Source organism: Cellulomonas sp. KRMCY2 (genome assembly GCF_000526515.1).
GTDB lineage: Bacteria > Actinomycetota > Actinomycetes > Actinomycetales > Cellulomonadaceae > Actinotalea.
The window spans coordinates 2115892-2171556 of sequence record NZ_JAGF01000001.1 but is presented as its reverse complement, the minus strand read 5'-3'; the positions used below and the strand labels follow the sequence as shown (position 1 = coordinate 2171556).

Genomic DNA, 55665 nt, shown 5'->3' with positions numbered 1-55665 from the left:
GGCGTGTGTCACACGGTCCCGGAGGCCGGTCGCGACCTGGAGCGGAGCATGGCCCTGATCCGCGAGATCACCGACCCGCTGCGGGTCGAGCTCATGTGCGCGGGCACGCACCCGTTCGCGCGGTGGACGCAGCAGAAGGTGACCGACAAGCAGCGGTACGCGACCCTCATCGACCGGACGCAGTGGTGGGGCCGGCAGATGCTCATCTACGGGGTCCACGTGCATGTCGGCATCGAGGACCGCGACAAGGTGCTGCCGATCCTCAGCGCCGTGCTGACCTGCTTCCCGCACCTGCAGTCACTCTCGGCGTCCTCGCCGTTCTGGGGCGGCAAGGACACCGGCTACGCCTCCAACCGGGCCCTGATGTTCCAGCAGCTCCCGACGGCCGGCCTGCCCTTCCAGTTCGACACCTGGCAGGACCTCGAGGCCTACACCTCGGACATGATGCACACCGGCGTGATCGACCAGTTCGACGAGATCCGCTGGGACCTGCGACCGTCGCCGCGGTTCGGGACGCTCGAGATGCGGATCTGCGACGGCGCGTCGAACCTCACCGAGGTGCTGGCCTTCGCGGCCCTCATCCACTGCCTCGTCGAGTACTTCTCGACCATGCTCGACGAGGGGAAGACGCTGCCGAAGCTGCCGCCGTGGTTCGCGCAGGAGAACAAGTGGCGCGCGGCGCGGTACGGGATGGACGCGATCATCATCCTGAACGCGGCGGGTGACGAGGAGCTCGTGACCGACGCCGTCACGCGCCTGCTCACCGAGCTCGAGCCCGTCGCACAGCGGCTGGGTTGCGCCCCCGAGCTCGACGGCATCCGCACGATCCTGCGCAAGGGCGCCTCGTACCAGCGTCAGCGTGCGGTCGCGCGCCGCAACGGTGGTGAGCTCGACGCGGTCGTCGCATCGCTCGTCGCGGAGATGCGCGCCGGCCGACCCCTGTAGGCAGCCTCCCGGCGAGGCAGTGCGCGTGCGACGTCGCCGCTACTATGCAAAACCCACTAGCGGGTATAGCCTTCCAGCGTGACGGACGACGTGCGGGACCCGCAGCTCCTCAAGGGCGTGCTGCCCATGCTGGTGCTCCACCTCCTGACCGAGCGCGAGTCCTACGGCTACGAGCTCGTGACCCGGCTGCAGGCCGCCGGCCTGACGGACATCGCCGCCGGCACGGTCTACCCGCTGCTCACCCGGCTCGAACGTGAGGCGTCCATCTCCTCGCGCCTGGTCGCCTCGACCTCCGGACCGGCCCGCAAGTACTACTGCCCGACGCCGGACGGGGCGGCCGCCCTGGCCGCTGCCGTCCGCGGCTGGGAGCAGCTGGCCCGGACGGTCGCCGGTGTGCTCGACACCGCGAGCCCCGCCGCCCAACACCCGGCCGCCGCCCTCCCGCACGGCCAGGACCACAGCCCGGCCGGCACGACCAGCACCCCCGAGGAGCACCGATGAGCACCAGGGCCCTGTCCCCGCGCGACCTCCTGGCCCGGGAGCGCTACCTCTTCCGGTTCAGCTGGACCATGCAGGACTACCCGCGCAGGGAGTACAAGCGGATCAGGCGCGAGCTGCGCGCCGAGGTCACCGCCGCTGCGGCGGACGTCGGCATGGCCGCCGCCCTGGCCGACCTGGGTCATCCGATGGTCCTCGGCGAGCGGTACATCGCCGAGCTCGGCCGGCGGCTCCCGCGCTGGACCACCGGCATCGTGGCAGCGGCCCTCGCGGTGGCCGTGGTGATCTACCTGTTCACCGCCTACGCGGTCGGCACGCTCGACACGCTCGAGGCACTGGGTGGGGGTGCCGTCACGCGCTACCCGTTCGGCTCCGAGACGACGTTCACCTTCACCGGCCAGGAGATCTCGGTGCGGTCCAGCACCTCGTGGCAGTGGGCGGCCCTGTACGTCGGGGTCGCGGCTGTCGCCTTCGTGACGGGGTCCCGCCTGTGGCGCGCGCTCGGCTGACCACATCTGCAGCGTCACGACCCCCGTCGCGCCGCCCGGCCCCGCGTCCCGCTCCGGAGCCCCGCATCGCTCAGACGGTGACCTGGGTCAGCGGCATGGACGAGTCGACCGGCAGGTCGAGCGCCGACGGCGGCAGCCCACGGCGCACGGCGGCGGCCCCGAGCGCCGCGATCATCGCGCCGTTGTCGGTGCAGTACCGGATCGGCGGGATGCGCAGCGTGATCCCGGCCTCGGCGCAGCGCTGCGCCGCGAGCTCGCGCAGCTGGGAGTTGGCCGAGAACCCGCCGCCGACCACCAGGGTGGACACCCCGTGCCGGTGGCACGCGGCGATCGTCTTGGCCGTCAGGACGTCCGCGACGGCAGCGGCGAAGGATGCCGCGACGTCCCGCACCGGGATCTCGACGCCGGCATCCTGACGGGCCTCCACCCAGCGGGCGACAGCCGTCTTGAGGCCGGAGAACGAGAAGTCGTAGGCGTGGTCGACCTGGTCCTTGGCCGCGGTGAGACCCCGCGGGAAGCGGATCGCCGCCGGATCGCCCTCCCGGGCCAGCCGGTCGATGTGCGGGCCGCCGGGATAGGGCAGCCCGAGCAGCCGGCCGACCTTGTCGAACGCCTCCCCCGCCGCGTCGTCGAGCGTGTGGCCCAGCTCGGTGACCCCGGTGACGATGTCGTCGACCAGGAGGAGGGACGAGTGGCCACCCGAGACGACCAGGGCCATCACACGCTCGGGGAAGGGTCCGTGCACGAGCTCGTCGACCGCGGCGTGGCCGATCACGTGGTTGACACCGTAGAGCGGTCGGCCGAGGCCGACGGCGAGCGCCTTGGCCGCAGCGGCACCGACGGTGAGCGGGCCGACCAGTCCCGGACCGGCGGTGACGGCGATCGCGTCGATCTCGCCGAGCTCGACGTCGGCCTGCTCGAGCGCTCGGCGGAGCGTCGGCACCATGGCCTCGAGGTGGGCTCGCGAGGCGATCTCCGGGACGATCCCGCCGAACCTCGCGTGCTCGTCCATGGAGCTCGCGACGACGTCGACCAGCAGCTCGCTGCCCGCCTCCGTGAGCCGGACCAGAGCGACGCCGGTCTCGTCGCAGGAGGTCTCGATCCCCAGGACGAGGGCGGCGTCAGGCATGGCTCCCAGGGTAGGCGCGCAACGTCCCGTCCGGCGCCGCACGCGCGGACGAGCGGTCGGCCGGCGACGAGCGGTCGGTCAGGGACGAGCGATCGGTCAGGGACGAGCAGCCGGTCGGAGCAGGAGGCGCATCGTCCAGGCGTCGACGTCCTCCGGCTGGTAGTACCGCTTGCGCCGGCCGAGCACCCTGAAGCCCAGGCCCGTGTAGAGCGCGACGGCCGCGTCGTTGTCCACGCGCACCTCGAGCAGCACGGCGTCGGCGCCCAGCTCGCGGGACCGGTCGACGAGCGCCTGGAGCAGCCGTGCGCCCAGCCCCCGGCGCTGGGCTCCTGGCACAACCCCGATCGTCATCACCTGGCTGACGTCGCCGTCGAACCACAACCCGGCGTAGGCGACGAGGCGCGACGCAGCAACGGGCGCGCCGCGCACCGGCACGGCCTCAGGCTCGTCGCCGTCGATGCCGACGTACCACCGGCCCGGTGCGTCGAGCTCCTCGCGGATCATCGCCTCGTTCCACGCCGACGGTCCGAACAGCACGCGCTCGAGGTCGACCAGTCGCGGCACGTCGGCCGGGCTGATCGGTCGGACGACGCCATCCGCACCGCTCATCCGGTGGCCCGCTTGCGGCCGGCCGCCGGTGTCACGTCCGGCCGCCGCAGGTACAGCGGCTCGGTCGGCAGCTCCGCACCCCGCGCGAGCCGGACGCGGGCCAGACGCGCCAGCGTCGCGGGCGCGACGGTGACCGGTGCGCCCGCGGCGGCGGTCAGGTGCTCGGGATAGAGGGCAGCGCCCGGGCCGACGACGACGACGCCCGGGAGGTCCCCGTCCAGCGCGAGGGCCGCCGGGAACCAGACGCCAGGTCCGCTGACGAGCTCGACGTCCTGCTCGACGTCCTCGTCGACGTCCTGCTCACGGTCCTCGTCGACGTCCGACCGGCGATCCCCGTCGGCGGCGTCGCCGGGCCCGCGTCGACCCACCGCACGCCGCCGGTAGCGCGCGGCGTAGACCTCACGCCGCCGCGCGTCCGTGACCACGAGCACGTCCCGGTCCGGCGCCAGCCCGGCGTCGAAGGCTGCTGCCGCCAGGGCGTCGAGGCTGCACACGCCGTGGACCGGGATGCCGAGCGCGAAGGCGAGCGTGCGCGCGGTGACCAGGCCGGCACGCAGGCCCGTGAACGGAGCAGGTCCGGTGCCGACCACGACGGCGGACAGCTCGCGCCGGTCGAGCCCCGCCTCGGTGAGCACCTCGACGATCATCGGGGCGAGCAGCTCGGCGTGCCGACGCTGCTCGGTCACCCGGCGCTCGGCCAGGAGCCGCCCCGCGACCGGAACCGCGAGGCTCGCGGCGGCGCCATCCGGGCCGGCCGGACCTTCTGGGCCGTCAGGGGCGTCGGCGAGCAGCGCGACGGCGACGTCGGCTGAGGTGTCGAGAGCGAGCACAGGCACCTGGTCATCCTTCCATCCCGCGAGCCGCCGTCCCGCGAGTTGCTGCCCGACGAGCCGCCGTCCCGCACGCCCAGGGACCGGGACGGCCGGACCCGGGCACCGCGTCGGTCCGACGGTTCTCAGCCGGGCAGGGGCACGTCGCACCACCGCAGGCCCCGGGCGCGCACCGTGACCTTGCGCAGACCGGCCTCGGCATCGAGCACGGCGTCGAGCGCTGCGGCCGCGCCGGGATCACCGGTGACGTCACCGGCACCGTGCGGCCGGTCGATGGTCACCTCGAGGCGGTCGGACGAGAGCACCTCGGCCAGCCCCTCGCCCCACTCGACGACCGTCACGGACTCCTCGAGGCCGGCATCCAGGTCGAGGGCGTCGAGCTCCTCGAGCGACCCCAGCCGGTAGGCGTCGACGTGCACCAGCGAGGGCCCGCCGACGAGGGACGGGTGCACCCTCGCGATGATGAACGTCGGCGACGCGACCTGCCCGCGCACGCCGAGGCCGACGCCGATCCCCTGGGTCAGGGTCGTCTTGCCGGCGCCCAGGGCACCGGTGAGCACGACGAGGTCGCCGGCCCGCAGCACACCCGCGAGGGCCCGCCCGTAGGCCCTGGTCGCCTCGGCGTCGGCGAGCTCGACGTGCACGACCCGGACGAGGTCGTCCTGCCCGGTCACCGGGGGCTCACCGGGCAGTCACGGGGCGGTCACCGGCGGAACCGACGTACACGCGCGGCACGCGGGACCCGATCCTCGTCACGATCTCGTAGGAGATCGTCCCGGCCGCCTGCGCCCAGTCCTCGGCCGTCGGCTCGCCGTCGGCGCCGGATCCGAAGAGCACGACCCGGTCCCCGGCGACCTCGTCGGCCTCGTGCCCGAGGTCGAGCACGAACTGGTCCATGCACACCCGGCCGGCGACACCCAGGCGACGTCCGCCGACCTGGACGGGACCGCCCCAGCGGTCGGCCGTACCCGATGCGTGGCGTGGCACCCCGTCGGCGTACCCGATCGGGACGACGCCGAGCACGGTGGCGGCCGGGGTGGTGTAGACGTGCGCGTAGGACACGCCCTGACCTGCCTCCACCGACTTGACCACGGCGAGATCTGCCTCGAGCCGCATCGCGGGGGTCAGGCCGAAGGCGGCCGGTCCGCCGATCTGCGGGACCGGCGAGAGTCCGAAGACCGCCAGGCCCGGACGCACCAGGTCGTACCGCATCGACGGGTTGGTCAGCGTCGCCGCGGAGTTCGCCAGGTGGCGCACCTCGAGCCGCGCGCCCTTGCGCTCGGCGAGCGCGACGGCCTCGTCGAAGACGCCGATCTGACCGAGCACCGTCGGGTGGTCGGGGGCGTCCGCCCACGCCAGGTGGGACCACACGCCGACGACCGAGCACAGGCCCTCGGCCTGCGCGCCGAGGGCGGCGTCGAGCAGCGGACCGAGCTCGCGCGGCATGACGCCGCTGCGCCCGAGGCCGGTGTCGACCTTGATGTGGATGCGTGCCGTGCGGCCCACGGCGCGGGCGGCGTCGAGCACCTCCAGCAGGGCCCATCCGGCGGCGACCGAGACGTCGATCCCGGCAGCCACGACCTGGTCGAGGGGCGCACCGGGGGCGTAGAGCCAGGTCAGGATGGGCGCATCGATGCCGGCGGACCGCAGCGCCAACGCCTCCTCGAGCTGGGCGACGCCGAGCCAGGTCGCCCCTCCGGCCAGGGCGGCGCGCGCGCTCGGCACCAGGCCGTGGCCGTACCCGTCCGCCTTCACCACAGCCATCACGGCCGCCGGTGCGGCGCGCGCGGCGAGCTCAGCCGCGTTGCCGCGGATGGCATCGAGGTCGATGACGGCGCGGGCTGGGTAGGCACTCACGGTGGCAAGTCTCCCACCCGGTCGACAGCGCCGCGGGTCAGTCCGTCCCGGCGGGCCGGACGACGACAGTCGTCCGGTTCCGGGTGCGGGCGATCAGCCGGGCGTTGCGCTCGTCCCCACCGAGCACCCAGGCCCGGGCGGCAGCCGGCTCCTTGCCGAAGGCAACGTGCCTGGCGATCAGGCGCTCGATCCGTAGGTCGTCGTCGACCTCGACGTACCAGCACTCGTCGAGCAGCGCCGCGACGGATGCCCACCGGCCGTCGTCGTGCAGCAGGTAGTTGCCCTCGACGACGACCAGGGGCACGTCCGGCCCGACCGCGATCGACCCGGCGACGGGCTCCTCGAGCATCCGGTCGAAGTGCGGTGCGTAGACGACGGCGTCCGACGGCACGGCGCGGTCGTTCGGCACGGCGCCGTCGGGCGCCCGCAGCCGTTCGAGGAGCACGACGAAGCCTGCGGCGTCGAAGGTGTCCGGGGCACCCTTGCGATCGGCGCGTCCCAGCCGCACGAGCTCCGCCTGGGCCAGGTGGAAGCCGTCCATCGGGACCAGGACCGCGCGCGGCCCGACGGTCGCCACGACGGCAGCGGCGAGCGTCGACTTGCCGGCCCCGGGTGCCCCCGTGATCCCCAGGATGCGACGCCCGCCGGCGGCGGCGAGCCGCTCGGCGCGCTCGAGCCCGGCCCCGATGCCGATCATCATGTGGGGCGGCGGCGCGGACGGCTGACCACTCACTGGGTCACGACGCGGCGGACCGCCCGGTGCGGGCGCGGACGTGCACCCCGGGTGCCGCCCGCCAGCCCGGGGGCGAGCAGCCGGGCGATGGTCTGCGGGACGGCGGCCGCGACGGCCGAGGCTGTGACCGGGCCTGCCGGGTTCGCCGCGCGGGCCGCCCGACCGTGCACCAGGGCCGTCGCAGCGGCCAGCCGCGCGACGACCGTCGCGTCGGCGCGCACCTCGGCCGCCCGGCCGGCGAGCGCCGCACCGAGCATCCCCGCCAGGACGTCGCCGGCACCCGCCGTCGCGAGCCACGACGGCGCCTCACGCTGCGCGAAGAACCCGGCCGGCCCGGCCACGACCGTCGTCGAACCCTTGAGCAGCACGCTCGCACCCGTGCGGTGCTGGGCCTCACGGACCCAGCGCAGCGGCTCGGCCTGCACCTGCTCACGGCTGACGTCGATGCCCCGGGCGGTCAGCAGCCGGGCCAGCTCACCGGCGTGCGGTGTCAGCACGGTGCGCGGGCCGACCCGCTCGGGCAGCAGGTCGAGCGCTCCGGCGTCGACGACGACGGCGATCCCCTGGCCCGGAGCGTGCGCGAGCGCCTCCCGGGCCCGGCCGGACTGCTCGTCGTCGTCGCCGAGGCCGGGCCCGATCACCCAGGCCTGCACCCGACCGCCACCGGTGACGGCCTCGGGGTGCGCTGCGAGCACGGCGTCGCGCACGGCCTCCGGACCGAGGTAGCGGACCATCCCGGCTCCGGCGGCGAGCGCGCCGGCGACGGTCAGCACGCCGGCCCCCGGGTACGCCGCCGAGCCGGCGACGACACCCACGACGCCGCGGGTGTACTTGTGGGCGGACGCTCCTGGCACCGGCCACAGGGCGCGGACGTCGCTGTCGCCGAGCCGGGAGACCGACGCGCGTCGACCGAGCGAGGAGAGGACCGGCGCGAGGCCCAGGTCCACCACCTCGAGCCCGCCGATCAGCTGCGCGGCGGGTGGCAGCAGCAGCCCCGCCTTCGGCACGCCGAACGTCACGGTGAGGTCGGCCCGCAGCACCGGCCCCGGCAGCGTCCCGTCGTCGACCCCGATCCCGCTCGGCACGTCCACCGCGACGACGAGCGGCCCTCCTCGCCCGGTGCCGCCGCCGGCCGCGTCGTCACCCTGCCCGGCGAGCAGCTCGTCGAGCAGCGTGACGAGCTCGGCTGCCGTCCCGCGCAGCCCGCCGTGCCCGCCGATCCCGAGCAGGCCGTCGAGCACGACGTCCGCCGCGAACGCCTCGGCCAGCGCCTCACCGAGCCAGACCTGCTCGCCGGCGGCGCCCGGCACGATGCCGAGCACGACGCCACCCGCCGCCCGGAGCGCCGCCAGGCCGCCGTCGTGCACCGCGGCCGAGGTCGTCACCGCGACGGTCCGCACCCCGTGGCGCGTCAGGCGTGCCAACGCGTGCAGGGTGTCCCCACCGTTGTTGCCGGGCCCGATGAGGCCCACGACCGTCCGGCCGGACACCCGGCCCGTTCCCTGGCGCAGCTCACGTCGGACGGTGAGCTCGACAGCCATCGCGGCGTGGTCCATGAGCCCGCCGGAGAATCCCCGCTCGGTCGCCAGCAGCGGCTCCTCGGCGGCCCGGACGTCCTGCGCGGTGAAGGCCTCGATCATCTGCCCATCCTTGCGGCTCGAATCGATTTGACGGCGCTCTCGGGATAGGTTGGGATCATGCGCTTCGGACTCTTCATCCCTCAAGGCTGGCGGCTCGACCTGACCGGCATCGCGCCCGCGGACCAGTGGTCGACGATGAACGACCTGGTCCAGCACGCCGACGCCGGCGACTCCTTCGAGTCGGTGTGGGTCTACGACCACTTCCACACCGTCCCGGAGCCGACGACCGAGGCGACGCACGAGGCGTGGACCCTGATGGCCGCCTTCGCCGCCACGACCTCCCGGGTCCGACTGGGCCAGATGTGCACCTGCATGGCCTACCGCAACCCCGCGTACCTGGCCAAGGTCGCCGCGACGATCGACGTGATCAGTGGCGGGCGCGTCGAGATGGGCATCGGCGCCGGCTGGTACGAGCACGAGTGGCGGGCCTACGGCTACGGCTTCCCCGGTGCCGGCGCCCGGATCGCCGCCCTCGACGAGGGTGTGCAGATCATGAAGCAGGCCTGGGAGACCGGCGAGGCCACGCTGGACGGCAGCCACTACCAGGTCTCGGGCGCCCGCGTGCACCCCCAGCCGTTGCAGGCCGGCGGCATCCCGTTCTGGATCGCCGGCGGTGGCGAGAAGAAGACCCTGCGGATCGCGGCCCAGTACGCGCAGTACACGAACTTCGACGGGTCGCCGGCCGGCTTCGCGCACAAGTCCGCGGTGCTCGAGGGCCACTGCCGCGAGCAGGGCCGTGACTTCGGCGAGATCACCCGTTCGGCCAACTACAACGTGGTCATCGGGCGCGACCAGGCGGAGGTCGATGCCCGCCTCGCGTGGATCGGCGACCACTACCGTGCCACGGTGCCCGCGAAGGCCGACGCGACAGTCGCGGAGTTCCGCAACGGACCGCTCGTCGGCACCCCGGAGCAGATCGTCGCCACGCTCACCGAGCTGCGTGGTCTCGGCATGACGTACGCGATCACCTACTTCGCCGAGGCCGCCTACGACCGTTCCGGCATCGAGCTCTTCGAGCGTGAGGTCATCCCGGCCCTGCGCTGAGAGCCGGGGCCGCCGGGCGACCGGGCGGTTCACGGCGCGGCCAGGACGTGCCGATCATCCGATACGTGACGACCTGGACGGAACCTGCCGTGCTGCCGTGGCGCGCCCTGGCCGTCGCTGCCGACGCCGCCGACGAGCCCGACCTCGCGATGAGGCTGTGGCGTCCGCTGGCGGTGCCCGGCGACCCGGCCCACGAGGCTGAGCTCGGCCCGCAGCAGCGATCAGCCGGACCGTCCGGGCCGCCGACGACGCCCTGAAGCCCAACACGGGCCTGTACGGCCTGGCCGGCATCCTCGGCGCGGTCACCGGCATGGTGCTCGTCGCCAACCTGACCGACGACGCAGCGGGCCTCCTGGGATCGGCGGACACCGCGTCCCTCCCGGTGCTGCCGGTCGCGATCACCTGGGCCGTCGTGATCGCAGGTCTCGTCGTCGTCTTCGTCCTCCCGGTTCGCTCGCTCGACCTCCGCCGACGTCGCCGACGTGCCGAGCAGCGCCTGGACCGACGCGAGGCGCAGCTCCTCGCGGATGCCGAACGCTCCGTGTGCGCCACGACTGTCGCGCACGACGGCAGGTTCGCCGCCGCCTACGCCCAGCAGCACCTGCTGCCCGACCGGACGTTCGCGGCCGCCCTGACCGATGCGGGCATCGGGACCGCCGCGCAGGTCCGCCGCTGCCCGACGACCCTGGTCCCCTGGCTCTGCGGCCCGATCGGTCACGACGGCCACGACCTCGCGCTGCGCGGCGCCGACGTCTCGCGAGCGCGGTAGCCGCATCCCGTCACCGCAGACATCCCGTCACCGCAGACACGGCGCGCTCCGGGCACCGGATGCTGGACGATCCGACGACCACGCGCTCGGCACGAGATACTCGACTCGGCGGCACCGGCCCGAGCGGCTCCGCGCAGGTCGCCGGGCTCGCCGGGCACACCCTGGGTCAGGACGAGGTGACGATCGTGAGCACGACGCAGGACATCACCGACCGTGCGCGCGAGCGCATCCTCGTCCTCGACGGCGCCTGGGGCACGATGTTCCAGCGTGCCGAGCTGCGCGAGGACGACTTCCGCTTCGACGGCGCGGACCCCGAGCGCTCCTACCGCGGCAACTTCGACCTGCTGCAGCTGACCCGGCCCGACCTCGTCGCCCACATCCACGAGCAGTACTTCGCCGCGGGCGCCGACATCGCGAGCACGAACACGTTCAACGCCAACGCGATCTCCCAGGCGGACTACGGCACCGAGCGTCTCGTCGCCGCGATGAACGAGTCGGCCGCCCGGATCGCCCGCACGGTCGCCGACGAGGCCGAGGCCCGCGACGGCCGGCCACGCTGGGTCGCGGGCGCCGTCGGGCCCACCAACCGCACCGCGTCGCTCTCCCCCGACGTCGAGCGCCCCGGCTTCCGCAACATCACGTTCGACCAGCTGGCCGAGGCGTACACCGAGCAGATCGTCTCCCTGATCAGCGGCGGCGCGGACCTCCTGCTCGTCGAGACCGTCTTCGACACCCTCAACGCCAAGGCGGCGCTCTTCGCCTGCGAGGAGGCCTTCGCCGCGACCGGCCGCCGCCTCCCGATCATGCTCTCGGGCACGATCACGGACCAGAGCGGGCGGACCCTGTCCGGGCAGACACCCGAGGCGTTCGCGATCAGCACCGAGCACGCCGACCTCCTGTCGGTCGGCCTCAACTGCGCCCTCGGCCCCGAGCTGCTGCGCCCGCACCTGCGCGAGCTCGCCGAGAGCACCACCGCACTCATCTCGACGCACCCGAACGCCGGGCTGCCCAATGCCTTCGGCGGGTACGACGAGACGCCCGAGCAGATGGCCGCCGTGCTGGGCGACTTCGCCCGCCAGGGCCTCCTCAACATCGTCGGCGGCTGCTGCGGCACGTCGCCCGCGCACATCCGGGCCATCGCCGAGGCGGTCGCCGGCATCCCGCCGCGCACTCCCGGGGCACCGTCGCCGTACCTGCGACTCTCGGGCCTCGAGCCGTTCGTCGTCACCCCCGAGACCAACTTCGTCAACGTCGGTGAACGCACCAACGTCACGGGCAGCCCGCGCTTCGCCGCGGCGGTCCGCGCGGGCGACGACGCCGCCGCAGTCGCGATCGCCGAGCAGCAGGTGGTCGGCGGCGCCCAGATCGTCGACGTGAACGTCGACGAGGGCATGCTCGACGGGCCCGAGACGATGAGCCGCTTCCTCAACCTCCTCGCGGTCGAGCCCGAGATCGCCCGGGTCCCCGTGATGATCGACTCCTCCGACTGGAACGTCATCGAGGCCGGTCTCAAGCGGGTCCAGGGCAAGGCGGTCGTCAACTCGATCTCGCTCAAGGACGGCGAGGCCGCCTTCCTCCAGCGGGCCCGCCGGGTGCACCGCTACGGCGCCGCCGTCGTCGTCATGGCCTTCGACGAGGACGGGCAGGCCGACACGCTCGAGCGCCGCAAGGAGGTCTGCGGGCGCGCCTACCGGCTCCTGACCGAGGATGCGGGCTACGCGCCGCACGACATCATCTTCGACCCCAACGTGCTGACTGTCGCGACCGGCATGAGTGAGCACGACCGCTACGCCCTCGACTTCATCGAGGCGGTGCGCTGGATCAAGGCGAACCTGCCCGGGGCGCTGACGAGCGGCGGGATCAGCAACGTCTCGTTCTCCTTCCGGGGCAACAACCACGTCCGCGAGGCCATGCACGCGGTCTTCCTCTCGCACGCGATCGCGGCCGGCCTCGACATGGGCATCGTCAACGCCGGGATGCTCACTGTCGACACCGACCTCGACCCCGAGCTGCGTGCGGCCGTCGAGGACGTCATCCTCGCGCGCCGCCCCGATGCGACGGAGCGCCTCATCGCGCTCGCCGAGTCCTACAAGGGCGTCACCAAGGACGCCGTCGCCGAGCAGGCCTGGCGGTCCCTGCCGGTCGGCGAGCGCCTGAGCCACGCGCTCGTCCACGGCCTCGTCGAGCACGTCGTGGCCGACGCCGAGGAGTCCTACCTCGAGCTCGGCTCGCCCCTGGCCGTGATAGAGGGCCCGCTGATGTCGGGCATGGACATCGTGGGCGACCTGTTCGGAGCGGGGAAGATGTTCCTCCCGCAGGTGGTCAAGTCCGCGCGCGTCATGAAGACGGCGGTCGGCCACCTCACCCCGTACCTCGAGGCCGAGAAGGCCGAGCGCGAGGCGGCGGGCGAGATCGGCAGGCGCGGCAAGGGCACGATCGTCATGGCGACCGTGAAGGGCGACGTCCACGACATCGGCAAGAACATCGTCGGGGTCGTCCTCGCCTGCAACGGCTACGTCGTCCACGACCTCGGCGTCATGGTCCCGGCCGAGCGCATCCTCGCGGCAGCCGCCGAGCTCGACGCGGACATCATCGGCGTCTCGGGGCTCATCACGCCGAGCCTGCACGAGATGGTCTCCCTCGCAGCCGAGATGTCCCGCCGGGGCCTCACGACACCGCTCATGGTCGGTGGCGCGACGACGAGCAAGGCGCACACGGCCGTCAAGATCGACCCCGCCTACGCGCACACCGTCGTCCACAGCGTCGACGCGAGCCGCGCGGTCGGCGTCGTCGCCGACCTGCTCGCCCGGCCCGAGGAGCTCGCGGCCCGCATCACCGCCGAGTACGACGAGGTGCGCGCCAGGCATCGCGACAAGGACCACGCCCTCGTCCCGCTCGAGCTGGCCCGCAAGCGCGCGACCCGGCTGCCCGCCCCGACGCCGCCCGCGCCCCGCAACCCGGGACGCCGGGTGGTCGAGCCATCGGTCGCGGACCTCGTCGAGCTGATCGACTGGACCCCGTTCTTCTCCGCGTGGGAGCTGCGCGGCACGTTCCCGAAGATCCTCGACGACCCCCGCCAGGGCGAGCACGCGCGCTCCGTGTACGACGACGCCCGCGCGCTCCTGGACCGGGTCGTCGCCGAGGGGCTGCTGACGGCCCGCGGCGTCGTCGGCATCTGGCCGGCCCGCCGGGTGGGTGACGACGTGGAGCTCTACGCCGACCACCTGCCGCCCGCGGGCACGCCCGGCGAGCCGCTCGCCGTCCTGCACACCCTGCGCCAGCAGCGCGAGCGCGACGGCGACTACACGGCGCTGGCGGACTACGTCGGCCTCGCCGGCGACCACGTGGGCGCGTTCGCCGTCGCCATCCATGGGGCGCAGGAGATCGCCACGGTCGCCGAGGCCGCAGTCGACGACTACACGGCGATCATGATCAAGGCCGTCGCCGACCGGCTCGCCGAGGCCTTCGCCGAGTGGCTCCACCGCGAGGTGCGCGTCGACCTGTGGGGGTACGCACCCGACGAGGCGCTCGAGAACACCGACCTCATCAAGGAGCGGTACGCCGGCATCCGGCCCGCACCCGGGTACCCGGCCCAGCCGGACCACACCGAGAAGACGACGCTCTGGTCGCTGCTCGAGCCCGACGAGATCGGCATCGAGCTCACCGAGTCGTTCGCCATGACACCCACGTCGGCCGTCTCCGGGCTCTTCCTCGCCCACCCGGACGCGCGCTACTTCGCCGTCGGCAAGATCGGCCGCGACCAGGTCGTCGACTACGCCGAGCGCAAGGGGTGGACCCTGGTCGAGGCAGAGCACTGGCTCGCGCCGGCCCTCGGGTACGACCCCGATCAGGGGGCCTGACCCGCCCATCTGCGCCACGATGGGCTCGTGGCCGACGCGCGCCGGCCACGAGGTGGTGGCTGATGAGGATCACACTCGTCCCGATCGGGTCCCAGGGCGATGTCCTGCCGGTGCTCGCCCTGGCGCAGCGCCTGCAGGGAGCGGGGCACGGTGTCTGCCTGGTCTCGGGTGACGACGTCGCGGCGCAGGCGGCCGCCGCCGGGCTCCCGTTCCGGTCGATCGGCCTCGACGTCCGCCGGGCGATGGCCGCCCACCGCGACCTGTTCGCGTTCGCGCGCCACATGTCCCCGGCGGTGGCCGCGGCCGTCTCGGCCCAGACCGACGTCGACGCCGTGCTCGCGACGTTCCTCGGGGCCGCAGCGGGTGGGGTGGCACGACGCCGCGGCCTGCCGTTCTTCTACGCCGTCCCGATCCCCGGTCTGCCGACCCGGGAGTTCGCCTACCCGACCTCCGCGCCGCGGCGCCGCAGCGGGCGGGCCAACCTCGCGACCCACCTGAGGATGGCGAGCGTCGTCCGGATCGCCTTCCCGCCGGCCCGCACGCTCTTCGCGCTCCCGCGCCCCACGTACCTGCACTGCTTCAGCACCCACGTCGTGCCGCGGCCCGCGGAGTGGGAGCCGTTCGCGCACGTGACCGGGTACTGGTTCGGTGACCGGACCTCCCGGTGGGAGCCGGAGCCCGCCCTGCAGCGCTTCCTGGACGACGGACCCCAGCCGCTCTGCGTCACGTTCGGCAGCACCGTGGACCGCGACCCTCAGGCCCTCGCCGGGATCCTCGCCGAGACGATGCGACGTACCGGACGGCGTGCCGTGATCGTGGCCGGGTGGTCGGGCCTGGACGCGGCCGACCTGCCCGACAGCATCGTCGTCATGCCCGGTGTCCCCTTCGACTGGCTGTTCGACCGGGTCGACGCCGTCGTGCACCACGGGGGCGCCGGCACCACAGCACTCGCGCTGCGCGCCGGGCTGCCCCAGGTCGTCGTGCCGTCCGTGCTCGACCAGCCCTTCTGGGCGCAGCGCCTGCACGCCCTCGGCGTGGCGCCGGCGCCGGTGCCACGCAAGACGCTCACCGCGGATCGGCTGGTGGCGGCCCTGAGCGTCGACGACGTCGCGATGCGACGGCGGGCGCACGAGCTCGGCGCCCTGATCGAGGCCGAGGACGGCACCGGGACGGCCGTCCGGATCATCGAGGAGGTGGTCGCCGCACGCCCCTGACCCGACGCACCCGGGCCGGGCCGTCACCGACGACGGGGCGCGCTCAGCGACGGTCAGGCTGGGTCGCGCTCGGCCACGGCGATCGCCGAGGCGATCCCCGCGTCGTGCGAGATCGACAGGTGGAAGCGGTCGATCCCGAGCTCGGCAGCGCGGGCCGCGACGGTGCCCCTGATCTGCACCTCAGGCTGGCCACCGACCACGCGCAGCACCGTCGCGTCCTGCCAGCTCATGGTCCCCGGCGCACCCAGAGCCTTGGCGATCGCCTCCTTGGCGGCGAACCGCGCAGCGAGCGACGCCGGCGGCAGGTCCCGCTCCTGCGCGGTGAAGAGCTTGTCCCGCAGCCCGGGCGCACGCTCGATCGTCTTGACGAACCGGGCGACGTCGACGACGTCGATCCCGACGCCGACGATCACTCGACCGTGACGGACTTGGCGAGGTTGCGCGGCTGGTCGACGTCCAGACCCTTGGCCGTCGCGAGCTCGCACGCGAAGATCTGCAGCGGGACCACCGCGACGAGCGGCGCGAGCAGCACCGGGGTCTGCGGCACGTAGAAGACCTCGTCCGCGAACGGCAGCACTGCGGTGTCGCCCTCCTCGGCGATGACCAGCGTGCGTGCTCCGCGCGCCCGGATCTCCTGGATGTTCGAGATCACCTTGCTGTGCAGCGAGTCCCGACCCCGCGGGGAGGGCACGATGACGAAGACCGGCTGACCCTCCTCGATCAGGGCGATCGGACCGTGCTTGAGCTCGCCGGCCGCAAAGCCCTCGGCGTGGATGTAGGCCAGCTCCTTGAGCTTGAGCGCGCCCTCCATCGCGACCGGGAAGCCGACGTGCCGGCCGAGGAACAGCACCGACGTCGCGTCGGCCATCCCGCGTGCGACGTCGCGGATGTGCCCGGCGCCGTCGATCACCGTCTGCACCTTGGCGGGCATGGCGCGCAGGTTCTCGAGGATCTCGGCGATCTCGTCGGGGAACTTCGTGCCGCGCAGCTGGGCCAGGTAGAGGCCGAGCAGGTAGGCCGCGGTGATCTGGGCCAGGAAGGCCTTGGTCGACGCGACGGCGACCTCGGGTCCGGCGTGCGTGTAGAGCACGGCATCGGACTCCCGGGGGATCGTCGAGCCGTGCGTGTTGACGATGGCGAGCACCGTCGCGCCCTGCTCGCGTGCGTGCCGCACGGCCATCAGGGTGTCCATCGTCTCGCCGGACTGCGAGACGGCCACCACGAGCGTCTTGGAGTTGACGACCGGGTCGCGGTAGCGGAACTCGTGCGCGAGCTCGACCTCCACCGGGATCCGGCACCAGTGCTCGATGGCGTACTTCGCCACCTGCCCTGCGTAGGCGGCCGTCCCGCAGGCGATCACGATGATCTTGTCGATCTGACGCAGCACGGCCTCGTCGACCCTGACCTCGTCGAGGATCAGCCGACCGGACAGGTCGGTGCGGCCCAGGAGGGTGTCTGCCACGGCGTGCGGCTGGTCGTGGATCTCCTTGTCCATGAACGAGGCGAAGCCGCCCTTCTCCGCGGCCGCGGCGTCCCAGTCCACCGTGAACCGCCGCGCCTCGACCGGCGCGCCGTCGAAGTCCACCACCCGGACGTCGTCCGGCGTGATCGTCACGACCTGGTCCTGGCCGAGCTCCATGGCCTCACGGGTGTGCGCGATGAAGGCCGCGACGTCCGAGCCGAGGAAGTTCTCGCCCTGCCCGATGCCGACCACCAGCGGAGAGTCGTGCCGGGTGCCGACCACGACGCCCGGCAGGCTCGCGTGCACGGCCAGCAGCGTGAACGTCCCGTGCAGCCTGCGCGCCACGAGGCGCATCGACTCGGTCAGGTCGCCGTTGGTCGCGAACGCGGCCGCGAGCAGGTGTGCGACGACCTCGGTGTCCGTCTCGCTGCGCAGCGTGACGCCGGCCGCCGTGAGCTCGGCCCGCAGCGCGGCGAAGTTCTCGATGATCCCGTTGTGGATCACCGCGGTCGCTCCGTCGGCCGACACGTGCGGGTGGGCGTTGACGTCGTTCGGGGCACCGTGGGTGGCCCATCGCGTGTGCCCGATGGCGGCCGTCGCCGGCGGCAGGGGGTGCGCCTCGAGCTGGTCGACGAGGTTGACCAGCTTGCCGGCCTTCTTCGCGGTCGCCAGGGCGCCCCGGTCGGACGTCACCAGGGCGACGCCGGCCGAGTCGTAGCCGCGGTACTCGAGCCGCGCCAGTCCCCCCATGACGACGTCGAGCGGGCGGGCGTTGGGTTCCTGGGCACCGACGTACCCGACGATTCCACACATGGGCGAGAGTCTACGTGCGGGGCGAGACACCACGCGCAGTCGCCCGATCCGGCAGACTGCTCCTCGTGACCACCGGGGATCTCGCTCCGTCGACGCCGTACGTCGACCTCGACCGAGCCACCTGGAGCCGCCTGTCGGCCTCGACACCGCTGCCGCTGACCGACACGGACGTCGCGCACCTGCGGGGCCTGGGCGACCCGATCGACCTGGCCGAGGTCGACGCCGTCTACCGGCCGCTGTCCCGGCTGCTCAACCTCTACGTCACGGCGACCGGCGGGCTGCACGCGGCATCGTCGACCTTCCTCGGCGAGGCTGCCGAGCGCACGCCGTACGTGATCGGGATCGCCGGCTCGGTCGCCGTCGGCAAGTCGACGACCGCCCGGGTGCTGCGCGAGCTGCTGGCGCGCTGGCCGGAGACGCCGCACGTCGAGCTCATCACGACCGATGGCTTCCTGCACCCGAACCGCGAGCTCGAGCGCCGCGGCCTGATGGGTCGCAAGGGCTTCCCCGAGTCCTACGACCGGCGTGGGCTGCTGCGCTTCCTCTCGGCGATCAAGGCGGGCCGTGCCGAGGTCCGTGCACCGGTGTACTCGCACCTGACCTACGACATCGTGCCGGACGAGCAGGTCGTGGTCCGGCGGCCGGACGTCCTGATCGTCGAGGGGCTCAACGTCCTGCAGCCCGCCCGCGCGACGGCCGTCGGCGGGTCGAGCCTCGCGGTCAGCGACTTCTTCGACTTCTCGATCTACGTCGATGCCAGGACCGCCGACGTCCGCCAGTGGTACGTCGACCGGTTCCTGTCGCTCCGGAAGACGGCCTTCGCGCAGCCGGAGTCCTTCTTCCACCGGTTCGCCTCGCTGACCGACCACGAGGCGATCGACCGGGCCGAGGAGATCTGGGACACGATCAACGCGCCCAACCTCGAGCAGAACATCCTGCCCACCCGGGGACGCGCCAACCTCGTGCTCCGCAAGGGCGCCGATCATGCCGTGCAGCGGGTCAGGCTGCGCAAGCTCTGAGCGCCGGTCGGGCGGCTTCGTCGGCCGATCAGGCCGTCTCGTCGGCCGACACCTGCAGCCGGCCGCCGGGCTCCGGTCTCACGGCTCCGGCCTGCGCTGCGACCGACGTCACGGCGCGGTCAGGTCGCCCCCCGCGGCCCCGGGTGAACCACCGGATCACCGGGTCGATGGCCAGGCCGAGGAGCAGCCCGCCGACGACGCCGACGGTGACGGCGAGCAGCGGGTGCTCGCCGAGCCAGATCCCCGCACCGATCCCGAGCGCCACCGAGTAGGCCGACCAGGAGATCCCTGCGATCGCTGCGAGCACCGAGAACCGCGGTCGGGGGAACCCGACGGTGCCGGCCGTCATGTTGACCGCGACCCGACCGACCGGGACGTAGCGGGCGGCGATGATGAAGGCCGCCCCGCGCTCGGTGAGCGCACGCTCGGCCCAGTCCAGCGACCGCTGGGCCCGCGGTCCGCTGAACAGACGTATCCGTCGTACCGGTACCCGCCGACCGATCGAGTAGGCCGTCTGGTCGCCACTGAACGCACCGGCAGCCGCGACCGCGCCGAGCACCCAGAAGTTCGGCTCGCCGGTGGAGACCGCAAGGGAGGCGAGGGCGATGACGACCGTCTCGCTCGGGATCGGCGGGAAGAACCCGTCGATCATGGCGAAGAGGTACAGGGCGACGAAGACCCAGGGCGAGCCGGCGAGCGCGATGACCCAGTCTTCCAGCACGCCCGATCCTCCAGGGTCTCGATGTGGCGTCCGCGACGCCGACGACCGGGTGCCGACCCGATCAGGCCGACGATCCAACCGTACGTGCGGCCATGGGCTCACCGGTATGGGGATTTCCCCCCAGACGACCCCGGTTCCACCCGGGCTCGACCCTGATCGTGGCATCGGTGCCACGAGCCGGTCGTCCACCCGACGGATGACATCGCGGCGACGGGTCACCCGAACGGACGCCGTCCAGGCACCAGGGCCGGTCGGGCTCAGGGCCGGTCGGGCTCAGGGCATCGATGTCAGGCCAGGTCGCGCTCAGGGCAGGTCGAACCCGAGCTCGCGGGCGGCGCGTCCGGGCGACGGATCCGCCGGGTACCCCGCAGTCGACCCGGGTGCGACGAGCGACCGCAGCTCGGCCCGATCGATGTACAGACGGCCGGCCAGGTGGTCCGTCTCGTGCTGGACGATGCGCGCCGGCCAGCCGGTCAGCACCTCGTCCAGAGCCGTGCCGCGCTCGTCGCTGCCGGTCAGCCGCACCGTGCGCCACCGCGGCGTCACGGCCTGCCAGCCGCTCACGCTCAGGCATCCCTCGTAGAAGGCGACCCGCTGCGCACCGACCGGCTCGTAGCGTGGGTTGACGAGCACCCGGAACGGCACCGCCGTGCGCCCGCGCAGCGCCGCGACCTCGTCGTCGACCGGCCAGGCGTCCTCGATCACCGCGATCGCGAGCCCGAGCCCGATCTGCGGGCCGGCCAGGCCGACCCCGGGCGCCGCACGCATGGTCTGGCGCATCGCCACGACGAGCTCGGCGAGCACGGTGTCGTCGAGCTGTCCGTCGTACGGCGTCGCGACGGTTCGCAGCACGCGATGGCCGGCCGCCACGACGGGCAGCGGACGCGGACCGACGAGCAGGGCCTCGACCTGGTCCTTGATGCCCACGACGGCGCCGGCGACCGCCCCGGCGTCCGCGGCGTGGCTCACAGCGCGAGCCGCTCCCGCACGACCTCGGCCAGCCGGTGGGCGACCCGATCGGCCACGTCCTGCTCACCGGCCTCGACCATCACCCGGACGACCGGTTCGGTACCGGAGGGCCGCAGCAGGACGCGTCCCCGCAGGCCGAGCTCGGCCTCGGCCAGCGCGACAGCGGCGAGCACGCCGTCGTCGAGGTCGGCACGGGCCCGGTCGACGCCGGTGACGTTGATCAGGACCTGCGGCAGCCGGGAGACAGTCGTCGCGAGGTCGGCGAGAGTCCGCCCCGTCGTGACGACCCGGGCAGCGAGCTGGAGAGCGGTCAGGGTGCCGTCACCCGTCGTCGCGTGCCGGGCCATGATCAGGTGGCCGGACTGCTCGCCGCCGAGGATGTGACCGCCGGCGCGCATCGCCTCGAGCACGTACCGGTCCCCCACGCCGGTCTGCTCGGTGCGGATGCCTGCGTCGGTCATCGCGAGCTGCAGCCCGAGGTTGCTCATCACGGTGATGACGAGGGTGTCGTTGACGAGCTCCCCCCGCTCCTTGAGAGCGACCGCGAGGATGCCCATGATCTGGTCACCGTCGACGAGCCTGCCCTCGGCATCGACGGCGAGGCAGCGGTCGGCGTCCCCGTCGAAGGCGACACCGAGGTGGGCGCCCGAGGCCACCACGACGGCCTGGAGCTGCTCGGGGTGGGTCGACCCGCACGTCTGGTTGATGTTGCGGCCGTCCGGCGAGGCGTTGATCACCACGACGTCGGCGCCGGCGGCCCGCAGCGCGGCCGGTCCGACCTCGCTCGCGGCGCCGTTGGCGCAGTCGACCGCGATCCGGAGGCCTGCCAGCGGAGCGGCGCCGTCCGGCCCGGCGGGCAGCGTCTGGACCAGGTGCTCGACGTACCGGATGACGGCCAGGCCACCGTCCTGGGTGATCCGCCCGACGCCGGCACCGATCGGACGTTCCCACGGCTCGCCCATGCGCTGCTCGATCGCGTCCTCGACGTCGTCCGGCAGCTTGTGCCCGCCACGGGTGAAGAACTTGATGCCGTTGTCCGGCATGGGGTTGTGCGAGGCGGAGAGCATCACGCCGAGGTCGAAGCCGAGCGCACCCGTCACATGGGCGACACCTGGCGTCGGCAGGACCCCGACGTCGGTCACGTCGACACCTGCGCTGGCGAGACCCGCCGCCACCGCGGCCGAGAGGAACTCCCCCGACGAACGGGGGTCCCGGCCGACCACGGCCCGCGGACGATGCCCGGCGAAGGCGCCCGACGCGCCCAGGACGTGGGCGGCGGCGACCGACAGGTCGAGGGCGAGCTCTGCGGTCACGTCACGGTTCGCCACACCGCGGACACCGTCTGTCCCGAACAAGCGCCCCATCAGACCTCCTCGTCGTGCACCGACTGTTCCACACCGCCGGCCGGGGTGTGGCATGCACCGACCCCGTCACGACCGACGGCCCCGATGGAGACCATCGGGGCCGTCGGTGGGACGGATGTCAGCGCTTGGAGTACTGCGGTGCCTTGCGCGCCTTCTTGAGACCGGCCTTCTTGCGCTCGACGGCGCGCGGGTCACGGGTCAGGAAGCCGGCCTTCTTCAGGGCCGGACGGTTGTGCTCCTCGTCGATCTCGTTGAGACCGCGGGCGATGCCCAGACGCAGGGCGCCGGCCTGGCCGCTCACGCCGCCACCGTGGATGCGGGCGATGACGTCGAACCGGCCCTCCACGTCGACGAGCTTGAACGGGCTGTTGACCAACTGCTGGTGCACCTTGTTCGGGAAGTAGTCCTCGAGGGTGCGGCCGTTGATCTTCCACTGACCGGTGCCGGGGATCAGGCGAACCCGGGCGACAGCCTCCTTGCGACGGCCGAGGGCCTGTGCGGGAGCGGTCAGGCTCTGGCCGCGGCCCGTGGGCGCGACCGTCTCAGAGGTGTAGCTGGTGGGCGTCTCGTCGCCCGCAACGTCGATGTCGACGGTGGTCTCGGCCACTGGTGGTGTCCTCGCGTCCTGTGTGGTGTTGGTGCCAGCGGGCCGGAGCCTACTGGGCGACCTGGGTGATCTCGAAGGGCTTCGGCTGCTGCGCGAAGTGCGGGTGCTCGGGGCCGGCGTAGACCTTGAGCTTGCCCATCTGGGTCCGCGCGAGGGACGTCTTGGGGAGCATGCCGCGGACGGCCTTCTCGACGGCCCGGTCAGGCTTCTTGGCGAGCAGCTCGCCGTACGGGACCGCCCGCAGACCGCCCGGGTAGCCCGAGTGGCGGTAGGCGAGCTTCTGCTCACGCTTGTTGCCGGTCAGGGCGACCTTCTCGGCGTTGATGACGATGACGAAGTCACCGCCGTCGACGTGCGGCGCGAACGTCGCCTTGTGCTTGCCGCGCAACAGGACGGCGATCTGGGTGGCAAGGCGGCCGAGGACGACATCGGTCGCGTCGATGACGTGCCAGGTCCGCTCGACGTCGCCGGGCTTCGGGGTGTACGTGCGCACGGTCGTAGCCTTCGTTTCGTGTAGCTGAATGAGTTCGCAGCGGCCGCTCCCATGGTGGGTGCGCCGATGAGGGCGGGCGTCGGCGTCATCCGGGAACCTGGCGAATGGGGCGCACGGGAACCTCGGGAACGCACAACGACATGCCAGAGTACCTGTACGGCGGCTGGAGGGTCAAAACGTCGTGACTCACGGGCCGTGCAGGACCTCGCGAGCGGCCGCCACGACGCTGGTCGTCAGGGCGTCCAGCACGGCCGACTCGAGCTTCCAGTGCTGCCAGTACAGCGGGATGTCGAGGTGCCGGCCGGGCGCGAGCACGACGAGCTCGCCGTCGGCCAGCAGGGGCGCAGCGGCGACGTCGGGCACCATGCCCCAGCCCAGCCCGCGGCGGACGAGCTCGACGAAGGCCGACGACGACGGGACGTAGTGCACCGGCGGCTCGAGCGGGCGACGCGAGACCTGGCGCAGGAACCGCACCTGCAGCGCGTCCTTGCGGTTGAAGGTCAGCAGCGGCGCCACGGCGAGCGCGGCGGGGTCCAGCCCGCCACCGAACCACTGCGTGACGTACGACGGCGAGCCGACCGGCAGGTAGCGCATCGCACCGAGCGGACGTACCCGGCAGCCCTGGACCGCCTGCGGGTCGGCGGTCACGGCTGCCATCACCGACCCGTCGCGGAGCAGCTCGGCAGAGTGGTCCTGGTCCTCGCGTCGCAGGTCGAGGCGCGCCCGGATCGGCAGCTCGGCGATCGCGGCGGGGAACCAGGTGGACAGGGAGTCGGCGTTGACCGCGACCGAGACCCGAGGGGCCGCGCCGGTCACACCCCGGACGGCGACCAGCGCCTCGCTCTGCAGCAGCGCGGTCTGCCCGGCGAGGCGGACCAGGGCATGGCCCGCGTCGGTGGCCCGGCACGGTCTCGACCGGCGCACGAGCACCTGGCCCATGGCCTGCTCGAGACCCTTGACCCGCTGGCTCACCGCGGACGGTGTGACGTGCAGGCGGCGGGCCGCTGCCTCGAACGTCCCCTCGTCGACGACCGCCGCCAGGGCGGCGAGCTGGGCGCCATCGATCTCCATGCAGTCATGCTAATGGTGCTGAAGAAACATGAGCTGGCCTGTCGGACCCCGGCCGCCTACCGTCGATCCGTGCCGACTCCCCTGCCCGCCCGATGAGCGCCCTGCTGCCGGGCTTCCTCACCGGTCTCTCCCTGATCGCCGCGATCGGTGCGCAGAACGCCTTCGTGCTGCGCCAGGGCGTGCGGCGCGAGCACGTGCTCATGGTGGTCACGGTCTGCGCCCTCGCGGACGCGGCGCTGATCGGGACCGGGATCGCGGGGCTCGGCGTCCTGGTCGACGACCATCCGACCGCGCTGGTCGTCGCCCGCTACGGCGGTGCCGCGTTCCTGCTCACGCTGGCCGCACGGGCCGCCCTGCGCACCCGTCGGCCGAGCGGTCTCGACGCGGCGCAGGGGGCGACCGTCGGACGCGGCGCCGTCCTGGTCACCACGCTGGCCCTGACCTTCCTCAACCCGCACGTCTACCTCGACACCGTCGTCCTGCTCGGGTCGGTCGCGAACCAGCACGGCACCGGCGGCCGATGGGCCTTCGGCGCCGGCGCGGTGGTCGCGAGCATCCTGTGGTTCTTCGGCCTCGGCTTCGGGGCGCGCCTGCTGCGTCCGCTGTTCGCCCGTCCGGTGGCCTGGCAGGTCCTCGACGGCGTGGTCGCGGTCGTCATGACTGTCGTCGCAATCGGTCTCGTGGTCTGAGCCGGACCTCCGCTGGGCTGCCGGACCCGCTGGGCTGCCGGACCCGCTGCCCTACCGGACCCGCTGCACCCGGCCGGCGTCCCACACGGCCTCGGGCGACTCGACGACCTCGCCGTCGGCGCCGAAGACCAGGAACCGGTCGAAGCCGCGCGCGAACCACCTGTCGTGGGTCACTGCCACGACGGTCCCCTCGAACGCCGCGAGGCCGCGCTCGAGCGCCTCGGCCGAGTGCAGGTCGAGGTTGTCCGTCGGTTCGTCCAGGAGCAGCAGCGTCGCACCCGACAGCTCCAGCAGCAGGATCTGGAAGCGCGCCTGCTGACCTCCGGACAGCGTGCCGTAGGCCTGCTCCGCGGCCGCGACCAGCTCGTAGCGGTCCAGCGCCTTGCTCGCCTGCTCGCGGCCCATGCCGGCCCTGCTGCCCTCGCCGCGGTGCAGGATCTCCAGCAGCGTGCGCGCCGCCAGCTCCGGGTGCGTGTCGTTCTGCGCGAACCACCCGGGTCGCACGCGCGAGCCGAGCCGGACGGTGCCGGTGTGCCGAACCGGCGTGATCTGCGCGGCATGGTTGTCCACCGGCGCGTGCTCGCTGTCCGGGTCGCTGCCCCCGGCCGCGAGCAGCCGCAGGAAGTGCGACTTGCCCGAGCCGTTCGAGCCGAGCACGGCGACCCGCTCACCGAACCACACCTCGAGGTCGAACGGCCGCATCAGGCCGGTGAGCTCGAGGCCGTTCGCGACGATCGCGCGCTTGGCGGTCCGGCCGCCGGTCAGCCGCACCCGCACGTCCTGGTCGCGGGCCATCACCTGGGGCGGCCCGGCCTCCTCGAACTTGCGCAGCCGGGTCTGGGCAGCCTGGTAGCGCGAGGCGAGACCGTCGTTGAAGGTGGCCTTGGTCTTGAGGGTGTTGACCAGCTCGCGCAGCTTCGCGTGCTCCTCCTCCCAGCGACGGGTCAGCTCGGCGAGGCGCGAGCGCCGGTCGTCGCGCGCCTGGCCGAACGTGGCGAACCCCCCGCCGTGCACCCACAGGGTCGACCCGGCGGCCGTCGGCTCGAGGCTTGCGACCTGGGTCGCGGTCCGCGAGAGCAGCTCCCGGTCGTGGCTGACGAACAGCACCGTCTTGGGGGACGCCGCGAGCCGGCTCTCCAGCCAGCGCTTGGCCGGGACGTCGAGGTAGTTGTCCGGCTCGTCGAGCAGCAGCACCTCGTCGGTCCCGCGCAGCAGCGCCTCGAGCACCAGCCGCTTCTGCTCACCGCCGGACAGGGTGCGCACCTCGCGGTGCTGCGCCCGCTCGAAGGGGATCGAGAGGACCGCGTCGGTGACCTTGTCCCACCCCACCTCGGCGTCGTAGCCGCCGACGTCGGCCCAGTCCGCCAGCGACTGGGCGTACCGCATCTGGGCGGGTGTGTCGTCGACCTCCATCATCATCAGCTCGGCCGCTGCGAGCTCGACGGCAGCCTCGCGCACGGCCGCGTGGGCGAGGGAGGCGAGCAGGTCGCGGATCGATCGGTCGTCGTCGATCCGGCCGACGAACTGGCGCATGACCCCGAGCCCGCCGCTGCGCACGACAGTGCCCGAGTGCGGCTGCTCGTCGCCCGCGACGATGCGCACGAGGGTCGTCTTGCCGGCACCGTTGGGACCGACGAGGGCGACCTTCGCACCGTCGCCGACGCGCAGGTCGATGCCGGTGAGCAACGGGCGACCGTCCGGCAGCACGTAGCCCACATCGCTGATGTCCAGGTGTCCCACGCCCACCAGTCTCCTGCCAACGGGGCTGCACCGGCGACGGGTCAACCCGCGCCGCATCCGGCGTGCACGGACCTGCGCGCGGTGCGACGGTAGAAGCATGACCACGTACGGCGACACACCGGCCACCTCCCCCGACCCGGAGGGCACGGCGGAGGGCGACACCGACCAGCTGTCCCAGGAGGACACACTGATCGATCGCAGCCTGGCGGACGCCCTCGACGAGGGCTACGTCCCGCCGGACTACCCGACCGAGACCCGCTTCGGCCGGACCGCGCTCGAGGAGGCGCGCGGCGAGACGCTCGCCGAGCGCCTGGCCCGTGAGCAGCCGGAGGTGTGGCAGACGGCCGACGGGCCCGACGCGGGCGCGCGCGACCCGGAGCGGATCGGACGGCTCGTACCCGGTGTCGTCGAACCCACCGGTGACTCCGCCGCGAGCCTGATGGCCGACGACGTCGGTGTCGCCGGGGGTGCGGCGAGCGCCGAGGAGGCGGCCGTCCACGTGATCGAGGACGAGGACCTGCCGGACGACGACGGCGACCTACGCGAGGGTGCGGAGCACGAGGGCGACGAGGTGGAGCAGGAGGACGAACGGCGGTCCTGACGACCGCCGGCGATCCCCGGGACCGACCGCCGCTCACTCCGCGGCAACCGCTCAGTCCGCGACGGCCGCGTCGTCCGGGCAGTCCGTAGCGGCCGGACCGACGTGCTGCCGTCGGGCTCGGGTGCGCTCGGCGCGTGCCTCGAGCTCGTCGTCGGGCGGGTACACGACCTCCTCCAGGGTCAGTCCGTGGGCCGGGGCCACCAGGCTCCCCCCGTCGCGGCGACCCCCGGCCAGCTGGTCGGCGGGCCACGCCACCGGGCGCCGACCCTCGCCGACGGTGAGCAGCGCGCCGACCAGGGAGCGCACCATGGTGTGGCAGAAGGCATCGGCCTGCACGACGACGGCCACCAGGCCGGCATCCGGACCGATCGCCGGACGCGCGACGTCGAGCACCTGGAGCGTGCGGATCGTCGTCGCGCCCGGTCGTGGGCGGCAGAAGGCGGCGAAGTCGTGCCGCCCGACGAGCGCGACCGCCGCCTCGCTCATCGCTGCCACGTCCAGCGGGAACCGGTGCCGCACCACGTGCGTGCGACGCAGCGGGTCGACCTGCGAGATGTCGTCGCTCAGCCGGTAGGTGTAGCGCCGGTGCATCGCAGAGAACCGGGCGTCGAACCCGGGTGCGGCCGGCGTCGTGCGGTGCACGACGACGTCCGGCGGCAGGATCCCGGCCAGGCGCCGGAGCAGGACCTCGCTCGGGCCGGATCCCCCCCGGCCGAGCGTCCCCTCCCACACCTGACGGTCCAGGTCGACGTGCGCGACCTGTCCCCTGGCGTGCACGCCGGCGTCGGTCCGCCCCGCGACGGTCAACCGCGGGTCGGGGCACCGCAGCACGGTGCCGAGCGCCACCTCGAGGGTCCCCTGCACGGTGCGCAGGCCGGGCTGGGTCGCCCAGCCGGCGAACCCCGTCCCGTCGTAGGAGAGGTCGATCCGGACGCGCACCGGGCTCTGGGTCGACGGATCTGTCACGCAGGCAACGGTACGCGAGCACGGGCATCGCACCCTGCTCGGGGCCGCCCGGCGCCCGGACCCGCGTCCGGGTACGGCCAGGTGGGTGATCATGGCTCCCATAGCGGGTGAAACCAGGCCACCGCCGACGGAACCGCCGACACCGGCACGATCGCGCTGAAAGGGTGACACCGTCGCCCCGGTCACCCCCGGACCGAGGCGCTCGGGTGCCGATCCCCCGCGGCGCTCGCCAACCCGATGTGCGCCCGTGAGGTGCCCCGTGCTCGACCAGACACGCCCGCTCGACAGCCCACGCCGGCTCGACCGGACACCCCGGCCAGGATCCAGCACGCCCCGTGGACGGCGGCGCCGCGATGCCCGGCCCCCGTCCCTGCGCGCCCTGCGCCGCGGCGCTGCGGGACTGGTGGCGACAGTCCTCGCGCTCAGCGGCGGACTGCTCGTCGCACCGGCGGCTGTCGCCGCGGACGCGCCGGCGATCGTCGTCGACGACTTCCTCGGGGCTCCGCTCGGCTCCCGCGTGATCGGCGGCTCCGGGAGCTCCGTGACGGTGACGCCCGGCGCAGCACGGATCGCGATCGGTGCCGGCGGCGGCGTCCCGTACGCCGAGATCGTGTGGGACCTGCCTGCACCTGTCGACCTGACCCGCGGCGGGGCCCTGACGCAGCTCCAGCTGGACTACTCGGGAGCCGGCGGCAACACGAGCTCGAACCCCGTCTCGATGGGCATCTACCTGACCGACGCGAACGGGAAGGACCGGTCCCGCGGCGGCACGGGCCTGCTGGCCGGCTCCGGGAAGTTCGTGGCCAACTTCGTCCAGCAGGGGCCGGACGACGTGCGCTACCTGACCGGGACCGGCGACCTGACCAGGATCACCCAGGTCAAGATCCAGCTCCTCGCACCGTCGAACGGGCAGTCGGCAGCCATCACCCTCGAGTGGCTCGCTGCCGTCGCGCTGGAGAGCGCCTACACGCTGCCGTCGTTCACGGGTCCGACGACGGTCGACCTCCGGCTCGGCACGGCGATGAGCCCGGTCACCGTCACGGCAGCCGGGTACCCGCGCCCGACGGTGACCACGTCGGGCGCCCTGCCGACCGGTGTCGTCGCGACGGCCTCCGGCACGTCGGTGACGCTGTCCGGGACGCCCTCGGCGACCGGGATGTTCACCTTCCGGGTCAGCGCCAAGACCCTCGACGACCTCGTGGGGTACCAGGACGTGACGCTGCGGGTGTTCACGCCGCCGACGGTCACCGGCCCCGGCACGGTCGTGGCGACGGTCGGCGCACCCGTGACCCACACGCTCGATCTGGGCGGCTCACCGCTGCCGACCGTCGCGTCCGCCGATCCGCCGCTGCCGCCCGGCCTGACGGCCACCGTCGCCGGGGCGATGCTCGTCATCGCCGGGACACCGACCGGGCCCGGTGGCACGACGTCGACCACGCTCACCGTGGACAACGGCTACGCCACTGCCACCCTCCCGGTCACGGTGCGGGTCGAGGCACCCGCGACGATGACCGGTCAGCCGGACCTCCGGACCGAGGTGGGCACGGCCGTCGCACCGATCGCGCTCGTGGCCGGCGGCTACCCGGCCCCGACAGTCACGCTCTCCGGGCTACCTGCCGGCCTGGTGTCGTCGACGACGGCGACCGGTGTCGTGATCAGCGGGACGCCGACCAGCACCGGTTCGACGACGATCACGGCGACGGCGGCGAACGGTGTCGGGGCGCCCGCCGGCACGACGTTCCAGCTCGTCGTCGGGACGCCACCGACCATCGACGTGCCTGCCCAGCAGGTCCTCCTGGTCGGCAGCCCGGTCGCCGTCCCGGTGACCGTCACCGGATACCCGTCGCCCGTCGTGACCGCGACCGGCCTGCCCGCCGGCCTCGCGTTGTCCGGCGCGGACGGCGCGTGGTCCATCACCGGCACGCCGACCCGGGACGGGCTCGGGGTCCGCACCGTGACCCTCACGGCGACGAACGGCATCGGCGCGGGCGCGGCCGCCTCGACGGTGCTGACCATCGAGGGCGCTCCGTCGGTCAGCGGCGCACACACCCTGACGGCGACCCGGGGCACGCCGTTGGCCGCAGGGACCGGGTTCGCGGTCACCGGGTACCCGGTCCCCGTGCTCGGCCTCGTGGCGACCGACGGCGGAGCCCTGCCGCCAGGCATCCTCGCGACCGATGACGGCGCCGGCCGCCTCGTGCTGAGCGGCACGCCCACCGAGGCCGGGACGTGGGATCTCACGGTCACCGCGAGCAGCTCCCGCGGCAGCACGACGCACCTCGTGGCGGTGACCGTCGGGGCGGTGCCCGAGTTCACCGCCGAGGCCAGGACCGTGCGGCTGGGCGCCAACAGCTACATCGCGACGCAGCTCACGGCGACGTCCTACCCGTCGCACACCGTGACGATCGTGTCGGGCACCCTGCCGTCGGGCCTGACGCTCGGCACCGACGGCATGCTGCGTGGCTCCACCGGCAGTGCCGCGGCCGGCCGCCACGAGCTGATCGTCCAGGCCTCGAACGCCTTCGGCTCCGACACGCTCGCCCTGAGCATCGACGTCCTGACCAGGCCGGACATCCCGGCCGGGCTGCCGGACCTGATCGCGACAGCCGACTCCGCCGTCACGTACACGTTCACCACGTCCGGCTGGACCCCGCCGACCGTCACTCTGCTCGACCCGCTCCCGGCGGGCCTTGCGCTCAGCCGGGTGGACGCGACGACGTGGCAGATCACCGGGACGGTCACCCGCGAGAACCGCGGCGCCCGCGCCGTCCGCCTCTCGTTGGACCACGGCAACGGCAGCGCGGTGGTCAGGTACCTGGACGTCGTGGTGAAGGCAGCTCTCCGGTGGACGTCACCGTCGTCGAGCGTCGTGGTGGAGCGCGGCGTGCCGATGGCACCCTTCCCGATCAGCCTCACCGGCTTCCCGGTGCCGGGTGGCCTGATCTCCAACGCCGTCAACAACCTCGGACTGACCAGGGGCACCTGGACGAGCACGGAGTTCTCGGGGTGGATCACCGGCACTCCACCGGCCTCCGGGACGTGGACCTACTGGATCTGTCCGGCGCGGGGAAACATCTGCGACGGCCCGACGCTGAGCACCAGGGTCATCGTCCAGGACCGTCCGGTCATCACCGTCGCCGGGTCGGTCACGGTGGCAGCGGGCCAGCCGGTGGACGTGCCGGTCACCGTCACCGGTTCACCGGTCGCCGGCCTGAGCGCGTCCGGCCTGCCGTCCGGCCTGACCCTCGTCCCGACCGGGGCCCCGACCGGGTGGAGCATCGTCGGGACGACGGATCGCAGCGTCCTCGGGTCGCACCCGGTGACCCTGACGGCGGACAACGGCCTGGTCAGGACCAAGACCGTGACAGTGACGGTGACCGGGCCACCCGAGCTCGACGGCCCGGCGACAGTGGCCGCGCTGCGCGGGACGCCACTGTCCGTGGCCTTCACGGCGACGGGCGGGCCCACGCCCACGCTGACTGCTGCGACGGCCGACAGCTCCCCGTGGCCGGCCGGACTCGTGGCTGCCGACGACGGGCACGGCGTCCTGACCCTGTCCGGCTCACCCACCGCTCGCGGGACCTGGTCGCTGCTCGTGACGGCGTCGAACGAGCACGGCACCGACACCAGCACCGTCGCGCTCACCGTCGACGGCGCACCGCTCTTCGTCGAGGACGCGGCCACCGTCACGGTCCGCGAGGGCGTCCCGGTCACGCGGACGTTCGCCGCCGACGCGAGTCCGGTGCACCAGGTGGCGGTCGTCGCAGGCGCGCTGCCCGCAGGGTTGTCCCTGAGCACGGACGGCGTGCTGACCGGCACGCTCTCCGCCGGAGCGGCCGCCGCAGCCTCGGGCACGACGAACCTCACGTTGCGCGCCTGGAACCTGCACGGTGCGGACCTGATGGACCTGAGCCTCGTGCTCGAGGCGCCACCGTCGGTGACCGGGGCACCCGTGCCGATCACCGCCCTGGCGGGCACCGCAGGCGCGACGACGTTCGTCACGGCCGGCTGGCCGGCCCCCACGGTCACGCTCATCGACCCGCTCCCCGCCGGCCTCGACCTGGTCCGGGGCGGTCCGGCGACGTGGAGCGTCGCAGGGACGCCGGGCCGAGCCGACCGTGGGCTACGGGATGTCCGGATCCTGCTCGACAACGGCATCGGCTCGCCGGTCGTGGCCCACCTGGCCCTCAGGGTCGACGCGGACCTCCAGTGGGAGCAGGTGCCGGCGACCCTCGTGCTGGAGACCGGGGTGCCGATCGAGCCCCTGCGCGTCCGCCTGACCGGCTACCCGATGCCCGGGGGCTACCTGCTCCCCACCGTGCCGTGGCTCGACCTCGACCTGGCCGAGGTCTCCTGGCTCCCGACCGCCTTCAGCGCCACCTTCGTCGGCACACCGCCGAGCCCCGGGGTGAGTCTGATGACGCTCACGCCGACGACCGCCGGAGCTCCGCCGCTGACGGTCGAGCTCCGGGTCGCCGACCGTCCGGTGCTCGGCGCGCCGGCGTCGGTCAGTGCACCGGCCGGCCTGCCGATGTCGCTCGACGTGACTGTCGCAGCGAGCCCGGACGCCACCGTCACCGCGACCGGGCTGCCCGACGGCGTGTCCCTCGAGCCAGGGCCGGATGCCGGGCTGTGGCGGATCACCGGGACCCCGGGGCGCGACGTGCGAGGGGAGCACGTCGTCACGCTGACCGCCGACAACGGCCTGACCAGCACCCATCACCTCGCGCTCACGATCACCGCCGGGCCGGTCCTCGCCGCACCCTCGCCATCGGTCACGGCCTGGTTCGGTGACCCGGTGGCGCCGGTGAGCTGGACCGCCACCGGCTACCCGGCGCCGACCGTCGAGCTCGTCGGCGACCTGCCGTCGGGCGTGGTCGCCACCGGTGGCCCCGCCGGCTCCGCGCTGTCCGGCACGCCGACCGAGTCCGGCAGCTGGGACCTCGTCGTACGCGCCGTCAACGCGCACGGCACGGCCGAGGCAGACGTCACCCTGGTCGTCACCGAGGCACCGGCCTTCGGCAGCGCCGCCGTGGCGGTGCCGATGACCGAGGGCGTCGCCTCGAGCACGGCCTTGACCCTGCGGGGCTTCCCGTTCCCCACGCTCGAGGTCGCGGGGTCCGTCGCCGGCCTGACTCTCGCGTACACACCGGGCGGCGACCCGGTCCTGACCGGCACGCCCGCGGCAGGAGCTGCCGGCGACCACACGCTGACCGTCACCGCGCGGTCGATCATCGGCGGTGACCCGTTCGAGGCCGTCACGGTGATCGACGTCCACGTCGAGGCACGCTCGACGCTCCCCGCGACCCTGGAGCCGCTGACCGTCCTGACCGGTGAGCCGGTGGACCGCGAGATCTCCGTCGCCGGTGCGCCGGCGCCCACGGTCACGGCCACTGGCCTGCCCGACGGCCTGAGGATGGCGCAGGTCGAGGACGGCTCCTGGCACCTGACCGGGGTACCCGCCCCCGGCACCGGCGGGGTGCACACAGCCACCGTGACCGCTGCGAACGGTGTGCTCGAACCGGCGTCGGTCCCGTTGACGGTGACGGTCCACGAACCGGCCACCCTCGCGGTCACGATGCCCGCCCTGCGGGAGGGCGAGCCCGCCACGGTCGGTGTGCGCACCGTGAGCGGCTGGCCCGCCGCGCCGAGGCTCACCCTCGACGGTGCCCTGCCGACGGGTCTGTCGTTCGCCGACGCCGGCGACGGGACGGCGACGATCACCGGCACACCCGCCGTCGGGTCCGCATGGGCCTGGCCGGTCACCGTCGTCGCGGACAACGGAGCTGGTACCCCGACGCGGCAGGTGCTGACCCTGATGGTCGCCCCGGCGAAGGTCTCGCCCGCCACCGTCGTCGCTCCGGAGACCGGACCCGGCCCGGTGCCCGCACCTGCCGGGAGCCCGACCACCCCTGCCGCCCGCGGATCCGACCGGCCCGCACCGGCCGTCCGTCGCGCACCAGGGGCGTCAGCCGCCGCTCCCGCCACCGAACCGGCGACCGGCACGACCACGACCGGCGGCGGAGCGGGCGAGAGCGGCAGCCCGGGCGAGGGCGACGCCGGGCAGGGCACCGGAAGCGGGAGCGACGACGGAGCCGGTGACCCCGCGGACGCCGGGAACGGTGGGCAGACCGCCGGGCCGATGCCGGACGCCGGCGACGGCAGCGGCCCGACGGCCGTGGACACCGCGCCGGCCGACGCCGTCGACAGCCGGTGGTGGCTCCTCGCCCTGGTCGCGGTGCTGGTCGTCGGCGGCGCGGGTGCCCGCATCTGGCGGACGCGGGCCCGGCAGTCCTAGGGTCACCCGGTGAGCGCATCAGCAGGGACGTCCGGCCCCAGGACCCTCGCGGTCGACTGCGGGGGCAGCGGGATCAAGGCCTCGGTCCTCGACGCGGCCGGGACACTGCACGTCCCGCCGGTCCGCGTCCCGACGCCGTACCCCCTGCCGCCCGAACGGCTGGTCGAGACGATCGTCGCGATCGCTGCGGGCCTGCCGGTCGCCGACCGCGCGACCGTCGGGGTGCCGGGGATGATCCGGCACGGCGTGGTGATCGCGACACCGCACTACGTGACCCGGTCGGGCCCGCGCAGCCGGGTGGACCCCGAGCTCGTCACGGCATGGGCAGGCAAGGACATGTCGGCTGCACTCGGCGCCGCGCTCGGCTACCAGGTGCTCGTGCTCAACGACGCCGAGGTGCACGGCGCGGGCGTCGTCTCCGGCAGCGGGCTCGAGCTCGTGCTCACCCTCGGCACGGGTCTGGGCTCGGCGCTGTTCGACGGCGGCCTGCTCTCACCGCACCTCGAGCTCTCGCACGCACCGGTGCGCTGGGGCGTCACCTACGACGCCTACCTCGGGGACCACGAGCGTCGCCGGCTCGGTGACGCATCCTGGTCACGCCGGGTCCGTCGGGTCGTCGACGGGCTACGACCCGTCTTCCACTGGGACCGCCTCTACCTAGGCGGGGGCAACTCGCGACGGATCCGCCCGACCGTGCTCGAGGCGCTCGGTGACGACGTCGTCGTCGTGCCCAACTCGGCAGGCATCGTCGGCGGCGTCCGCGCCTGGTCGCTGCGCACCTGACTCCGACCCGACGGTGCGGTCCACCTCGTCGAGGGCGGCGAGCAGCACGCGGTTGAAGCCCACCGGGCGCACCAGGTTCACCAGGTGCGACGCCCCCCGGACCGTCACGAGGCGCGCCGTCGGGCAGGCCCGGACGAACGCCCGCTCCTGGGTCCGGAAGTGGTCCCACTGACCGTTGACGATCCAGACCGGGCATCGGGTCGCCGCGAGGTCCTCGAGGGTGCGCAGGGTGCGCATCTCCGCGAGCAGGTCGACCATCACGCCGAGGGCGAACCCGCCCTCGGCGACGGCCGCGGCGCCCGACGGCGGCAGCATCCGGTCGACCAGGAGCTGGTTGAGCCGCGCGCCGCGGTCGGGCAGACGCTCGACGAGCTGGGCGGCACGCCGCCACGCCCCGGTCAGCGGCTGGTCCGGCACCGTGCTGCACCCGGACGCGACGAGCCCGGCGACCCGGTCGGGGTGCCGCGCGGCGTACGCGATGCCGAGGTAGCCGCCGAGGGACAGCCCGACGACGACCGCGCGCCCGCCGAGGCCGCGGACGGCATCGTCGATCGCATCGAGGCTGCCGCTGATCGTGAACGGCTCGGCCATCCGCGCACCGTGGCCCGGCAGGTCGATCGCCAGCGCCGTCCGGCCGGTGCCCTGCACGGCGCCGAGCTGCGGACGCCACATCGTGTGCGACGCCCGGGCGCCGTGCACGAAGACCACCGGCAGCTGCGTCAGGTCCCGACCCTTCACGCTGCCCACGCTAGCCCTGGCCACGGCGCGGCGACCGGGCAGCGCACATCAGGGCGGCGCAGCGGACGGCACAGCGCCCGCACGGCACAGCGTCCGGACGACGCAGGGCCCGGACCGATGACCGGTCCGGGCCCTGCGCGCGTCTGACGGTGGGTCAGGCCTTCTCGGCGTCCTCGGCGGGGGCCTCGTCGACCTGCACCTCGGTGCTCTCCTCGACGACCTCGTCGGCAGGCACCTCGGCCTCGACCGGGACCGTCGCCTCGGTCTTCTTCGCAGCGGCCTTCTTCGGCGCAGCTGCCTTCTTGGTGGCCTTCTCGGCCTCGCGCACGGTGGCCTGCTTGGCACTCACCGGCTCGAGCACGAGCTCGATGACCGCCATGGGGGCGTTGTCGCCCTTGCGCGGACCGATCTTGGTGATCCGGGTGTAGCCACCCTGACGCTCGGCCATGGCCGGCGCGATCTCGGTGAAGAGCTCGTGCACGACCGTCTTGCTGGTGAGGATCCCGAGCACGCGGCGACGTGCGTGCAGGTCACCGCGCTTGGCGAACGTGATCAGGCGCTCGGCCAGCGGGCGGAGCCGCTTGGCCTTGGCCTCGGTCGTCGTGATGCGCCGGTGCTCGAACAGGCTCGTCGCCAGGTTGGCGAGGATGTGCCGCTCGTGCGCCGGGCCGCCTCCGAGCCGGGGACCCTTGGTGGGCGTAGGCATGGTCTGTACTCCTCAGTTCTCGAAGATCATGGGACCGGCCGGCCGAGGCCTGCCGGTCCGCCACGGCGTCAGGACAGCTCGTCCTCGGTGAAGTCACCGTCGTAGTAGTCGGCGGTGGTGGGGTCGAAGTCGAGCGGGCTGTCCTTGAGGGACAGGCCGAGCCCTGTGAGCTTCTCCTTGACCTCGGTGATCGACTTCGCACCGAAGTTCCGGATGTCCAGCAGGTCCGCCTCGCTGCGCGCGACGAGCTCGCCCACGGAGTGGATGCCCTCACGCTTGAGGCAGTTGTACGAGCGGATCGTGAGCTGCAGCTCCTCGATCGGCAGTGCGAGGTCCGCGGCCAGCGCGGCGTCGGTCGGCGAGGGGCCGATCTCGATGCCCTCTGCCTCGACGTTGAGCTCGCGGGCCAGGCCGAAGAGCTCGACGAGCGTCTTGCCGGCCGAGGCCAGCGCGTCCCGCGGCGTGATGGCGGCCTTGGTCTCGACGTCGACGATCAGCTTGTCGAAGTCGGTCCGCTGCTCGACACGCGTCGCCTCGACCTTGTAGGTCACCTTCAGGACGGGCGAGTAGATCGAGTCGATCGGGACCCGGCCGATCTCGGCGTCGTAGGCCTTGTTCTGCTGGGCGGAGACGTAGCCGCGGCCGCGCTCGACCGTGAGCTCGATCTCGAGCTTGCCCTTGCCGTTCAGGGTTGCGATGTGCAGGTCGGGGTTGTGCACCTCGACGCCCGTCGGCGGGGTGATGTCCGCGGCGGTGACGGTGCCCGGACCCTGCTTGCGCAGGTACATCACGACCGGCTCGTCGTTCTCCGAGGAGACCACGAGCTCCTTGATGTTCAGGATGATCTCGGTGACGTCTTCCTTGGCACCGGTGATCGTGCTGAACTCGTGCAGCACGCCGTCGATGCGGATCGACGTCACGGCCGCGCCGGGGATCGAGGAGAGCAGGGTGCGACGCATGGAGTTGCCGAGCGTGTAGCCGAAGCCAGGCTCGAGGGGCTCGATGATGAACCGCGAGCGGTACTCGGAGATGACCTCTTCGGTCAGGGTGGGGCGCTGTGCGATGAGCACGGTGGATGTCCTCTCAGTGTGCGTCCGCCATATGACGCATCACGTGGTGCAGCCGCCGGGTCTCGGTCCACCCGGCGGGTCCAGCAGGGTCGTGCGACCCGGGTCCGGCGGGCGGACGGGATGCTCCCGTCCGGCCCCGCCGGCCACCGGATCAGACGCGGCGGCGCTTCGGCGGACGGCAGCCGTTGTGCGCCTGGGGGGTCACGTCAGAGATCGAGCCGACCTCGAGGCCGGTGGCCTGGAGCGACCGGATCGCGGTCTCGCGACCCGAGCCCGGGCCCTTGACGAGGACGTCGACCTTCTTCATCCCGTGCTCCTGGGCACGACGCGCGGCGGCCTCAGCGGCGAGCTGCGCGGCGAAGGGCGTCGACTTGCGCGAGCCCTTGAAGCCCACCTGGCCGGAAGAGGCCCAGGCGATGACGGCACCCGACGGGTCGGTGATCGACACGATCGTGTTGTTGAACGTGCTCTTGATGTGGGCGACGCCCACAGCGATGTTCTTCTTCTCCTTGCGCCGCGGCTTGCGCGCTGCGCCGGCAGTACGGGTCTTGGGAGGCATTGCGTTCCTTCTCCTGGTCTGAGGTCGTGGGACCGTCCGTGTGTGCCTGCGCCGGCTCGGTGAACCGTGCGGCGCTCACGCAGACGGGCAGCTGGCTACTTGCGTCCGGCCTTCTTCTTGCCGGCCACGGTGCGCTTGGGGCCCTTGCGGGTGCGGGCGTTGGTCTTGGTCCGCTGACCGCGCACGGGCAGACCGCGGCGGTGCCGGATGCCCTGGTAGCTGCCGATCTCGACCTTGCGGCGGATGTCTGCTGCGACCTCGCGGCGCAAGTCACCCTCGAGCTTGTAGTTGCCCTCGAGGTAGTCACGCAGTGCGACGAGCTCCGCGTCACCCATGTCCTTGACGCGCAGGTCCGGGCTGATCCCGGTTGCGGCGAGGGTCTGGTGTGCGCGGGTACGGCCGACGCCGTAGATGTAGGTGAGTGCAACCTCGAGCCGCTTGTCGCGGGGGAGGTCGACTCCGACGAGACGTGCCATGTGCCACTAGCTCCTGTACTGCATCGGAGGTCCTCCGCACGGCCTCTCCCGCTGGCGCGGGCCCCGGCCTCCGACCGGGGGTTGCGTCCAGGCCCCTGAGGGCCGTCTGAACGGACGCTGACCGTACGCTGGCCCGGTCGCCGCCGAGGCGGTGCCGGGGGTCGATCGCTCGACCTGGTGCACCCGGTCCAGGGACCGGACGCCGGGGCTCAGCCCTGGCGCTGCTTGTGCCGCAGGTTGTCGCAGATGACCATCACGCGACCGTGCCGGCGGATCACCTTGCACTTGTCGCAGATCTTCTTGACGCTGGGCTTGACCTTCATTGCTCGTTCCTCCGCCGCCGCCCGCGCACACGAGCGTGCGACGCCGGCAGTGTCGATCGATGATCGGATGATCGGGATGGGACTACTTGTAGCGGTAGACGATCCGGCCACGGGACAGGTCGTACGGGCTCAGCTCAACGACGACGCGGTCCTCGGGGAGGATCCGGATGTAGTGCTGACGCATCTTGCCCGAGATGTGAGCCAGCACTCTGTGACCGTTGGCCAGCTCCACGCGAAACATCGCGTTCGGCAAGGCCTCGACCACGCTGCCCTCGATCTCGATGACACCGTCCTTCTTCGCCATATCCTCCGCTAACTCTCTGGGACGTTCTGCCGATCCAGGTCACGCCACGACCTGCCCTGACGGGCGCTGCCGGACGAGATGGATTGGGGTGCGCACCGACGACTGCGCCGAGGGCACACACCCAACGGACAATCCTACGGCATCGGCCTGCATCCGAGAAACCACAGCCCGGGGCCGCCGGTCGGACGGCCCGCGGGGTCGCTGCCGGGCCGCTGCGGGCCGAGGAGCTACAGCGCGTCCTGGCCCCACGGCGCGACGGTGACGCCGAGCGCTGCCAGCCGCTCCGCCCCACCGTCGGGCGCGGTCAGGACCCAGATGCCGTCCGGGCCGATCGCGACGGTGTGCTCCCAGTGCGCAGCACGCGAGCCGTCCTGCGTCACCACTGTCCAGTCGTCCCCGAGCACCCTCGTCGCCCGCGAGCCGCGGGTGAGCATCGGCTCGATCGCGACGCACAGGCCGGCGCGGAGCCTGGGCCCACGCTCGCGGGTCCGGTAGTTCAGGACCTCGGGCGCCTGGTGCATGGCGGTGCCGATGCCGTGACCGACGTACTCCTGCACGATGCCGTAGGGCGTGCCGGACGCCGCCACGACGTCCTCGACGGCATCCCCGACCTCGTTGAGCCGCTCACCCTTGGCCAGCGAGGCGACACCGGCCCACATGGCCTGCTCGGTCACATCGCTCAGCGCGAGGTCGGCCGGGTCGCCGTCCGGCAGGACCACCGTGAACGCAGCATCACCGTGCCACCCGTCGACGATCGCACCGCAGTCGACCGACACGACGTCGCCGGGCTCCAGCACGCGGGGACCCGGGATGCCGTGCACGATCTCGTCGTTGACGGACACGCACAGGGTCGCCGGGTAGTCGTAGTAGCCGAGGAACGACGGGACGGCACCCGCCTGGGCGATGACCTCTGCCGCGATGGCATCGAGGTCCGCCGTGGTCAGGCCGGGCGCGACAGCGGCGCGGACCGCCGCGTGCGCCTGCGCGACCACGAGGCCGGCCCGTCGCATCGCCCGAACCTGGTCGGCTGTCTTGTACTCGATCCGCTCGCGTCCGAACACGCCCGTGCGCCCGCCCCTACCGGACCACGGGGTCCAGGGCGGCGACCAGCCGCGCCGTGACCTCGTCGATGTCACCGGTGCCGTCGACGCGCACCAGCAGGCCGCGCGCGTCGTAGGCAGAGGTCAACGGCGCCGTCTGCTCGTCGTAGATGTCCAGCCGGCGGGCGATCGCCAGCTCGGTGTCGTCCTCACGCCCCTCGATCTCGGCGCGACGAGCCAGGCGGGCGAGGAGCTCGTCGCGGTCCGCGACCAGCTCGGCCACCGCGTCGAGACGGGTGTCGAGATCGGCGAGGATCGCGTCGAGCGCCGTCACCTGGGCGGCGTTGCGCGGGTAGCCGTCGAGGATGAAGCCGCCGGCGGCGTCCGGCTGCGCGAGCCGGTCCTTGACCATGTCGTTGGTCACCGAGTCCGGCACGAGGTCGCCCTTGGCCGTGTACGACTGGGCCAGCAGACCGAGCGCCGTGGAGCCCTTGATGTTCGCCCGGAAGATGTCCCCGGTCGAGATCGTCGGGACGCCGAACCGCTCGGCGAGCCTGAGCGCCTGGGTGCCCTTGCCCGAGCCCTGCGGGCCCATGATCACCAGACGGGCACTCATCGGAGGAACCCTTCGTAGTGCCGCTGCTGCAGCTGGGACTCGATCTGCTTCACGGTCTCCATGCCGACGCCGACGATGATCATCACCGAGACACCACCGAACGGGATGTTGGTGCCCACCCCGAGCAGGATGAAGGCGACCAGTGGGAGCAGCGCGACCAGGGCCAGGTAGACCGATCCGGGCGCCGTGATCCGGGAGATCACGTACTCGAGATACTCCGCCGTCGGCCGACCGGCCCGGATGCCCGGGATGAAGCCGCCGTACTTCTTCATGTTGTCCGCGACCTCGTCCGGGTTGAACGTGATCGCCGTGTAGAAGTATGCGAAGAAGATGATCAGGACGACGTACAGGGCCATGTGCAGCGGTGCACCCTGGCGGGCGACGTTGTTCGTCAGCCAGATCACCCAGCCGGCCGTCTGGTCGCCGAACTGACCGATCAGGCCCGGGATCGAGAGCAGCGACGAGGCGAAGATGACCGGGATCACGCCGGCCATGTTGATCTTGATCGGGATGTAGGTGCTCGAGCCGCCGTACATCTTGCGGCCGACCATCCGCTTGGCGTACTGCACCGGGATCCGGCGCTGGGACTGCTCGACGAACACCACGAGCGCGACGACCAGCACGATGAGAGCCAGCACGATGGTGAACTTCGTCGCGCCATTGTCGCCACCGGCGATCGACCACATGGCGGTCGGGAACGTCGCGGCGATCTGCGTGAAGATCAGCAAGGACATGCCGTTGCCGATGCCGCGCTCGCTGATCAGCTCACCGAGCCACATGATCATCGCCGTGCCCGCGGTCATCGTGATCACCATGATCAGAATTGTCATGATGCCGTCGTTCGGGATCACCGGGACCGTGCAGCCCTGGAACAACAGGTCGTTCCGCGCGACGGCGATGATCGTCGTCGACTGCAGGATGGCGAGCCCGATGGTCAGGTACCGGGTGTACTGGGTCAGGCGGGCCGTGCCTGACTGACCTTCCTGGTGGAGCGCATCGAAGTGCGGGATGACCACGCGGAGGAGCTGCACGATGATGCTCGCCGTGATGTACGGCATGATCCCGAGCGCGAAGACAGCGAGCTGGAGCAGTGCACCACCGCTGAAGAGGTTGACCATCCCGAGCAGGTCGCTCGACCCGGCGGTCTGGTCGATGCACGCCTGCACGTTCCGGTAGTCAACCCCCGGTGTGGGCAGGAACGAGCCGACGCGGAAGACCACCATGATCGTGATCGTGAAGAGCAGCTTGCGCCGCAGATCTGGCGTCCGGAAGGCCCGGGTGAATGCGCTGAGCACCTGTCCTCCTGCTCCGCCCTTCGGCGGTGTGTCGTCGTGCCGGTCTCCCGGCTCTGCGGGCGGTGCGCCCGCGGTGCCGTGCCGAACCCTAGTCGAGATCGGGCTCCGAACGGCGCAGGGGCCGGGTCGCGATGCGGCCCGGCCCCTGGTCCAGCTCAGTCCTGTGCGATCGAACCACCGGCCGCCAAGATCTTCTCCTTGGCGGACGTCGAGACCTTCTGCACGGAGATCGCGAGCTTGACGCTCACGTCACCCGAGCCGAGCACCTTGACCGGCGCGCCCTTGCGGACGGCGCCCTTGGCAACGAGGTCCTCGACCGTGACGTCGCCACCCTTGGGGTAGAGCTCGACGAGCCTGTCCAGGTTGACGACCTGGTACTCGGTACGGAACGGGTTCTTGAACCCGCGCAGCTTCGGCAGACGCATGTGCATCGGCATCTGGCCACCCTCGAACCGCTCGGGCACCTGGTAGCGGGCCTTCTGGCCCTTGGTGCCACGACCGGCCGTCTTGCCCTTGCCGGCTGCCTCGCCACGGCCGACGCGCGTCTTGGCGGTGTGCGCACCCGGAGCGGGGCGAAGGTGGTGCATCCGGAGCATTCCCCCGGCGCCTTCGGTCGTCGCCGTGCCACCGGCAGCCTTCTTCGCCCTGGCAGGCTTGTCCGCAGCAGCCTTGGCGGCCGTCGCCTTGGCCGGCTTCTCAGCCGCCGCAGCCTTGGTCGTCGCAGCCTTGGCGGTCGTCGCTTTGGCCGGCTTCTCAGCGGGCTCGGCCTTCGCCGCGGCAGCCTTGGGAGCGGCCTTGGCGGGCTTCTCCGCCGCGGCAGCCTTCGTCGTCCTGGCGGCAGCAGCCTTCGGTGCGGCCGCCTTCTTCGTCGCGGGCGTGGTCTCGTCGGCTGCCTTCGCAGCCTTGGAGTCCTTCGCGCCCTTCGTGGTGTCTGCCATGGTCACTCGACCTCCTCGACGGCGACCAGGTGGGTCACCGTTGCGACCATGCCGCGGATCTCAGGACGGTCCTCCTTGACGACGACGTCGCCGATGCGCTTGAGGCCGAGACTCCGCAGCGTGTCGCGCTGGTTCTGCTTGCCGCCGATGGCGGACTTGGTCTGGGTCACCTTGAGCCGGGCCATCAGGCACCTGCCTTCGCGGCGATGCCCTTGGCACGCGCCCGGAGCAGCGACGCCGGGGCGACGTGCTCGAGCGGCAGACCGCGGCGTGCGGCCACTGCCTCAGGCTCCTCGAGCCCACGCAGCGCCGCCACCGTGGCGTGCACGATGTTGATGGCGTTGGTGGAGCCCATGGACTTGGACAGCACGTCGTGGATACCGGCGCACTCCAGGACGGCGCGCACCGGGCCACCGGCGATCACACCGGTACCGGGGGACGCAGGACGCAGGAAGACGACGCCGGCCGCGGCCTCACCCGTGATGGGGTGGGGAATCGTGCCCTGGACGCGCGGGACACGGAAGAAGCTCTTCTTGGCCTCCTCGACACCCTTGGCGATCGCCGCGGGCACCTCCTTGGCCTTCCCGTAGCCGACACCGACGGTGCCGTCGCCGTCGCCGACCACGACGAGCGCGGTGAAGCTGAAGCGTCGACCGCCCTTGACGACCTTGGACACCCGGTTGATGGTGACCACGCGCTCAAGGAATGCGCTCTTGTCGGGGGCGTCGCCACGGCGACCGCCGCCGTCGCGGCGACCGCCGTCACGACGATCGCCACCGCCGCCGCCGCTGCCGGCGGCGCCGGCCCCGGCCTGTCCGCCAGTGTTGCTGCGCTGAGGTGCAGCCATCAGTGAGTCCTCTTCTTCCGAACGGAGGTGGGGGTCGTCGTCACAGTGCCAGCCCGCCCTCGCGAGCGGCCTCGGCCACTGCTGCGACCCGCCCGTGGTACTTGTTGCCGCCACGGTCGAACACGACCGAGTCGACGCCGGCGGCCTTGGCGCGCTCAGCGATGAGCTCACCGACGCGCCGGGCCTTGGCGGTCTTGTCGCCGTCGAGGTTCCGGAGGTCCGCCTCGAGGGTGGACGCGGACGCCAGGGTGCGGCCGAGAGCATCGTCGACCACCTGGGCGACCATGTGCCTGGCCGACCGGGTGACGACCAGGCGCGGACGCGCGGCCGTCCCGACAACCTTCTTGCGGAGACGGAGGTGGCGGCGGGCCCGGGCGACAGCCTTGCCCTTGCCACGGATCGTGAGTGCCACGTTACTTACCAGCCTTTCCGGCCTTGCGACGGACAACCTCGCCGGCGTAACGCACGCCCTTGCCCTTGTAGGGCTCGGGCTTGCGGATCTTGCGGATGTTCGCGGCGACCTCGCCCACCTGCTGCTTGTCGATGCCGCTGACCGAGAACCGGGTCGGTGCCTCGACAGTGAAGGTGATGCCCTCCGGCGCGGCGACGTTCACCGGGTGGGAGAAGCCGAGGGCGAACTCGAGGTCCGAACCCTTGGCGACCACACGGTAACCGGTACCGACGATCTCGAGCTTCTTGGTGTAGCCGTCGGTCACACCGACGACCAGGTTCGACAGCAGCGTGCGGGTCAGACCGTGCAGCGAGCGCGATGCGCGCTCGTCGTCCGGCCGGGTCACCACAAGTGCGCCACCCTCGTCACGAGTCACCTGGATGGGGCTCGGGATGGAATGGGTCAGCGTGCCCTTGGGGCCCTTGACGGTCACCTGAGCGCCGTCGATCGTCACGTCCACGCCGGTCGGGACCGGGACGGGGACCTTGCCGATTCGAGACATGGTTCTCTCCTCTCGGTCTCTCGATTACCAGACGTAGGCGAGGACTTCCCCACCCACGCCCTTCTTGGCGGCCTGCTTGTCGGTGAGCAGGCCGGACGACGTGGACAGGATCGCCACGCCGAGGCCACCCAGCACACGGGGCAGGTTGGTCGACTTCGCGTACACCCGCAGGCCCGGCTTGGACACGCGGCGCACACCGGCGAGCGAACGCTCGCGGTTGGGGCCGAACTTCAGTGCGATCGTGAGGTACCTGCCCACGGGGGCGTCCTCGACGGTCCAGCCGGCGATGTAGCCCTCGGCCTGCAGGATGACGGCGATGTTGGCCTTCAGCTTGGAGAAGGGCATCGTCACGGAGTCGTGGTACGCGGAGTTCGCGTTTCGCAGGCGGGTCAGCATGTCTGCGATCGGGTCGGTCATCGTCATCGGGCTTGTGCCCTTCCTCGTCGCGGTATCTCCAGGCACGTTCGCCCGAAGACCTGCGGCGTAGTTGTTACCAGCTGCTCTTGGTCACGCCGGGAAGCTCGCCGCGGTGCGCCATCTGGCGCAGGCAGATGCGGCACAGCCCGAACTTGCGGTACACGGCGTGCGGACGCCCGCAACGCTGGCACCGGCTGTAGGCGCGCACACCGAACTTCGGCTTACGCGCCGCCTTCATGATCAGGGCGGTCTTCGCCATGTCAGTTCTCCTTGAAGGGGAAGCCGAGACGGCGGAGCAGCGAACGGCCCTCGTCGTCGGTGGTCGCGGTCGTCACGATCGTGATGTCCATGCCACGAACCCGGTCCGTACGGTCCTGGTCGATCTCGTGGAACATCACCTGCTCGGTCAGGCCGAAGGTGTAGTTGCCCTTGCCGTCGAACTGCTTGGGCGACAGGCCGCGGAAGTCACGGATGCGCGGCAGCGCGAGCGAGACCAGGCGGTCGGCGAACTCCCACATCCGGTCGCCGCGCAGCGTGACGTGCGCGCCGATCGGCATGCCTTCACGGAGCTTGAACTGCGCGATGGACTTGCGGGCCTTGGTGACCTGCGGCTTCTGTCCGGTGATCGCGGTGAGGTCCTTGATGGCACCATCGATCAGCTTCGAGTCGCGTGCGGCCTCGCCGACACCCATGTTCACCACGATCTTGGTGAGCCGGGCGACCTGGTTGATGTTCTCGTGCCCGAACTCCTCGCGGAGCCCGGCGACGATCTCATCGAGGTAGCGGGTCTTCAGACGCGGTGCGATGACTGGCGCGTCCGCTGCGGTGGTCTCGGTGCTCATCAGATGTCCTTACCTGAGCGCTTGGCCACACGGACCCGGACGGTACGAGGCCGTCCGTCGCGCTCGATCTCCTCGGTGCGGTACCCGACCCGGGTGCCCTTCTTGGTCTCCGGGTCGACCAGCATCACGTTGCTGACGTGGATCGGGGCCTCGACGGTCTCGATGCCACCGGTCCGCGTGCCGCGGTTGGTCTGGCCGGCCTTGACGTGCTTGGTGACCCGCTGGACACCCTCGACGACGAGGCGGTCGGAGTCCTTGAGGACCTCGAGCACACGACCCTGCTTGCCACGGTCACGCCCACTGATGACGACGACGAGGTCGCCCTTCTTGATCTTGGCCATGGTCAGAGCACCTCCGGAGCCAACGAGATGATCTTCATGAACTTCTTGTCGCGCAGCTCGCGGCCCACCGGGCCGAAGATGCGGGTCCCACGAGGCTCGCCGTCCGCCTTGAGGATCACGGCGGCGTTCTCGTCGAACTTGATGTACGAACCGTCCGGACGGCGGCGCTCCTTGGTGGTGCGCACGATCACGGCCTTGACGACATCGCCCTTCTTGACGTTGCCGCCGGGGATGGCGTCCTTGACGGTCGCGACGATGACGTCGCCGATACCGGCGTAGCGACGTCCCGAACCCCCGAGAACACGGATGCAGAGAATCTGCTTTGCTCCCGTGTTGTCGGCGACCTTGAGTCGCGACTCCTGCTGGATCATCTACCTACTCCTGTCGTCTGCTGGTTCTCGCTGCGTCGAGCGCCGGCGAGCCTGGCCGAACGGATGCTTGTCAGTTACGCCTGCCCAGCCACGTTTGCGGTGACCAGCGAGGCGTCGGAGCTGCTACTTGGCCTTCTCGAGGATCTCCACCACACGCCAGCGCTTTGTCGCTGACAGCGGACGGGTCTCCATGATCAGGACAAGGTCGCCCGCTCCGGCCGCATTGGCCTCGTCGTGCGCCTTGACCTTGCTCGTGCGTCGCAAAACCTTGCCGTAGAGCGGGTGCTTGACCCGGTCCTCGACCTCGACCACGACGGTCTTGTCCATCTTGCTGCTGATCACGTAGCCGCGCCGCGTCTTGCGGTACGCCCGGTGATCGCCGACCGAGGGGACTGTCTCCTCGGCGGCCTTGTTCGTCTCGGTGCTCATGTTGACCTCTCGCTCACTCAGCGCTTGAGCTGGGTGCGGTACGGATGCCGAGCTCGCGCTCGCGCAGGATCGTGTAGATCCGCGCGATGTCACGACGTACGGCCTTGAGCCGACCGTGGCTCTCGAGCTGACCGGTGGCGGACTGGAAGCGGAGGTTGAACAGCTCCTCCTTGGCCTTCTTCAGCTCGGCGACGAGCGCGTCGTCGTCCTTGCCGTCAAGCTCGATCGGAGCAAGCTCCTTCGACCCGATAGCCATCAGTTGCCACCACCCTCGCGTACCACGAACCGGCACTTCATCGGGAGCTTGTGCATCGCACGACGCATCGCCTCACGGGCGAGCGGCTCGTCGACACCGGCGAGCTCGAAGAGCATCCGACCCGGCTTGACGTTGGCGATCCACCACTCGGGGGAACCCTTACCTGAACCCATGCGGGTCTCCGCCGGCTTCTTGGTGAGCGGGCGGTCAGGGTAGACGTTGATCCAGACCTTGCCGCCACGCTTGATGTGGCGGGTCATGGCGATACGAGCAGCCTCGATCTGCCGGTTCGTCAGGTAGGCCGGCTCGAGAGCCTGGATACCGAAGTCGCCAAACGCGATCGTGGTGCCACCCGATGCCGCACCGGAGCGCGACGGGTGGTGCTGCTTGCGGTGCTTCAGCCTGCGCGGGATCAGCATCGTCAGGCCTCCGTCCCGGTCTCAGGTGCGCTCGGCTCAACCACCGTGACAGCCTCGGCTGCCGGAGCCGGCGCGTCGGCACGGTCGCGGCGCGGACCCATTCCGGCACCGGCGCGAGCCGGACGGTCGGGGCGGTCGGAACGCGGGCCACGGGGTGCACGCGGGCCGGCGGTCGCCTGCTCGCGGGCGAACTCCTTCTCCGTCATGTCGCCCTTGTAGATCCACACCTTCACGCCGATCTGGCCGAACGTCGTCTTGGCCTCGAAGAGACCGAAGTCGATGTTGGCGCGCAGCGTGTGCAGCGGGACCCGACCCTCACGGTAGAACTCCGAGCGGCTCATCTCGGCGCCACCGAGGCGGCCCGAGCACTGGACCCGGATGCCCTTGGCGCCGGCGCGCTGGGCGGACTGCATGCCCTTGCGCATCGCACGACGGAACGACACGCGGCTCGCGAGCTGCTCGGCGATCCCCTGAGCGACCAGCTGTGCCTCGATCTCGGCGTTCTTGACCTCGAGGATGTTCAGCTGCACCTGCTTGCCGGTGAGCTTCTCGAGCTCGCCGCGGATGCGGTCGGCCTCGGCGCCACGGCGACCGATGACGATGCCGGGGCGAGCCGTGTGGATGTCGACCCGCACGCGGTCACGCGTGCGCTCGATCTCGACCTTGGCGATACCGGCCCGCTCCAGGCCCGTGGACATCAGCTTGCGGATCTGGACGTCCTCGCGGACGTAGTCGCGGTAGCGCTGTCCGGGCTTGGTGCTGTCGGCGAACCAACGCGACCTGTGGTCGGTGGTGATGCCGAGGCGGTACCCGTGCGGGTTGACCTTCTGGCCCACTATCGGGTCCTCTCCTTCTTCTCGACCGGCGCGACGACCACCGTGATGTGGCTGGTGCGCTTGAGGATCTGGCTCGCGCGACCTTGCGCCCTGGGGCGGAACCGCTTGAGCGTCGGGCCCTCGTCGACGTACGCCGCCGAGACCACGAGCTTCGAGACATCGAACGCCTCATTGGCACGGTCGGCCTTGACCCGGGCGTTGGCGATCGCACTCTCGACCACCTTGCGGACGGTCTCCCCAGCAGCCTGCGGCGCGAACATCAGCGTCGCGACGGCCTCCTCGGCCTGCTTGCCACGGATGAGGTCCACGACGCGCCGGGCCTTCTGGGGCGTGACACGGACGAACCGTGCCTGCGCCTTGGCTTCCATTGCTGTCCTGCCTTCTTGTGTCGTCATTGGAGGGATCTCCGCGTCGGTGCGTCTCGTCGCTGACCGGGGGTCAGCGGCGACGCGCCTTGCGGTCGTCCTTCTCGTGGCCGCGGAACGTCCGCGTCGGGGCGAACTCGCCGAGCTTGTGGCCGACCATCGACTCGGTCACGAAGACCGGGACGTGCTTGCGGCCGTCGTGCACGGCAAAGGTGTGACCGAGGAAGTCGGGCGTGATCATCGACCTGCGTGACCAGGTCTTGATGACGGTCTTGGTGCCCTTCTCGTTCTGGACGTCCACCTTCTTCTGCAGGTGGCCATCGACGAAGGGGCCCTTCTTCAGGCTGCGTGGCATCTGTCAGGCTCCTTCTCAGCGCTTCTTGTTCTTGCCGGAACGGCGGCGACGGACGATGAGCTTGTCGCTCGGCTTGTTCGGACGACGCGTGCGGCCCTCGGCCTGGCCCCAGGGGCTCACCGGGTGACGACCACCGGACGTCTTGCCCTCGCCACCACCGTGCGGGTGGTCGACCGGGTTCATGGCGACACCGCGGACGGTCGGGCGCTTGCCCTTCCACCTCATCCGGCCGGCCTTGCCCCAGTTGATGTTGGACTGCTCGGCGTTGCCCACCTCGCCGACCGTCGCGCGGCAGCGGAGGTCGACGTTGCGGATCTCGCCGGACGGCAGCCGGAGCTGCGCGTAGGGACCGTCCTTGGCGACCAGCTGCACCGAGACACCGGCCGACCGTGCCATCTTCGCGCCGCCACCGGGCTTGAGCTCGATGGCGTGGATGACGGTACCGGTCGGGATGTTGCGCAGCGGGAGGTTGTTGCCCGGCTTGATGTCGGCCGATGCACCGTTCTCCACCACGTCACCCTGCGACAGCTTGTTCGGCGCGATGATGTAGCGCTTCTCGCCGTCCGCATAGTGCAGCAGCGCGATGCGCGCCGTGCGGTTCGGGTCGTACTCGATGTGAGCGACCTTGGCCGGCACGCCGTCCTTGTCGTGGCGACGGAAGTCGATCACCCGGTAGGCGCGCTTGTGCCCGCCACCCTGGTGCCGCGTGGTCACCCGACCGGTGCTGTTGCGACCGCCGGTCTTGTGCAGCGGTCGAACGAGCGACTTTTCCGGCTCGGAGCGCGTGATCTCGACGAAGTCGGCGACGCTGGCGCCGCGGCGACCGGGTGTCGTCGGCTTGTACTTACGGATTCCCATGGAGGTCAGTCCTTGATCTGGTCTCGTCGGTCCGGCGTCAGCCGACCGGCCCGCCGAAGATGTCGATGGTGCCCTCGCGCAGCGTGACGATGGCGCGCTTGGTGTCCTTGCGCTTGCCGAGCCCGAAGCGGGTCCGACGGGCCTTGCCCTTGCGGTTGATCGTGTTGACCGATGCAACCCTCACGCCGAAGATCTGCTCCACGGCGATCTTGATCTCCGTCTTGTTCGACCGAGGGTCCACCACGAAGGTGTACTTGCCCTCGTCGAGCAGGCCGTAGCTCTTCTCGGAGACGACCGGCGAGATCAGGATGTCGCGCGGGTTCTTGTCCAGGGTGCTCACTTCGTCTCCTCCGCATCCAGGGCGGACGCCTCGGTCGAGGTCGCGACGGCCTTGGCCCCACGACCCACAGCAGGACGCGAGAGGAACGCCTCGAGCGCGCCGCGCGTGAACACGACGTCGTCCGAGATCAGCACGTCATAGGTGTTGAGCTGGTCGGCGAGCAGCAGGTGCGCCTTGTCGGCGTTCCGCAGCGACTTCCAGGCCGCCTCGTCACCCCGTTCGAGGACCACCAGCACGTTGCGCCGCGACGAGATCACCGAGAGCGTCTCGATGGCAATCTTGGTCGACGGGACGGACCCCTCGATCACGAAGCCTTCGATGACGTGGATACGGCCGGCGCGGGCCCGGTCGGACAAGGCACCGCGCAGGGCGGCGACCTTCATCTTCTTGGGTGTGCGCTGGCTGTAGTCGCGCGGCTTGGGGCCGTGCACCACACCACCACCGGTGAACTGCGGAGCGCGGATCGAGCCCTGACGGGCGCGACCTGTGCCCTTCTGCTTGTACGGCTTCTTGCCGCCACCGGAGACCTCGCCGCGCCTCTTGGTGGAGTGCGTACCCTGCCGGGCCGCAGCAAGCTGCGCGACCACGACCTGGTGGATCAGCGGAACGTTCGTCTGGACGTCGAACACCTCGGCGGGAAGGTCGGCGGTGCCGGCCTTCTTCCCCTTGGCGTCCAGGACGTCCACGGTCAGCGTGGTCATGGACTTACGCCCCCTTCACGGCGGTGCGCACGAGGACGACGCCGCCCTTGGGACCGGGGATCGCGCCCTTGACGAGCAGGAGGCCCCTGTCGGCGTCGACCGCGTGAACGGTCAGGTTCTGGGTGGTCTGGCGGTCATGGCCCATGCGACCGGCCATCCGGATGCCCTTGAACACGCGCGACGGCGTCGAAGCGCCACCGATCGAGCCGGGCTTGCGGTGGTTGCGGTGCGCACCGTGGGAGGCGCCGACACCGTGGAAGCCGTGACGCTTCATCACACCGGCGAAGCCCTTGCCCTTGGTGGTGCCGGTGACGTCGATCAGCTGCCCTGCCGTGAAGGCCTCGGCGGTGATCTCCTGACCGAGCGCGAACTCGGCAGCATCCGTCGTGCGGATCTCGGCGAGGTGGCGGCGCGGCGTGACGCCGGCCTTCTCGAAGTGACCCTTGAGGGGCTGTGACACCTTGCGCGGGTCGATCTGGCCGTAGGCCAGCTGGACAGCGACGTAGCCGTCGGTGTCCGCGTCGCGCACCTGGGTCACCACGTTGGTGGCGACCTGCACGACGGTGACCGGCACGAGGTGCCCGGCCTCGTCCCACACCTGGGTCATGCCGAGCTTCGTACCGAGCAGGGCCGTGATCGGCCGAGCGTTCTGGGGAAACGTGGTCATCGTGATCTCCTGCCCAGCCTCAGAGCTTGATCTCGATGTTCACGTCCGCGGGCAGGTCGAGTCGCATGAGCGAGTCGACCGCCTTCGGCGTGGGATCGATGATGTCGATGAGGCGCTTGTGGGTGCGCATCTCGAAGTGCTCGCGGCTGTCCTTGTACTTGTGAGGCGACCGGATGACGCAGAAGACGTTCTTCTCCGTCGGCAGCGGCACCGGACCCACGACCGTTGCACCAGCGCGTGTCACCGTGTCGACGATCTTGCGCGCCGAGCTGTCGATGACCTCGTGGTCGTAGGACTTGAGCCTGATGCGGATCTTCTGTCCCGCCATGGCGTCGTCTGACTCTCTCTCTCGAACCGCTAGCTGTCCGACCCCCGCACTCGGGCGTGTCGCTGATCGCGACACACCTTCACACTGCGCACCGTGAGGCACGAGGTCGTTGGATGCTGTGTGGACCCAGTCCTTGTCGCCCGCAGGTCATGCGTTCGGGCGAGGCACCTGGTCCTCAACGTCTGTCGTACGTGGCTGCCGGTCTCACACCGACCCTGTGCTCGATCCCTGCGACTGCTCGCAGGTCGTGCACAGCACTCGGCGGCGCCGGGCAACCTGAACAGTGTGCCAGACAGGCGGGCGGATATCCAATCGCCCACCTGCCGTGCACGGCTGCCCCTCGCGCACGTCGTGCCTCGCCACCGTGCACGAGGATCGGACGCGCGTGAAGGACACGTGCGAGGGCCCGGGCCAGGAGCCCGGGCCCTCGCACGTGTCACTTCAGGATCTTGGTCACCTTGCCGGAGCCGACGGTCCGGCCACCCTCACGGATGGCGAAGCCGAGGCCCTCCTCCATGGCGATCGGCTGGATCAGCTCGACCGTCATCTCGGTGTTGTCGCCGGGCATGACCATCTCGGTGCCCTCAGGCAGCGTGATGACGCCGGTGACGTCGGTGGTGCGGAAGTAGAACTGCGGGCGGTAGTTCGAGTAGAACGGGTTGTGACGCCCACCCTCGTCCTTGGCCAGGATGTAGACCTGGGCCTCGAAGTCGGTGTGCGGCGTGATCGAGCCCGGCTTCGCGACGACCTGTCCGCGCTCGACGTCCTCACGCTTGATGCCGCGGAGCAGGAGACCACAGTTCTCGCCGGCCCACGCCTCGTCCATCTGCTTGTGGAACATCTCGATCCCGGTCACCGTGGTCTTCTGCGCCGGGCGGATGCCGACGATCTCGACCTCGGAGTTGATCGGGAGCTTGCCGCGGTCGACCTTGCCGGTCACGACAGTGCCACGACCGGTGATCGTGAAGACGTCCTCGATCGGCATGAGGAACGGCTTGTCCATGTCGCGGACCGGCTCCGGGACGGACTCGTCCACGGCGTCGAGCAGCTCCTGGACCGACGCGGTCCACTTCGGGTCACCCTCGAGGGCCTTGAGGCCCGACACGCGGACGACGGGCACGTTGTCCCCGTCGAAGCCCTGGGCGGTGAGGAGCTCGCGCACCTCCAGCTCGACGAGCTCGAGGATCTCCTCGTCGTCGACCATGTCGGCCTTGTTGAGCGCGACGAGCAGGTACGGGACACCGACCTGACGGGCGAGCAGGACGTGCTCACGGGTCTGGGCCATCGGGCCGTCGGTCGCCGCGACCACGAGGATCGCGCCGTCCATCTGAGCGGCACCGGTGATCATGTTCTTGATGTAGTCCGCGTGACCGGGTGCATCGACGTGCGCGTAGTGGCGCTTCTCGGTCTGGTACTCGACGTGCGCGATGTTGATCGTGATACCGCGCTGCTTCTCCTCGGGCGCCTTGTCGATCTCGTCGAACGGCGTGAACGGGTTGATCGCCGGGTACTTGTCGTGCAGCACCTTCGTGATCGCAGCGGTCAGCGTCGTCTTGCCGTGGTCGACGTGACCGATGGTCCCGATGTTGACGTGCGGCTTGGTCCGCTCGAACTTGGCCTTCGCCACTGGGGTCCTCCTCGGACTCGGGTAGTCATTCCGAACGATGCAGGTGCCGGGGTGACTCCTGCGGGGCGTGCGGGTCGCTACAGGTTGTGTGTGAACTTGCTGGTGTCCGACCTGTGGGACTACTCGCCCCGGGTCTTCTTGATGATCTCCTCGGCAACATTACGAGGAACCTCGGCATAGCTGTCGAACTGCATCGAGTACACCGCACGGCCCTGGGTCTTCGACCGCAGGTCACCGACGTACCCGAACATCTCGGAGAGCGGCACGTTGGCCCGGATGACCTTCACGCCCGTCGCGTCCTCCATGGAGTGGATCATGCCGCGACGGGAGTTGATGTCGCCGATGACGTCGCCCATGTACTCCTCGGGCGTACGTACCTCGACAGCCATGACCGGCTCGAGAAGGACGGGATCCGCCTTGCGGACCGCCTCCTTGAGGATCATCGAACCGGCGATCTTGAACGCCATCTCCGAGGAGTCGACGTCGTGCGAGGCGCCGTCGAGCAGGATCGCCCGGACGCCGACCAGGGGGTAGCCGGCCAGGACACCGAGCTCCATGGCGCTCTGGATGCCCGCGTCGACCGACGGGATGTACTCGCGCGGGATGCGGCCACCGGAGACCTTGTTCTGGAACTCGTACAGCTCGCCCTCGGCGGGGTCGAGCGGCTCGAAGGTCATCTGGATCTTCGCGTACTGGCCGGAGCCGCCGGTCTGCTTCTTGTGCACGTAGTCGATCTTGACGACCGAACGACGGATCGTCTCGCGGTACGCCACCTGGGGCTTGCCCACGTTGGCGTCGACCTTGAACTCGCGGCGCATGCGCTCGACCAGGATGTCGAGGTGGAGCTCGCCCATGCCGCCGATGACGGTCTGGCCGGTCTCCTCGTCGTGCCGGACGCGGAAGGTCGGGTCCTCCTCGGCGAGCTTCTGGATCGCTACGCCGAGCTTCTCCTGGTCACCCTTGGTCTTGGGCTCGATCGCGACGTCGATGACGGGCTCGGGGAAGGTCATGGACTCCAGGACCACCGGGTTCGCCGGGTCGCACAGGGTGTCTCCGGTGGTGACGTCCTTGAGGCCGATGAACGCGTAGATGTGCCCCGCGGTCGCCTCGTCCACCGGGTTCTCCTTGTTGGAGTGCATCTGGAAGAGCTTGCCGATGCGCTCCTTCTTGCCCTTGGTGGAGTTGTAGACCTGGGCACCCGACGGAACCTTGCCCGAGTACACCCGGACGTAGGTCAGCTTGCCGAAGAACGGGTGCGTCGCGACCTTGAAGGCGAGCGCGGCGAACGGCTCGGTCGACGACGGCGCCCGGGTGACGATGGTCTCCTCGTGGTTCAGGGCGTGGCCCTGGATCGCGGGGACGTCGAGCGGCGTCGGCAGGTAGTCGATCACGGCGTCGAGCATGGGCTGGACGCC

Annotated in this window: 62 protein-coding genes and 1 pseudogene (2 of these 63 cut by a window edge); 13 read left to right on the top strand and 50 right to left on the bottom strand. The window is 71.5% G+C overall.

Annotated elements, in window-relative coordinates; genetic code table 11:
* The 3 genes from K415_RS0110540 to K415_RS0110530 all read left to right on the top strand — a co-directional run.
* Positions 1 to 945, top strand: the 3' portion of a protein-coding gene (locus tag K415_RS0110540; protein WP_024287015.1) for a glutamate--cysteine ligase. Its footprint begins 192 nt before the window's first position; the window shows 945 of its 1137 coding nt (coding positions 193–1137); its start codon lies beyond the left edge, outside the window; it ends in the stop codon at positions 943 to 945.
* 78 nt (positions 946 to 1023) lie between these two features.
* Positions 1024 to 1446 carry a PadR family transcriptional regulator gene (locus K415_RS0110535; RefSeq protein ID WP_029663566.1) on the top strand — a complete coding sequence of 141 codons (423 nt, stop codon included), beginning with the start codon at positions 1024 to 1026 and terminating at the stop codon, positions 1444 to 1446.
* Positions 1443 to 1952, top strand: coding sequence for a hypothetical protein (locus K415_RS0110530; protein WP_024287013.1), 510 nt, complete (start codon positions 1443 to 1445; stop codon positions 1950 to 1952). Before K415_RS0110535 ends, K415_RS0110530 begins: the two co-directional genes overlap by 4 nt.
* Before the next feature lie 70 nt (positions 1953 to 2022).
* On the opposite strand, the gene tsaD is transcribed toward K415_RS0110530, so the two are convergent.
* The 7 genes from tsaD to K415_RS0110495 form a co-directional block, all read right to left on the bottom strand.
* Positions 2023 to 3081: a tRNA (adenosine(37)-N6)-threonylcarbamoyltransferase complex transferase subunit TsaD gene (gene tsaD, locus K415_RS0110525; protein WP_024287012.1), complete on the bottom strand. Its 1059-nt coding sequence runs from the start codon at positions 3079 to 3081 to the stop codon at positions 2023 to 2025.
* A gap of 96 nt (positions 3082 to 3177) precedes the next feature.
* A complete protein-coding gene (locus tag K415_RS0110520; RefSeq protein WP_024287011.1) occupies positions 3178 to 3690 on the bottom strand; it encodes a GNAT family N-acetyltransferase in 513 nt (170 codons plus the stop codon).
* On the bottom strand, positions 3687 to 4526 hold the full coding sequence (tsaB, locus tag K415_RS0110515) for a tRNA (adenosine(37)-N6)-threonylcarbamoyltransferase complex dimerization subunit type 1 TsaB (protein ID WP_024287010.1): 840 nt from the start codon (positions 4524 to 4526) through the stop codon (positions 3687 to 3689). The genes K415_RS0110520 and tsaB overlap by 4 nt, the downstream gene beginning before the upstream one ends.
* A gap of 119 nt (positions 4527 to 4645) precedes the next feature.
* On the bottom strand, positions 4646 to 5194 hold the full coding sequence (gene tsaE / locus K415_RS0110510; RefSeq protein ID WP_029663564.1) for a tRNA (adenosine(37)-N6)-threonylcarbamoyltransferase complex ATPase subunit type 1 TsaE: 549 nt from the start codon (positions 5192 to 5194) through the stop codon (positions 4646 to 4648).
* Positions 5195 to 5201: 7 nt separating this feature from the next.
* Positions 5202 to 6377, bottom strand: a complete 1176-nt coding sequence (gene alr, locus K415_RS0110505) for an alanine racemase (RefSeq protein WP_024287009.1) — start codon at positions 6375 to 6377, stop codon at positions 5202 to 5204.
* A gap of 37 nt (positions 6378 to 6414) precedes the next feature.
* On the bottom strand, positions 6415 to 7077 hold the full coding sequence (locus K415_RS0110500) for a nucleoside/nucleotide kinase family protein (protein ID WP_024287008.1): 663 nt from the start codon (positions 7075 to 7077) through the stop codon (positions 6415 to 6417).
* Positions 7078 to 7106: 29 nt separating this feature from the next.
* A complete protein-coding gene (locus K415_RS0110495) occupies positions 7107 to 8750 on the bottom strand; it encodes a bifunctional ADP-dependent NAD(P)H-hydrate dehydratase/NAD(P)H-hydrate epimerase (RefSeq protein WP_024287007.1) in 1644 nt (547 codons plus the stop codon).
* A 57-nt stretch (positions 8751 to 8807) separates the two neighbouring features.
* On the opposite strand from K415_RS0110495, the gene K415_RS0110490 reads away from it, so the two are divergent.
* The 5 genes from K415_RS0110490 (at position 8808) to K415_RS0110470 (ending at position 15637) form a co-directional block, all read left to right on the top strand.
* A complete protein-coding gene (locus tag K415_RS0110490) occupies positions 8808 to 9794 on the top strand; it encodes an LLM class F420-dependent oxidoreductase (protein ID WP_024287006.1) in 987 nt (328 codons plus the stop codon).
* 65 nt (positions 9795 to 9859) lie between these two features.
* The gene (locus K415_RS0110485) at positions 9860 to 10051 is read left to right on the top strand and encodes a hypothetical protein (RefSeq protein WP_155859431.1); all 192 of its coding nucleotides are present in this window, start codon (positions 9860 to 9862) and stop codon (positions 10049 to 10051) included.
* 53 nt (positions 10052 to 10104) lie between these two features.
* Positions 10105 to 10563, top strand: coding sequence for a hypothetical protein (locus tag K415_RS0110480; protein ID WP_024287004.1), 459 nt, complete (start codon positions 10105 to 10107; stop codon positions 10561 to 10563).
* A gap of 59 nt (positions 10564 to 10622) precedes the next feature.
* Positions 10623 to 14423: a methionine synthase gene (gene metH, locus K415_RS0110475; protein ID WP_024287003.1), complete on the top strand. Its 3801-nt coding sequence runs from the start codon at positions 10623 to 10625 to the stop codon at positions 14421 to 14423.
* A gap of 62 nt (positions 14424 to 14485) precedes the next feature.
* Positions 14486 to 15637: a glycosyltransferase gene (locus K415_RS0110470; protein WP_024287002.1), complete on the top strand. Its 1152-nt coding sequence runs from the start codon at positions 14486 to 14488 to the stop codon at positions 15635 to 15637.
* Positions 15638 to 15690: 53 nt separating this feature from the next.
* Here K415_RS0110470 and K415_RS0110465 read toward each other — a convergent pair whose 3' ends face one another.
* Together K415_RS0110465 and glmS are read right to left on the bottom strand one after the other, a co-directional pair.
* Entirely contained in the window at positions 15691 to 16050 is a 360-nt protein-coding gene (locus K415_RS0110465) for a holo-ACP synthase (RefSeq protein WP_024287001.1), read from the bottom strand.
* Positions 16047 to 17912: a glutamine--fructose-6-phosphate transaminase (isomerizing) gene (gene glmS / locus K415_RS0110460; RefSeq protein WP_024287000.1), complete on the bottom strand. Its 1866-nt coding sequence runs from the start codon at positions 17910 to 17912 to the stop codon at positions 16047 to 16049. Before glmS ends, K415_RS0110465 begins: the two co-directional genes overlap by 4 nt.
* A gap of 65 nt (positions 17913 to 17977) precedes the next feature.
* Here glmS and coaA point away from each other — a divergent pair, with 65 nt between their 5' ends.
* Positions 17978 to 18931, top strand: a complete 954-nt coding sequence (gene coaA / locus K415_RS0110455; protein ID WP_024286999.1) for a type I pantothenate kinase — start codon at positions 17978 to 17980, stop codon at positions 18929 to 18931.
* Between the two features lie 28 nt (positions 18932 to 18959).
* Here coaA and K415_RS0110450 read toward each other — a convergent pair whose 3' ends face one another.
* The 6 genes from K415_RS0110450 to K415_RS0110420 all read right to left on the bottom strand — a co-directional run bounded on the left by K415_RS0110450 (position 18960) and on the right by K415_RS0110420 (position 24156).
* The gene (locus tag K415_RS0110450) at positions 18960 to 19652 is read right to left on the bottom strand and encodes a DedA family protein (protein ID WP_024286998.1); all 693 of its coding nucleotides are present in this window, start codon (positions 19650 to 19652) and stop codon (positions 18960 to 18962) included.
* Positions 19653 to 19955: 303 nt separating this feature from the next.
* Positions 19956 to 20621, bottom strand: coding sequence for a peptide deformylase (locus K415_RS0110445; protein WP_024286997.1), 666 nt, complete (start codon positions 20619 to 20621; stop codon positions 19956 to 19958).
* On the bottom strand, positions 20618 to 21985 hold the full coding sequence (gene glmM, locus K415_RS0110440; protein WP_024286996.1) for a phosphoglucosamine mutase: 1368 nt from the start codon (positions 21983 to 21985) through the stop codon (positions 20618 to 20620). The genes K415_RS0110445 and glmM overlap by 4 nt, the downstream gene beginning before the upstream one ends.
* A gap of 118 nt (positions 21986 to 22103) precedes the next feature.
* Entirely contained in the window at positions 22104 to 22592 is a 489-nt protein-coding gene (gene rpsI, locus K415_RS0110430; RefSeq protein WP_024286995.1) for a 30S ribosomal protein S9, read from the bottom strand.
* A gap of 49 nt (positions 22593 to 22641) precedes the next feature.
* Positions 22642 to 23085, bottom strand: coding sequence for a 50S ribosomal protein L13 (rplM, locus tag K415_RS0110425; protein WP_024286994.1), 444 nt, complete (start codon positions 23083 to 23085; stop codon positions 22642 to 22644).
* A 186-nt stretch (positions 23086 to 23271) separates the two neighbouring features.
* A complete protein-coding gene (locus K415_RS0110420) occupies positions 23272 to 24156 on the bottom strand; it encodes a LysR family transcriptional regulator ArgP (RefSeq protein ID WP_024286993.1) in 885 nt (294 codons plus the stop codon).
* Positions 24157 to 24248: 92 nt separating this feature from the next.
* On the opposite strand from K415_RS0110420, the gene K415_RS0110415 reads away from it, so the two are divergent.
* Complete coding sequence (locus K415_RS0110415) at positions 24249 to 24845, top strand: LysE/ArgO family amino acid transporter (protein ID WP_024286992.1); 597 nt, start codon at positions 24249 to 24251, stop codon at positions 24843 to 24845.
* 51 nt (positions 24846 to 24896) lie between these two features.
* On the opposite strand, the gene K415_RS0110410 is transcribed toward K415_RS0110415, so the two are convergent.
* Positions 24897 to 26585, bottom strand: coding sequence for an ABC-F family ATP-binding cassette domain-containing protein (locus K415_RS0110410; RefSeq protein ID WP_024286991.1), 1689 nt, complete (start codon positions 26583 to 26585; stop codon positions 24897 to 24899).
* Between the two features lie 97 nt (positions 26586 to 26682).
* On the opposite strand from K415_RS0110410, the gene K415_RS0110405 reads away from it, so the two are divergent.
* The gene (locus tag K415_RS0110405) at positions 26683 to 27186 is read left to right on the top strand and encodes a DUF5709 domain-containing protein (RefSeq protein WP_024286990.1); all 504 of its coding nucleotides are present in this window, start codon (positions 26683 to 26685) and stop codon (positions 27184 to 27186) included.
* Positions 27187 to 27237: 51 nt separating this feature from the next.
* Here K415_RS0110405 and truA read toward each other — a convergent pair whose 3' ends face one another.
* The gene (truA, locus tag K415_RS0110400; RefSeq protein ID WP_051480502.1) at positions 27238 to 28152 is read right to left on the bottom strand and encodes a tRNA pseudouridine(38-40) synthase TruA; all 915 of its coding nucleotides are present in this window, start codon (positions 28150 to 28152) and stop codon (positions 27238 to 27240) included.
* Between the two features lie 259 nt (positions 28153 to 28411).
* Between truA and K415_RS0110395 the strand changes: the two genes are divergently transcribed.
* Both K415_RS0110395 and K415_RS23935 read left to right on the top strand, forming a co-directional pair.
* The gene (locus K415_RS0110395; RefSeq protein WP_155859430.1) at positions 28412 to 34450 is read left to right on the top strand and encodes a putative Ig domain-containing protein; all 6039 of its coding nucleotides are present in this window, start codon (positions 28412 to 28414) and stop codon (positions 34448 to 34450) included.
* 9 nt (positions 34451 to 34459) lie between these two features.
* The gene (locus K415_RS23935; protein WP_024286987.1) at positions 34460 to 35233 is read left to right on the top strand and encodes an ROK family protein; all 774 of its coding nucleotides are present in this window, start codon (positions 34460 to 34462) and stop codon (positions 35231 to 35233) included.
* Positions 35234 to 35347: 114 nt separating this feature from the next.
* On the opposite strand, the pseudogene K415_RS23475 reads toward K415_RS23935, so the two are convergent.
* The 33 genes and pseudogenes from K415_RS23475 to fusA all read right to left on the bottom strand — a co-directional run.
* Positions 35348 to 35905, bottom strand: a pseudogene (locus K415_RS23475) (alpha/beta fold hydrolase); the annotation flags it as partial.
* A 220-nt stretch (positions 35906 to 36125) separates the two neighbouring features.
* Positions 36126 to 36677, bottom strand: coding sequence for a 50S ribosomal protein L17 (gene rplQ, locus K415_RS0110380; RefSeq protein WP_024286985.1), 552 nt, complete (start codon positions 36675 to 36677; stop codon positions 36126 to 36128).
* A gap of 68 nt (positions 36678 to 36745) precedes the next feature.
* A complete protein-coding gene (locus K415_RS0110375) occupies positions 36746 to 37747 on the bottom strand; it encodes a DNA-directed RNA polymerase subunit alpha (protein ID WP_024286984.1) in 1002 nt (333 codons plus the stop codon).
* A 151-nt stretch (positions 37748 to 37898) separates the two neighbouring features.
* On the bottom strand, positions 37899 to 38306 hold the full coding sequence (gene rpsK, locus K415_RS0110370; RefSeq protein WP_024286983.1) for a 30S ribosomal protein S11: 408 nt from the start codon (positions 38304 to 38306) through the stop codon (positions 37899 to 37901).
* Between the two features lie 95 nt (positions 38307 to 38401).
* Positions 38402 to 38782, bottom strand: coding sequence for a 30S ribosomal protein S13 (rpsM, locus tag K415_RS0110365; protein ID WP_024286982.1), 381 nt, complete (start codon positions 38780 to 38782; stop codon positions 38402 to 38404).
* Between the two features lie 209 nt (positions 38783 to 38991).
* Positions 38992 to 39105, bottom strand: coding sequence for a 50S ribosomal protein L36 (gene rpmJ, locus K415_RS0110360; RefSeq protein ID WP_003956441.1), 114 nt, complete (start codon positions 39103 to 39105; stop codon positions 38992 to 38994).
* A gap of 82 nt (positions 39106 to 39187) precedes the next feature.
* Entirely contained in the window at positions 39188 to 39409 is a 222-nt protein-coding gene (gene infA / locus K415_RS0110355) for a translation initiation factor IF-1 (protein WP_024286981.1), read from the bottom strand.
* Between the two features lie 227 nt (positions 39410 to 39636).
* Positions 39637 to 40470: a type I methionyl aminopeptidase gene (gene map, locus K415_RS0110350; protein ID WP_024286980.1), complete on the bottom strand. Its 834-nt coding sequence runs from the start codon at positions 40468 to 40470 to the stop codon at positions 39637 to 39639.
* Positions 40471 to 40486: 16 nt separating this feature from the next.
* Positions 40487 to 41065: an adenylate kinase gene (locus K415_RS0110345; protein WP_024286979.1), complete on the bottom strand. Its 579-nt coding sequence runs from the start codon at positions 41063 to 41065 to the stop codon at positions 40487 to 40489.
* Entirely contained in the window at positions 41062 to 42360 is a 1299-nt protein-coding gene (gene secY / locus K415_RS0110340) for a preprotein translocase subunit SecY (protein ID WP_024286978.1), read from the bottom strand. Before secY ends, K415_RS0110345 begins: the two co-directional genes overlap by 4 nt.
* Before the next feature lie 155 nt (positions 42361 to 42515).
* Positions 42516 to 43298 carry a 50S ribosomal protein L15 gene (gene rplO, locus K415_RS23470; RefSeq protein ID WP_081784971.1) on the bottom strand — a complete coding sequence of 261 codons (783 nt, stop codon included), beginning with the start codon at positions 43296 to 43298 and terminating at the stop codon, positions 42516 to 42518.
* 2 nt (positions 43299 to 43300) lie between these two features.
* Entirely contained in the window at positions 43301 to 43483 is a 183-nt protein-coding gene (rpmD, locus tag K415_RS0110330; protein WP_024286976.1) for a 50S ribosomal protein L30, read from the bottom strand.
* Positions 43483 to 44145 carry a 30S ribosomal protein S5 gene (gene rpsE / locus K415_RS0110325; RefSeq protein WP_024286975.1) on the bottom strand — a complete coding sequence of 221 codons (663 nt, stop codon included), beginning with the start codon at positions 44143 to 44145 and terminating at the stop codon, positions 43483 to 43485. The genes rpmD and rpsE overlap by 1 nt, the downstream gene beginning before the upstream one ends.
* Positions 44146 to 44185: 40 nt before the next feature.
* A complete protein-coding gene (gene rplR, locus K415_RS0110320) occupies positions 44186 to 44557 on the bottom strand; it encodes a 50S ribosomal protein L18 (RefSeq protein WP_029663555.1) in 372 nt (123 codons plus the stop codon).
* A 1-nt stretch (position 44558) separates the two neighbouring features.
* Complete coding sequence (gene rplF / locus K415_RS0110315) at positions 44559 to 45098, bottom strand: 50S ribosomal protein L6 (protein WP_024286973.1); 540 nt, start codon at positions 45096 to 45098, stop codon at positions 44559 to 44561.
* A gap of 24 nt (positions 45099 to 45122) precedes the next feature.
* On the bottom strand, positions 45123 to 45521 hold the full coding sequence (rpsH, locus tag K415_RS0110310) for a 30S ribosomal protein S8 (protein WP_024286972.1): 399 nt from the start codon (positions 45519 to 45521) through the stop codon (positions 45123 to 45125).
* Between the two features lie 67 nt (positions 45522 to 45588).
* Positions 45589 to 45774: a type Z 30S ribosomal protein S14 gene (locus K415_RS0110305; RefSeq protein WP_024286971.1), complete on the bottom strand. Its 186-nt coding sequence runs from the start codon at positions 45772 to 45774 to the stop codon at positions 45589 to 45591.
* Position 45775: 1 nt separating this feature from the next.
* A complete protein-coding gene (gene rplE / locus K415_RS0110300) occupies positions 45776 to 46357 on the bottom strand; it encodes a 50S ribosomal protein L5 (protein WP_024286970.1) in 582 nt (193 codons plus the stop codon).
* A complete protein-coding gene (rplX, locus tag K415_RS0110295) occupies positions 46357 to 46698 on the bottom strand; it encodes a 50S ribosomal protein L24 (RefSeq protein WP_024286969.1) in 342 nt (113 codons plus the stop codon). The genes rplE and rplX overlap by 1 nt, the downstream gene beginning before the upstream one ends.
* A gap of 2 nt (positions 46699 to 46700) precedes the next feature.
* Positions 46701 to 47069 carry a 50S ribosomal protein L14 gene (rplN, locus tag K415_RS0110290; protein WP_024286968.1) on the bottom strand — a complete coding sequence of 123 codons (369 nt, stop codon included), beginning with the start codon at positions 47067 to 47069 and terminating at the stop codon, positions 46701 to 46703.
* A 123-nt stretch (positions 47070 to 47192) separates the two neighbouring features.
* On the bottom strand, positions 47193 to 47498 hold the full coding sequence (gene rpsQ, locus K415_RS0110285; RefSeq protein WP_024286967.1) for a 30S ribosomal protein S17: 306 nt from the start codon (positions 47496 to 47498) through the stop codon (positions 47193 to 47195).
* Positions 47499 to 47511: 13 nt separating this feature from the next.
* Complete coding sequence (gene rpmC / locus K415_RS0110280) at positions 47512 to 47754, bottom strand: 50S ribosomal protein L29 (RefSeq protein WP_024286966.1); 243 nt, start codon at positions 47752 to 47754, stop codon at positions 47512 to 47514.
* Positions 47754 to 48173, bottom strand: a complete 420-nt coding sequence (gene rplP / locus K415_RS0110275) for a 50S ribosomal protein L16 (protein ID WP_024286965.1) — start codon at positions 48171 to 48173, stop codon at positions 47754 to 47756. The genes rpmC and rplP overlap by 1 nt, the downstream gene beginning before the upstream one ends.
* Positions 48174 to 48175: 2 nt before the next feature.
* Entirely contained in the window at positions 48176 to 49009 is an 834-nt protein-coding gene (gene rpsC / locus K415_RS0110270) for a 30S ribosomal protein S3 (protein ID WP_024286964.1), read from the bottom strand.
* Positions 49009 to 49377: a 50S ribosomal protein L22 gene (gene rplV, locus K415_RS0110265; RefSeq protein ID WP_024286963.1), complete on the bottom strand. Its 369-nt coding sequence runs from the start codon at positions 49375 to 49377 to the stop codon at positions 49009 to 49011. Before rplV ends, rpsC begins: the two co-directional genes overlap by 1 nt.
* 70 nt (positions 49378 to 49447) lie before the next feature.
* The gene (gene rpsS / locus K415_RS0110260) at positions 49448 to 49729 is read right to left on the bottom strand and encodes a 30S ribosomal protein S19 (RefSeq protein WP_029663553.1); all 282 of its coding nucleotides are present in this window, start codon (positions 49727 to 49729) and stop codon (positions 49448 to 49450) included.
* Between the two features lie 15 nt (positions 49730 to 49744).
* On the bottom strand, positions 49745 to 50587 hold the full coding sequence (gene rplB, locus K415_RS0110255) for a 50S ribosomal protein L2 (protein ID WP_024286961.1): 843 nt from the start codon (positions 50585 to 50587) through the stop codon (positions 49745 to 49747).
* Positions 50588 to 50624: 37 nt separating this feature from the next.
* Complete coding sequence (gene rplW / locus K415_RS0110250; RefSeq protein WP_024286960.1) at positions 50625 to 50927, bottom strand: 50S ribosomal protein L23; 303 nt, start codon at positions 50925 to 50927, stop codon at positions 50625 to 50627.
* Positions 50924 to 51628: a 50S ribosomal protein L4 gene (gene rplD / locus K415_RS0110245; protein WP_024286959.1), complete on the bottom strand. Its 705-nt coding sequence runs from the start codon at positions 51626 to 51628 to the stop codon at positions 50924 to 50926. The genes rplW and rplD overlap by 4 nt, the downstream gene beginning before the upstream one ends.
* A 4-nt stretch (positions 51629 to 51632) precedes the next feature.
* Complete coding sequence (gene rplC, locus K415_RS0110240) at positions 51633 to 52295, bottom strand: 50S ribosomal protein L3 (protein ID WP_024286958.1); 663 nt, start codon at positions 52293 to 52295, stop codon at positions 51633 to 51635.
* Positions 52296 to 52314: 19 nt separating this feature from the next.
* Positions 52315 to 52623: a 30S ribosomal protein S10 gene (gene rpsJ / locus K415_RS0110235; RefSeq protein ID WP_012867945.1), complete on the bottom strand. Its 309-nt coding sequence runs from the start codon at positions 52621 to 52623 to the stop codon at positions 52315 to 52317.
* 436 nt (positions 52624 to 53059) lie between these two features.
* Entirely contained in the window at positions 53060 to 54250 is a 1191-nt protein-coding gene (gene tuf / locus K415_RS0110230; protein WP_024286957.1) for an elongation factor Tu, read from the bottom strand.
* A 119-nt stretch (positions 54251 to 54369) separates the two neighbouring features.
* Positions 54370 to 55665, bottom strand: the 3' portion of a protein-coding gene (gene fusA / locus K415_RS0110225; RefSeq protein ID WP_024286956.1) for an elongation factor G. 807 nt of this gene lie beyond the right edge of the window; only the last 1296 of its 2103 coding nucleotides appear in the window; its start codon lies off the right edge, out of view; it ends in the stop codon at positions 54370 to 54372.

Bases quoted from the DNA above. Each gene is read 5' to 3' on its own strand.
- K415_RS0110530 (WP_024287013.1), top strand. From the start codon at position 1,443: ATGAGCACCAGGGCCCTGTCCCCGCGCGACCTCCTGGCCCGGGAGCGC.
- tsaD (WP_024287012.1), bottom strand. From the start codon at position 3,081: ATGCCTGACGCCGCCCTCGTCCTGGGGATCGAGACCTCCTGCGACGAG.
- K415_RS0110520 (WP_024287011.1), bottom strand. From the start codon at position 3,690: ATGAGCGGTGCGGATGGCGTCGTCCGACCGATCAGCCCGGCCGACGTG.
- K415_RS0110500 (WP_024287008.1), bottom strand. From the start codon at position 7,077: ATGATGATCGGCATCGGGGCCGGGCTCGAGCGCGCCGAGCGGCTCGCC.
- K415_RS0110495 (WP_024287007.1), bottom strand. From the start codon at position 8,750: ATGATCGAGGCCTTCACCGCGCAGGACGTCCGGGCCGCCGAGGAGCCG.
- K415_RS0110490 (WP_024287006.1), top strand. From the start codon at position 8,808: ATGCGCTTCGGACTCTTCATCCCTCAAGGCTGGCGGCTCGACCTGACC.
- K415_RS0110480 (WP_024287004.1), top strand. From the start codon at position 10,105: ATGGTGCTCGTCGCCAACCTGACCGACGACGCAGCGGGCCTCCTGGGA.
- metH (WP_024287003.1), top strand. From the start codon at position 10,623: ATGCTGGACGATCCGACGACCACGCGCTCGGCACGAGATACTCGACTC.
- K415_RS0110470 (WP_024287002.1), top strand. From the start codon at position 14,486: ATGAGGATCACACTCGTCCCGATCGGGTCCCAGGGCGATGTCCTGCCG.
- glmS (WP_024287000.1), bottom strand. From the start codon at position 17,912: ATGTGTGGAATCGTCGGGTACGTCGGTGCCCAGGAACCCAACGCCCGC.
- glmM (WP_024286996.1), bottom strand. From the start codon at position 21,985: ATGGGGCGCTTGTTCGGGACAGACGGTGTCCGCGGTGTGGCGAACCGT.
- K415_RS0110420 (WP_024286993.1), bottom strand. From the start codon at position 24,156: ATGGAGATCGATGGCGCCCAGCTCGCCGCCCTGGCGGCGGTCGTCGAC.
- K415_RS0110415 (WP_024286992.1), top strand. From the start codon at position 24,249: ATGAGCGCCCTGCTGCCGGGCTTCCTCACCGGTCTCTCCCTGATCGCC.
- K415_RS0110405 (WP_024286990.1), top strand. From the start codon at position 26,683: ATGACCACGTACGGCGACACACCGGCCACCTCCCCCGACCCGGAGGGC.
- rplQ (WP_024286985.1), bottom strand. From the start codon at position 36,677: ATGCCTACGCCCACCAAGGGTCCCCGGCTCGGAGGCGGCCCGGCGCAC.
- rpsK (WP_024286983.1), bottom strand. From the start codon at position 38,306: ATGCCTCCCAAGACCCGTACTGCCGGCGCAGCGCGCAAGCCGCGGCGC.
- rpsM (WP_024286982.1), bottom strand. From the start codon at position 38,782: ATGGCACGTCTCGTCGGAGTCGACCTCCCCCGCGACAAGCGGCTCGAG.
- rpmJ (WP_003956441.1), bottom strand. From the start codon at position 39,105: ATGAAGGTCAAGCCCAGCGTCAAGAAGATCTGCGACAAGTGCAAGGTG.
- infA (WP_024286981.1), bottom strand. From the start codon at position 39,409: ATGGCGAAGAAGGACGGTGTCATCGAGATCGAGGGCAGCGTGGTCGAG.
- K415_RS0110345 (WP_024286979.1), bottom strand. From the start codon at position 41,065: ATGAGTGCCCGTCTGGTGATCATGGGCCCGCAGGGCTCGGGCAAGGGC.
- rplO (WP_081784971.1), bottom strand. From the start codon at position 43,298: ATGGCAGACACCACGAAGGGCGCGAAGGACTCCAAGGCTGCGAAGGCA.
- rpmD (WP_024286976.1), bottom strand. From the start codon at position 43,483: ATGGCCCGGCTCAAGGTGACCCAGACCAAGTCCGCCATCGGCGGCAAG.
- rpsE (WP_024286975.1), bottom strand. From the start codon at position 44,145: ATGGCTGCACCTCAGCGCAGCAACACTGGCGGACAGGCCGGGGCCGGC.
- rplF (WP_024286973.1), bottom strand. From the start codon at position 45,098: ATGTCTCGAATCGGCAAGGTCCCCGTCCCGGTCCCGACCGGCGTGGAC.
- rpsH (WP_024286972.1), bottom strand. From the start codon at position 45,521: ATGACGATGACCGACCCGATCGCAGACATGCTGACCCGCCTGCGAAAC.
- K415_RS0110305 (WP_024286971.1), bottom strand. From the start codon at position 45,774: ATGGCGAAGACCGCCCTGATCATGAAGGCGGCGCGTAAGCCGAAGTTC.
- rplE (WP_024286970.1), bottom strand. From the start codon at position 46,357: ATGAGCACCGAGACCACCGCAGCGGACGCGCCAGTCATCGCACCGCGT.
- rplX (WP_024286969.1), bottom strand. From the start codon at position 46,698: ATGGCCAAGATCAAGAAGGGCGACCTCGTCGTCGTCATCAGTGGGCGT.
- rplN (WP_024286968.1), bottom strand. From the start codon at position 47,069: ATGATCCAGCAGGAGTCGCGACTCAAGGTCGCCGACAACACGGGAGCA.
- rpsQ (WP_024286967.1), bottom strand. From the start codon at position 47,498: ATGAGCACCGAGACGAACAAGGCCGCCGAGGAGACAGTCCCCTCGGTC.
- rpmC (WP_024286966.1), bottom strand. From the start codon at position 47,754: ATGGCTATCGGGTCGAAGGAGCTTGCTCCGATCGAGCTTGACGGCAAG.
- rplP (WP_024286965.1), bottom strand. From the start codon at position 48,173: ATGCTGATCCCGCGCAGGCTGAAGCACCGCAAGCAGCACCACCCGTCG.
- rplV (WP_024286963.1), bottom strand. From the start codon at position 49,377: ATGGAAGCCAAGGCGCAGGCACGGTTCGTCCGTGTCACGCCCCAGAAG.
- rpsS (WP_029663553.1), bottom strand. From the start codon at position 49,729: ATGCCACGCAGCCTGAAGAAGGGCCCCTTCGTCGATGGCCACCTGCAG.
- rplB (WP_024286961.1), bottom strand. From the start codon at position 50,587: ATGGGAATCCGTAAGTACAAGCCGACGACACCCGGTCGCCGCGGCGCC.
- rplD (WP_024286959.1), bottom strand. From the start codon at position 51,628: ATGACCACGCTGACCGTGGACGTCCTGGACGCCAAGGGGAAGAAGGCC.
- rplC (WP_024286958.1), bottom strand. From the start codon at position 52,295: ATGACCACGTTTCCCCAGAACGCTCGGCCGATCACGGCCCTGCTCGGT.
- rpsJ (WP_012867945.1), bottom strand. From the start codon at position 52,623: ATGGCGGGACAGAAGATCCGCATCAGGCTCAAGTCCTACGACCACGAG.